Annotated in this window: 53 protein-coding genes (1 of these 53 running past the window's edge); 41 read left to right on the top strand and 12 right to left on the bottom strand. The window is 69.0% G+C overall.

The genetic code is table 11. The features are described 5' to 3' along the window. From N803_RS03485 to N803_RS03585, 20 genes are all read left to right on the top strand, one after another. Positions 1–1,958: peptidoglycan D,D-transpeptidase FtsI family protein (locus tag N803_RS03485; RefSeq protein ID WP_342666672.1), on the top strand; the 1,958-nt coding region annotated here is incomplete at its 5' end. Between the two features lie 11 nt (positions 1,959–1,969). Further along, a complete protein-coding gene (locus N803_RS03490; RefSeq protein WP_035902769.1) occupies positions 1,970–3,526 on the top strand; it encodes a UDP-N-acetylmuramoyl-L-alanyl-D-glutamate--2,6-diaminopimelate ligase in 1,557 nt (518 codons plus the stop codon). Further along, positions 3,523–4,911, top strand: coding sequence for a UDP-N-acetylmuramoyl-tripeptide--D-alanyl-D-alanine ligase (locus N803_RS03495; protein WP_035902770.1), 1,389 nt, complete (start codon positions 3,523–3,525; stop codon positions 4,909–4,911). The genes N803_RS03490 and N803_RS03495 overlap by 4 nt, the downstream gene beginning before the upstream one ends. Continuing rightward, positions 4,908–5,990: a phospho-N-acetylmuramoyl-pentapeptide-transferase gene (gene mraY, locus N803_RS03500; RefSeq protein WP_035902771.1), complete on the top strand. Its 1,083-nt coding sequence runs from the start codon at positions 4,908–4,910 to the stop codon at positions 5,988–5,990. Before N803_RS03495 ends, mraY begins: the two co-directional genes overlap by 4 nt. Further along, entirely contained in the window at positions 5,987–7,477 is a 1,491-nt protein-coding gene (gene murD / locus N803_RS03505; protein ID WP_035902772.1) for a UDP-N-acetylmuramoyl-L-alanine--D-glutamate ligase, read from the top strand. The genes mraY and murD overlap by 4 nt, the downstream gene beginning before the upstream one ends. A 4-nt stretch (positions 7,478–7,481) precedes the next feature. Continuing rightward, the gene (ftsW, locus tag N803_RS03510; RefSeq protein WP_035902773.1) at positions 7,482–8,774 is read left to right on the top strand and encodes a putative lipid II flippase FtsW; all 1,293 of its coding nucleotides are present in this window, start codon (positions 7,482–7,484) and stop codon (positions 8,772–8,774) included. Continuing rightward, positions 8,771–9,922 (top strand): undecaprenyldiphospho-muramoylpentapeptide beta-N-acetylglucosaminyltransferase, encoded by a 1,152-nt coding sequence (gene murG, locus N803_RS03515; RefSeq protein ID WP_084763977.1) that lies wholly within the window; start codon positions 8,771–8,773, stop codon positions 9,920–9,922. The genes ftsW and murG overlap by 4 nt, the downstream gene beginning before the upstream one ends. 98 nt (positions 9,923–10,020) lie before the next feature. Beyond that, positions 10,021–11,373, top strand: coding sequence for a UDP-N-acetylmuramate--L-alanine ligase (gene murC, locus N803_RS03520; RefSeq protein WP_245617030.1), 1,353 nt, complete (start codon positions 10,021–10,023; stop codon positions 11,371–11,373). Beyond that, a complete protein-coding gene (locus N803_RS03525) occupies positions 11,373–12,116 on the top strand; it encodes a cell division protein FtsQ/DivIB (RefSeq protein ID WP_156969671.1) in 744 nt (247 codons plus the stop codon). The genes murC and N803_RS03525 overlap by 1 nt, the downstream gene beginning before the upstream one ends. Before the next feature lie 325 nt (positions 12,117–12,441). After that, positions 12,442–13,749 (top strand): cell division protein FtsZ, encoded by a 1,308-nt coding sequence (ftsZ, locus tag N803_RS03530; protein ID WP_035902777.1) that lies wholly within the window; start codon positions 12,442–12,444, stop codon positions 13,747–13,749. A gap of 204 nt (positions 13,750–13,953) precedes the next feature. Then, positions 13,954–14,712, top strand: coding sequence for a peptidoglycan editing factor PgeF (gene pgeF / locus N803_RS03535; protein WP_084763980.1), 759 nt, complete (start codon positions 13,954–13,956; stop codon positions 14,710–14,712). Continuing rightward, positions 14,709–15,407 (top strand): YggS family pyridoxal phosphate-dependent enzyme, encoded by a 699-nt coding sequence (locus N803_RS03540; RefSeq protein ID WP_035902778.1) that lies wholly within the window; start codon positions 14,709–14,711, stop codon positions 15,405–15,407. Before pgeF ends, N803_RS03540 begins: the two co-directional genes overlap by 4 nt. Positions 15,408–15,461: 54 nt before the next feature. Continuing rightward, positions 15,462–15,950 (top strand): cell division protein SepF, encoded by a 489-nt coding sequence (locus tag N803_RS03545; RefSeq protein WP_035902779.1) that lies wholly within the window; start codon positions 15,462–15,464, stop codon positions 15,948–15,950. Between the two features lie 45 nt (positions 15,951–15,995). Beyond that, a complete protein-coding gene (locus N803_RS03550) occupies positions 15,996–16,271 on the top strand; it encodes a YggT family protein (RefSeq protein WP_035902780.1) in 276 nt (91 codons plus the stop codon). Between the two features lie 69 nt (positions 16,272–16,340). Beyond that, positions 16,341–17,738 carry a DivIVA domain-containing protein gene (locus tag N803_RS03555; RefSeq protein ID WP_035902781.1) on the top strand — a complete coding sequence of 466 codons (1,398 nt, stop codon included), beginning with the start codon at positions 16,341–16,343 and terminating at the stop codon, positions 17,736–17,738. A gap of 202 nt (positions 17,739–17,940) precedes the next feature. Beyond that, the gene (locus N803_RS17850) at positions 17,941–19,104 is read left to right on the top strand and encodes a TraR/DksA family transcriptional regulator (protein WP_245616995.1); all 1,164 of its coding nucleotides are present in this window, start codon (positions 17,941–17,943) and stop codon (positions 19,102–19,104) included. Beyond that, positions 19,077–19,706: a signal peptidase II gene (locus N803_RS03570; RefSeq protein WP_084763982.1), complete on the top strand. Its 630-nt coding sequence runs from the start codon at positions 19,077–19,079 to the stop codon at positions 19,704–19,706. The genes N803_RS17850 and N803_RS03570 overlap by 28 nt, the downstream gene beginning before the upstream one ends. A gap of 10 nt (positions 19,707–19,716) precedes the next feature. Beyond that, positions 19,717–20,622 carry an RluA family pseudouridine synthase gene (locus N803_RS03575; RefSeq protein WP_425402399.1) on the top strand — a complete coding sequence of 302 codons (906 nt, stop codon included), beginning with the start codon at positions 19,717–19,719 and terminating at the stop codon, positions 20,620–20,622. 101 nt (positions 20,623–20,723) lie between these two features. Beyond that, on the top strand, positions 20,724–24,332 hold the full coding sequence (dnaE, locus tag N803_RS03580) for a DNA polymerase III subunit alpha (RefSeq protein ID WP_035902785.1): 3,609 nt from the start codon (positions 20,724–20,726) through the stop codon (positions 24,330–24,332). Further along, entirely contained in the window at positions 24,325–26,493 is a 2,169-nt protein-coding gene (locus N803_RS03585) for a S9 family peptidase (protein ID WP_052111722.1), read from the top strand. The genes dnaE and N803_RS03585 overlap by 8 nt, the downstream gene beginning before the upstream one ends. Here the strand turns inward: N803_RS03585 and N803_RS03590 are convergent. Further along, entirely contained in the window at positions 26,431–27,318 is an 888-nt protein-coding gene (locus tag N803_RS03590) for a universal stress protein (protein WP_052111725.1), read from the bottom strand. The genes N803_RS03585 and N803_RS03590 overlap by 63 nt on opposite strands. 233 nt (positions 27,319–27,551) lie before the next feature. On the opposite strand from N803_RS03590, the gene N803_RS03595 reads away from it, so the two are divergent. From N803_RS03595 to ctlX, 4 genes are all read left to right on the top strand, one after another. Next, positions 27,552–28,205, top strand: coding sequence for a SatD family protein (locus tag N803_RS03595; protein ID WP_035902786.1), 654 nt, complete (start codon positions 27,552–27,554; stop codon positions 28,203–28,205). Beyond that, a complete protein-coding gene (locus tag N803_RS03600) occupies positions 28,202–28,966 on the top strand; it encodes a hypothetical protein (protein WP_035902788.1) in 765 nt (254 codons plus the stop codon). The genes N803_RS03595 and N803_RS03600 overlap by 4 nt, the downstream gene beginning before the upstream one ends. A 67-nt stretch (positions 28,967–29,033) precedes the next feature. Continuing rightward, on the top strand, positions 29,034–29,783 hold the full coding sequence (locus tag N803_RS03605) for a hypothetical protein (protein WP_035902790.1): 750 nt from the start codon (positions 29,034–29,036) through the stop codon (positions 29,781–29,783). A 48-nt stretch (positions 29,784–29,831) separates the two neighbouring features. Next, complete coding sequence (gene ctlX / locus N803_RS03610) at positions 29,832–30,854, top strand: citrulline utilization hydrolase CtlX (RefSeq protein ID WP_035902792.1); 1,023 nt, start codon at positions 29,832–29,834, stop codon at positions 30,852–30,854. Between the two features lie 189 nt (positions 30,855–31,043). On the opposite strand, the gene glnA is transcribed toward ctlX, so the two are convergent. Next, a complete protein-coding gene (gene glnA / locus N803_RS03615) occupies positions 31,044–32,468 on the bottom strand; it encodes a type I glutamate--ammonia ligase (protein WP_035902793.1) in 1,425 nt (474 codons plus the stop codon). A gap of 169 nt (positions 32,469–32,637) precedes the next feature. Between glnA and N803_RS03620 the strand changes: the two genes are divergently transcribed. Further along, positions 32,638–33,054, top strand: a complete 417-nt coding sequence (locus N803_RS03620; RefSeq protein WP_035902794.1) for an RDD family protein — start codon at positions 32,638–32,640, stop codon at positions 33,052–33,054. Positions 33,055–33,075: 21 nt separating this feature from the next. Here the strand turns inward: N803_RS03620 and N803_RS03625 are convergent, their stop codons facing one another. The 3 genes from N803_RS03625 to lipA all read right to left on the bottom strand — a co-directional run bounded on the left by N803_RS03625 (position 33,076) and on the right by lipA (position 35,618). Then, positions 33,076–33,732 carry a LysE family translocator gene (locus N803_RS03625; protein WP_035902796.1) on the bottom strand — a complete coding sequence of 219 codons (657 nt, stop codon included), beginning with the start codon at positions 33,730–33,732 and terminating at the stop codon, positions 33,076–33,078. Positions 33,733–33,794: 62 nt separating this feature from the next. Then, the gene (locus N803_RS03630) at positions 33,795–34,526 is read right to left on the bottom strand and encodes a DUF4191 family protein (protein WP_035902798.1); all 732 of its coding nucleotides are present in this window, start codon (positions 34,524–34,526) and stop codon (positions 33,795–33,797) included. 57 nt (positions 34,527–34,583) lie between these two features. Next, complete coding sequence (gene lipA, locus N803_RS03635; RefSeq protein ID WP_035902799.1) at positions 34,584–35,618, bottom strand: lipoyl synthase; 1,035 nt, start codon at positions 35,616–35,618, stop codon at positions 34,584–34,586. An 88-nt stretch (positions 35,619–35,706) separates the two neighbouring features. On the opposite strand from lipA, the gene N803_RS03640 reads away from it, so the two are divergent. After that, the gene (locus N803_RS03640) at positions 35,707–35,973 is read left to right on the top strand and encodes a hypothetical protein (RefSeq protein ID WP_035902801.1); all 267 of its coding nucleotides are present in this window, start codon (positions 35,707–35,709) and stop codon (positions 35,971–35,973) included. A 30-nt stretch (positions 35,974–36,003) separates the two neighbouring features. Here N803_RS03640 and lipB read toward each other — a convergent pair whose 3' ends face one another. Next, positions 36,004–36,636: a lipoyl(octanoyl) transferase LipB gene (gene lipB / locus N803_RS03645; protein ID WP_035902802.1), complete on the bottom strand. Its 633-nt coding sequence runs from the start codon at positions 36,634–36,636 to the stop codon at positions 36,004–36,006. Positions 36,637–36,743: 107 nt separating this feature from the next. Here lipB and N803_RS03650 point away from each other — a divergent pair, with 107 nt between their 5' ends. The 3 genes from N803_RS03650 to N803_RS03660 are packed head-to-tail and all read left to right on the top strand — an operon-like array spanning position 36,744 to position 40,692. Continuing rightward, on the top strand, positions 36,744–38,987 hold the full coding sequence (locus N803_RS03650; protein WP_052111727.1) for an MMPL family transporter: 2,244 nt from the start codon (positions 36,744–36,746) through the stop codon (positions 38,985–38,987). A gap of 21 nt (positions 38,988–39,008) precedes the next feature. Then, on the top strand, positions 39,009–40,067 hold the full coding sequence (locus N803_RS03655) for a Gfo/Idh/MocA family protein (RefSeq protein ID WP_035902803.1): 1,059 nt from the start codon (positions 39,009–39,011) through the stop codon (positions 40,065–40,067). Between the two features lies 1 nt (position 40,068). Beyond that, on the top strand, positions 40,069–40,692 hold the full coding sequence (locus tag N803_RS03660) for a DinB family protein (RefSeq protein WP_052111728.1): 624 nt from the start codon (positions 40,069–40,071) through the stop codon (positions 40,690–40,692). Positions 40,693–40,720: 28 nt separating this feature from the next. Here N803_RS03660 and N803_RS03665 read toward each other — a convergent pair whose 3' ends face one another. Next, the gene (locus tag N803_RS03665) at positions 40,721–41,452 is read right to left on the bottom strand and encodes a Type 1 glutamine amidotransferase-like domain-containing protein (RefSeq protein ID WP_035902804.1); all 732 of its coding nucleotides are present in this window, start codon (positions 41,450–41,452) and stop codon (positions 40,721–40,723) included. Between the two features lie 182 nt (positions 41,453–41,634). Here N803_RS03665 and N803_RS03670 point away from each other — a divergent pair, with 182 nt between their 5' ends. The 5 genes from N803_RS03670 to N803_RS03690 all read left to right on the top strand — a co-directional run bounded on the left by N803_RS03670 (position 41,635) and on the right by N803_RS03690 (position 46,800). After that, positions 41,635–42,525, top strand: a complete 891-nt coding sequence (locus N803_RS03670) for an ABC transporter ATP-binding protein (protein WP_052111855.1) — start codon at positions 41,635–41,637, stop codon at positions 42,523–42,525. Beyond that, positions 42,522–43,322, top strand: a complete 801-nt coding sequence (locus N803_RS03675; protein WP_052111730.1) for an ABC transporter permease — start codon at positions 42,522–42,524, stop codon at positions 43,320–43,322. Before N803_RS03670 ends, N803_RS03675 begins: the two co-directional genes overlap by 4 nt. A 38-nt stretch (positions 43,323–43,360) precedes the next feature. Continuing rightward, positions 43,361–44,458, top strand: a complete 1,098-nt coding sequence (locus N803_RS03680; protein ID WP_035903290.1) for a sensor histidine kinase — start codon at positions 43,361–43,363, stop codon at positions 44,456–44,458. Beyond that, a complete protein-coding gene (locus tag N803_RS03685; RefSeq protein WP_035902806.1) occupies positions 44,455–45,060 on the top strand; it encodes a response regulator transcription factor in 606 nt (201 codons plus the stop codon). Before N803_RS03680 ends, N803_RS03685 begins: the two co-directional genes overlap by 4 nt. A gap of 66 nt (positions 45,061–45,126) precedes the next feature. Further along, a complete protein-coding gene (locus N803_RS03690) occupies positions 45,127–46,800 on the top strand; it encodes a serine/threonine-protein kinase (protein ID WP_035902809.1) in 1,674 nt (557 codons plus the stop codon). 98 nt (positions 46,801–46,898) lie between these two features. Here N803_RS03690 and N803_RS03695 read toward each other — a convergent pair whose 3' ends face one another. The 3 genes from N803_RS03695 to lpdA are packed head-to-tail and all read right to left on the bottom strand — an operon-like array spanning position 46,899 to position 51,127. Continuing rightward, positions 46,899–47,810, bottom strand: a complete 912-nt coding sequence (locus tag N803_RS03695) for a TIGR01777 family oxidoreductase (RefSeq protein WP_245616996.1) — start codon at positions 47,808–47,810, stop codon at positions 46,899–46,901. Then, entirely contained in the window at positions 47,810–49,708 is a 1,899-nt protein-coding gene (gene sucB / locus N803_RS03700; RefSeq protein ID WP_035902810.1) for a 2-oxoglutarate dehydrogenase, E2 component, dihydrolipoamide succinyltransferase, read from the bottom strand. Before sucB ends, N803_RS03695 begins: the two co-directional genes overlap by 1 nt. A 39-nt stretch (positions 49,709–49,747) precedes the next feature. Beyond that, entirely contained in the window at positions 49,748–51,127 is a 1,380-nt protein-coding gene (gene lpdA / locus N803_RS03705; RefSeq protein ID WP_035902812.1) for a dihydrolipoyl dehydrogenase, read from the bottom strand. A gap of 222 nt (positions 51,128–51,349) precedes the next feature. Here lpdA and N803_RS03710 point away from each other — a divergent pair, with 222 nt between their 5' ends. Both N803_RS03710 and N803_RS03715 read left to right on the top strand, forming a co-directional pair. After that, positions 51,350–51,688: a hypothetical protein gene (locus N803_RS03710; protein ID WP_035902813.1), complete on the top strand. Its 339-nt coding sequence runs from the start codon at positions 51,350–51,352 to the stop codon at positions 51,686–51,688. A 96-nt stretch (positions 51,689–51,784) separates the two neighbouring features. After that, the gene (locus N803_RS03715) at positions 51,785–51,976 is read left to right on the top strand and encodes a DUF5302 domain-containing protein (RefSeq protein WP_035902814.1); all 192 of its coding nucleotides are present in this window, start codon (positions 51,785–51,787) and stop codon (positions 51,974–51,976) included. 171 nt (positions 51,977–52,147) lie between these two features. Here the strand turns inward: N803_RS03715 and N803_RS03720 are convergent, their stop codons facing one another. Then, positions 52,148–53,713: a leucyl aminopeptidase gene (locus tag N803_RS03720; RefSeq protein ID WP_052111732.1), complete on the bottom strand. Its 1,566-nt coding sequence runs from the start codon at positions 53,711–53,713 to the stop codon at positions 52,148–52,150. A gap of 61 nt (positions 53,714–53,774) precedes the next feature. On the opposite strand from N803_RS03720, the gene gcvT reads away from it, so the two are divergent. From gcvT to N803_RS03735, 3 genes are read left to right on the top strand one after another with little or no spacing between them, the layout of a single operon-like run. Next, positions 53,775–54,887: a glycine cleavage system aminomethyltransferase GcvT gene (gene gcvT / locus N803_RS03725; protein ID WP_035902817.1), complete on the top strand. Its 1,113-nt coding sequence runs from the start codon at positions 53,775–53,777 to the stop codon at positions 54,885–54,887. A 10-nt stretch (positions 54,888–54,897) separates the two neighbouring features. Next, positions 54,898–55,395 (top strand): OsmC family protein, encoded by a 498-nt coding sequence (locus tag N803_RS03730; protein ID WP_035902818.1) that lies wholly within the window; start codon positions 54,898–54,900, stop codon positions 55,393–55,395. Beyond that, positions 55,392–55,607, top strand: a complete 216-nt coding sequence (locus N803_RS03735) for a hypothetical protein (RefSeq protein ID WP_035902819.1) — start codon at positions 55,392–55,394, stop codon at positions 55,605–55,607. The genes N803_RS03730 and N803_RS03735 overlap by 4 nt, the downstream gene beginning before the upstream one ends. A gap of 10 nt (positions 55,608–55,617) precedes the next feature. Here N803_RS03735 and N803_RS03740 read toward each other — a convergent pair whose 3' ends face one another. Continuing rightward, positions 55,618–56,199, bottom strand: a complete 582-nt coding sequence (locus N803_RS03740) for a DUF3043 domain-containing protein (protein ID WP_035902820.1) — start codon at positions 56,197–56,199, stop codon at positions 55,618–55,620. Between the two features lie 76 nt (positions 56,200–56,275). On the opposite strand from N803_RS03740, the gene N803_RS03745 reads away from it, so the two are divergent. Beyond that, positions 56,276–57,649 (top strand): dipeptidase, encoded by a 1,374-nt coding sequence (locus N803_RS03745; RefSeq protein ID WP_035902823.1) that lies wholly within the window; start codon positions 56,276–56,278, stop codon positions 57,647–57,649. A 14-nt stretch (positions 57,650–57,663) separates the two neighbouring features. Then, on the top strand, positions 57,664–57,671 hold the beginning of the coding sequence (locus N803_RS03750) for a glutathione S-transferase family protein (protein ID WP_035902824.1). The gene runs 1,048 nt beyond the window's last position; the window shows 8 of its 1,056 coding nt (coding positions 1–8); its start codon is at positions 57,664–57,666; the stop codon falls past the right edge of the window.

The following is a 57,671-nucleotide window of genomic DNA, read 5'->3' on the forward strand; positions in this document are numbered from 1 at the left end:
CCGCGGGCGCGACGGGTCAGCGTCAGGCATCCGGCCAGTCCGGATCCCGCCGCGCCGCAGCGACGCGGGCCACCGCGGCACGCCGTGGTGCGCCGCCTCGTCGGCCCGCCTCGCGGCGCCCGACCAAGACCCCCGGCAACCCGCGTCGACGGATGCGCGGCCTCACCGTCGCCACCCTCTTCGTCTTCAGCATCTTTGCTGCGCAGCTGATCCGCATCCAGGGCTTCGACTCGGCCGCGGTGGCGGCCCAGGCCCAGAAGGACCGGACGGAGAAGGTTCAGATCCCCGCACTGCGCGGCAAGATCACCTCCTCCGACGGTGTCGTGCTGGCCTCGAGCCGGGCTCGCGAGACGGTCGTGGTCGATCCGACCGCCGTGTGCACCTACAAGCAGAAGGACCGCAAGAAGTGCGATCCCGCCACGAGCGGGGTGGCGGTCGACCTCGCTGCCAAGGCCCTCTCGCCGCTGCTCGGTCGCAGCGTCGAGGACCTGCGGGCCAAGCTCGGCGGCAAGGGCCGCTACCAGGTGCTCGACCGCAAGGTCAGTCCGCTGACCTGGCGCAAGGTCGCCGAACTCGGCATCCCGGGCATCTACAAGGACTCGGCCGAGGCCGTGCCCGAGCGGGTCTACCCGCTGGGCACGAACTCCGCATCGCTCGTGGGCTTCGTCCTCAACAACGGCGAGGCCGGTGGCGGACTCGAGTCGATGATGGACAAGTCGCTCAAGGGCACGCCCGGATACTCCGTGTTCGAGCGCGCACCCGACGGGTCGAAGATTCCCGGCGGTCGTCAGGGCGGCGTCAAGGCCGAGGACGGCAACGACGTCACGCTGACGGTGAACTCCAACATCCAGTGGTACGCCCAGAACGCCATCGCCCAGCAGATGGCCAAGATGGGCGGGCAGTCCGGCACGGCCGTGGTCATGAACGCCAAGACGGGCAAGATCCTGGCCCTCGCGTCCTACCCGACCTTCGACCCCAACAACCTCAGCGCGGCGAAGGGCAGTCTGACCAACCACGCGCTCAGTGATGTCTTCGAGCCCGGGTCGACGGCCAAGGTCATGACCGTCGCCGCAGCCATCGAGGACAAGAAGGTCACGCCGGACACGCCGGTGATCGTCCCCAACCGCATGCAGCGCTACGACACGAGCTTCAAGGACAGTCACGATCACCCGACGCTCTATCTGACCGTCGCCGGATCGCTGGCCGAGTCGAGCAACATCGGCACCATCCTCATCGGCGAGACCCTGGAGTCGAAGCGACTCGAGGACTACTACCGCAAGTTCGGCCTCGGCTCGAAGTCGGGCATCGGCTTCCCCGGTGAGTCCGCTGGCCTCCTGACCGCCTCGGAGAAGTGGAGCGGGACCCAGCGAGCCACGGTCATGTTCGGTCAGGGTCTCTCCGTCACGGCCATCCAGGCGGCGTCGGTCTACCAGACCATCGCCAACGGGGGCATGCGGGTCACACCGAGCCTCGTCGAGGGCACCACCTCCGCCGACGGCACCTTCACCAAGGCGGCAGGGAAGCCGAGTGCCCGCGTCGTCTCACAGGACACCGCGTCCAAGCTCAACGCCATGCTTGAGGGCGTGGTCTCCAAGGAGGGCACCGCTCCCGAAGCCCAGATCCCCGGCTACCGCGTCGCTGGCAAGACGGGTACGGCCGACTACTACGACGCCAAGCTCGGCCGATACAGCGGCAAGACGGCCAGCTTCATCGGCTACGCGCCGGCAGACGACCCCGAGATCGTCGTCGCCGTCATCGTCCAGCGGCCCAACGCGAGCATCTACGGCGGAACGGTCGCGGCGCCGGTCTTCCACGACGTCATGACCTACGCGCTTCAGGAGCTCAAGGTCCCGCCGACGGGAACCACCAAGCCGACCGTGACCACGACGGTGTCCCCGGAGCAGGCGGCGACCGATCCGACGACACTGCGCGACAAGCCACGCGGCAGCGCCAAGTAGTCTGACTGGTCGTGTCCGCACCCCGACCCGCCTCCGTGACCAGCTCGAGCCTGCGTGACCTCGCCCGGCTCGTGGCCGCACCCGATGACTTCGCCGACGTCGCCGTGACGGGAGTGACGCTCGACTCTCGTTCCGTCCGACAGGGAGACCTGTATGCCGCCCTCCCGGGCGCCCGTGCCCACGGCGCCGACTTCGCGGCGCAGGTCGTGGACGCGGGTGCGGTCGCCATCCTGACCGATGCCGACGGCGCGCAGCGACTGACCTCTGCGGGTGTGGACCTTCCGACCCTCGTGGTCGGCTCGCCCCGCGCGGTGCTCGGCGACGTGGCTGCGCAGATCTACGGCACCACGGACCTGAGCCTGACGATGGTCGGCATCACGGGGACCAACGGCAAGACGACGACGGCCTATCTCGTCGCGAGCGCGCTCGACGTCCTCGGTCAGCGCACCGGACTCATCGGCACGGTCGAGACGAGGATCGGCGACGAGCGGATCAAGAGTGTCCGGACGACGCCCGAGTCGACCGACCTCCACGCGATCCTCGCGGTCATGGACGAGCGCGACACGGACACCTGCGTGATGGAGGTGTCGAGCCATGCCCTGAGTCAGCACCGGGTCGACGGGGTCGTCTACGACCTCGCGCTCTTCACGAACCTGTCCCAGGACCACCTCGACTTCCACGCCGACATGGAGGACTACTTCTCCGCCAAGGCGATGCTCTTCACGCCGGAGCGCGCCCACCGCGGCCTCGTCTGCGTCGACGACGTCTGGGGCCGTCGGCTGGTCGAGCAGTCGACCATTCCCCTCACGACGCTCACCACGCACGAGGACCAACAGGCCGACTGGAAGGTCGTCGTCGACACGACGGAGCCAGCTCGGTTCACGTTGCGCGGCAACGGGATCGAGCTCGACCTGCGGTCGGCCCTGCCCGGTGACTTCAACGTGGCCAACACGGCGATGGCGGCGGTGGCCCTGCTGCTCATCGGCGAGGACACGGACGCCGTGGGCGACGCCATCCTCACCGACCCGCACGTCCCCGGACGCATGGAACGCGTCAGCGCCAGCAAGCCGGCAGAGGGTGACGACCTGCTCGCCGTCGTCGACTACGCCCACACGCCCGATGCCGTGGAGGCCGCTCTCGCCGCCCTCCGTCCCACCACGCCAGGTCGCCTGGTCGTCGTGCTCGGTGCCGGCGGGGACCGCGACCGCGGCAAGCGTCACGGCATGGCACGCGCCGCGGCCGGACTCGCCGACGTCGTCGTCGTCACCGACGACAACCCGCGCAGTGAGGACCCCGCCCTCATCCGATCCGCGGTCGTCGAGGGCGCGCGGTCGATCGATACTGCGGCACTCGTCGTCGAGGTGGACGGGCGCCGCGAGGCCATTCGCGAGGCCGTTCGACTCGCCCGCGAAGGTGGCCCCGGATCCGCCATCGCCGTCGTCGGAAAGGGTCATGAGACCGGCCAGGACATCGGTGGCGTCGTGCACCACTTCGATGACCGCGAGGAGCTTCAGGCAGCGCTGGATGCGCCCGAGGTGGCTCGCCCGGAGACGGGACCCTTGTCGTGATTGCCCTGTCGCTCGAGGAGATCGTGACGATCACGGGTGGCCAGCCACACGGCATACCGGCTTCGGGAAGCCCCATCGTGACCGGCGCGGTCGTCACGGACTCGCGCGAAGCGGAGCCGGGAAGCCTCTACATCGCACGCATCGGTGAGTCCATGGACGGCCACCTGTTCGTGGCCGGCGCACGCGACAACGGCGCCGTTGCCGCGCTGACGAGTCGGCCCGTCGAGGAACTGCCCTGCGTCGTGGTCGAGGACGTCCAGGCCGCGTTCGTCGCGATCTCGCGCGCGGTGCTCGATCGGGCCACCGACCTCACGGTCATCGGCATCACGGGCTCGTCGGGCAAGACGAGCACCAAGGACCTGCTCGGCACCGTCCTCGGCGCGGCGGAACCCACGATCGCGCCGGTCGGCTCCTACAACTCCGAGGTGGGCGTCCCGCTGACCGTCACGCGGGTCACCGACGAGACGCGTTTCCTCGTGGTGGAGATGGGTGCGCGAGGGATCGGACACATCGAGTACCTCACGCACATCGCGCCTCCGCGCATCGGCGTCGTCCTCAACGTCGGAACGGCCCACGTCGGCGAATTCGGTTCTCGCGAGGCCATTGCGCGCGCCAAGGGCGAACTCGTCGAGGCGCTGCCCGACGACGGCATCGCCGTTCTCAACGCCGACGACCCGGTCGTCGCGGCCATGGCCGGGCGGACGTCGGCGAGGGTCGTCCTCGTGGGTGAGGGTGCTGACGCGCAGGTTCGGGCCGAGGACGTCGTCGTCGCTGCTGACGGCCGCGCGACCTTCCGCGCCGTCACCCCCCAGGGGGAGGCCACGATCGCCCTGACCCTCGTCGGCAGGCACCATGTCGGCAATGCCCTGGCCGTCCTCGCCGTGGCCCTCGAGTGCGGCATCGCCCTCGACACGGCCGCAGCGTCGATCGCCGGCGCCGGTGTCGTGAGCCGCTGGCGCATGGAGGTCACCGAGCGCCCCGACGGCGTGACCGTCGTCAACGATGCCTACAACGCCAACCCCGACTCGATGAAGGCCGCCCTGACGGCGTTGCAGTCCATGGGGGAGGGGCGTCGCACCTGGGCCGTTCTCGGATCGATGCTCGAACTCGGCGACGAGTCCGACGAGGACCACCGCGAGGTCGGACTCGAGGCGCAGCGGCGCGGGATCGACGAGCTCGTCGTCGTCGGTGAGACGGCCCGTCCGATGGCGGCCCTGCCGGTCGCCGTGGGCACCCGGATCCGGTGGGTGGCCGACGCCGAGGAGGCCGAATCCCTGCTCCGCGCAGAAGTCGCCGCGCCCGACGTCGTGTTGTTCAAGTCGAGCCGTGATGCGGGTCTACGGTGGCTCGGAGACAGCTTCATCGACCAGGAGGACCCTCAGTGAAGGCCGTGCTCGTCGCCGCGGTGGTCAGCCTTCTCGTCGCGCTGTTCGGCACCCCGATGTTCATCAAGGTCCTCGTCAAACGCGGCTACGGCCAGTTCATCCGCGACGACGGTCCGACCTCGCACCACACCAAGCGCGGCACCCCGACGATGGGTGGCGCAGTCATCGTCGGTGCGACCCTGTCGGCCTATGCCATGGCGCACCTCGTCTTCTGGTCCGCGCCGAGCTGGAGCGGCGTCCTCGTCCTCTTCCTCATGGCGGGGCTGGGCCTCGTCGGGTTCCTCGACGACTACATCAAGATCAGCAAGCAGCGCAGCCTCGGCCTCCGGTCCAAGGAGAAGCTCTTCGGGCAGACGCTCGTGGCAACGATCTTCGCGATCCTGGCCCTCCGCTTCCCCAACGACTCCGGACGCACTCCGGCCTCGACGAAGGTCTCCTTCGTGCGGGACACGAACGTCGACCTCGCCTTCGCGGGGACGATCGTCGGTGTCCTGCTCTTCATCCTCTTCGCCAACCTCATCATCGCGGGCACGAGCAACGGGGTGAATCTCACCGACGGCCTCGACGGGCTGGCCACGGGCGCGTCGGTGATGACCTTCGCGGCCTACGTCCTCATCGGCATCTGGCAGTTCAACCAGAACTGCCAGACCAACCCCGGCGTCAAGTGCTACGAGGTGCGTGACCCCCTCGACATTGCGATCGTCGCGGCCGCGGCCATGGGTGCCTGCTTCGGCTTCCTCTGGTGGAACGGCTCGCCGGCCAAGATCTTCATGGGTGACACGGGTTCCCTGGCCCTCGGCGGTCTGCTCGCGGGCCTGGCCATCGTGACGCGCACCGAGTTCCTCGTCGTCATCCTCGGCGGCCTGTTCGTCACGATCACCCTGTCCGTCATCATCCAGGTGGCGTCCTTCAAGTCGACCGGCAAACGCGTCTTTCGGATGGCCCCCCTGCAGCACCACTTCGAGCTCCTCGGGTGGCAGGAGGTCACGATCGTCATCCGCTTCTGGATCATCGCCGGCCTCTTCGTGGCCCTGGGTCTCGGACTTTTCTATGCCGAATGGGTCGTGGGTGCGGCATGACGTCGAACCTCCATGACCGTCTGGCGGGGCTGACCCACCGCGAGGCCGACTGGGCCGGGCTGCGCGTCCTCGTCGCCGGACTCGGCGTCAGCGGGTTCGCCGCAGCGGATGCGTTGTTGGAGAGGGGCGCTCACGTCGTCGTCGTCGACGGCTCGTCCGCGGATTCCACCCCGGAGATGGCCGAGAGGGCTCGGATCCTCGAGATCCTCGACGCCGAGTTGCGCTTCGGTCCCGACCACGTCTCGCGTATGCCGTCCGAGCAGGTCGACCTCGTCGTCACCTCCCCGGGATGGCCGCCAACCCAACCGCTCCTCGCCGCGGCAGCCGAGGCCGGCGTGGCGATCTGGGGCGAGGTCGAACTCGCCTGGCGCATGCGCCCGCTCGAGGGTGCCGCTCCGTGGCTCACGGTGACGGGCACGAACGGCAAGACGACGACGGTCCAGATGCTCACCTCGATCCTGCGCGCAGCGGGGGAGAGGGCGATCAGCGCCGGCAACGTCGGGACGCCGATCCTCGAGGCGATCATGGATCCCGAGCCGTTCGACGCCATCGCCGTCGAGCTCTCGAGCTTCCAGCTCCACTGGTCGGACTCGATCCGACCGCAGGCGTCCGCGTGCCTCAACATCGCTCCCGACCACGTCGACTGGCACGGCTCCTACGAGGAGTACGCCAAGGCCAAGGGCAAGGTCTACGAGGGCACCGAGATCGCGTGCATCTACAACGTCGACGACCCGCAGACCGAGCGACTCGTCGAGGACGCGGACGTGCAGGAAGGATGCCGAGCAGTCGGCTTCACCCTCGGTACGCCCGCGCCGTCGATGCTCGGCGTCGTCGGGGACGTCCTCGCCGACCGGGCCTTCGTCGAGCAGCGACGCCACGCCGCCGCGGAGCTCGCCACTCTGGATGACCTGCGCGGCGACGCGGCCGACGTTGCCCCCCACCTCGTGGCCAATGCCCTCGCCGCCGCCGCGCTCGCCCGCGCCCACGGAGTCGACGCCGGCGCCGTCCGGGCCGGGCTCAGGGACTTCCGCCCCGAACCCCACCGCATCGCGCACGTCGCGACGATCGACGACGTGAGGTGGGTGGACGACTCCAAAGCGACCAACCCGCACGCAGCGGCAGCGTCGCTCACGGCATACGAGAAGGTCGTCTGGATCGCCGGCGGGCTCCTCAAGGGCGCCGACGTGGATGACCTCGTCCGCTCCGCCGCGCCGCACCTGCGCGCGGTCGTCCTCATGGGTCGGGATCGCGCCGCGATCGCGACGGCACTTGCCCGACACGCGCCCGATGTCCCCGTCGTGGACGTGGCCGACACGGACACTGGTGCCATGGACCGCATCGTGACCGAAGCCGCGCAGCTCGCCCTGGCGGGCGATGTCGTGCTGCTCGCACCGGCGGCCGCGTCCATGGACATGTTCGTGAACTACGGCGCACGCGGCGACGCCTTCGCCGAGGCGGTGCTCCGCCGCGCGCCATCGGGGGAGTGAGTTCGTGAGCAGCACCACTGGACCGATCAAGGGGTCCTTCAAGGCGCCGTCACGGTCCCAGGGCGCGTCCGGCCGTGATCGAGCGCTCGGCTTCGTCCCGGCGTGGCTCGAGCGGCTCGACCGACCGGTCACGACCTACTACGTCCTCATCGGTGTCACGACGGTGCTCGTCGCCTTCGGCCTGATCATGGTGCTCTCGGCCTCGACGGTCACGTCGCTCAACGAGACCAACTCCGGTTCGGCCTACGCGATCTTCATCAGTCAGGCCGTGTTCGCCGCCGTCGGTGGCGTCGCGCTGCTGATCGCCTCGAGGCTGTCGGTGTCGACCTGGAAGAAGCTCGCGCTGCCGGTGCTCCTCATCGGCCTGATCCTCCAGGTGCTCGTCTTCACCCCGCTCGGCATGGGCGCCAAGGGCAATCGCAACTGGCTCGACCTCAAGGTGCTCTCGATGCAGCCCTCCGAGCTGCTCAAGGTCGGCCTGGCCCTGAGCGGAGGGCTCGTGCTCAATGCCAAGCGCAAGCAACTCGGCAACCTGAGCCACGCGATCGTGCCCTACCTCTTCCCGATGGCGATGTTGGCGCTCGGTCTCGTCCTCATGGGCCACGACCTCGGGACGGTCCTCGTCATGGCCGCCATCGTGGGTGGAGTGCTCTACACCGCCGGGGTGCCGGGTCGCTGGTTCGCCCTCAGCGCAGCGGGTTTCGCGGCGATCGCCGTGACTTTCGTCGTGACCAGTCCCAACCGTCTCGGGCGCTTCGACGTGTGGCTCGGCCGCGACACGGACCAGTTCGGCCCGGCGCGGCAGACGATCCACGGTCGCTACGCACTGGCCGACGGTGGGTGGACCGGGCTGGGGCTGGGGCAGTCCCGCGAGAAGTGGGAGTGGCTGTCGGAGCCGCACAACGACTTCATCTTCGCGATCATCGGCGAGGAGCTGGGCCTGCCCGGCACGATCATGGTGCTGGCTCTCTTCGTGGTCCTGGCCCTGGCCTGTTATCGCCTCGTCATGCGGACCAACGACTTCTTCGTCCGCGTCGCGACCGCGGGCATCATGAGCTGGATCATCGTCCAGGCCATGATCAACATCGGGGCCGTCATCGGCCTCCTGCCGGTCATCGGCGTCCCCTTGCCCTTCGTCTCCTCAGGTGGATCCTCCCTCGTGACAACGATGCTCGCGCTCGGCATCCTGCTCTCCTTCGCCCGGGCAGAACCCGGCTGCGCCAAGGCGCTGGCCGCCCGCCCGTCCCTCGTCAAGCGGTCATTCGCGGTCCTTCCGAAGCGGCGGTCGCGCGCATGACGGCGCCGGCGTCCGAGGGTTCGGCGCAGGAGAGGTCGGCTCAGCAGGGTTCGGCGCACGTGGGTTCGGTCCTCCTCGCCGGAGGTGGCACCGCTGGCCACGTGTCGCCCCTGCTCGCGCTTGCCGACTGCCTGCGCCGGCGTGAACCCGACGTGCGCATCACCGCTCTCGGCACGTCCGAGGGCCTCGAGGCGCGACTCGTCCCGGCCCGCGGCTACGACCTCGAGGTCGTTCCCAAGGTCCCAATGCCCCGCAGGCCCTCGCCGGCGCTGCTTCGACTGCCGGGGTCGCTCCGGCGTGCCGTGCAGGCGGCGGACGATGCCATCACCTCCTCCGGCGCCCGGGTCGTCGTCGGCTTCGGCGGCTATGTCGCGACGCCTGCCTACCTCGCGGCCCGGCGACGCGGCATACCCGTCGTCGTGCACGAGCAGAACGCACGTCCGGGTTTGGCCAACAAGGTCGGAGCCCGTTTCGCGCGCCATGTCGCGGTCACCTTCCCCGACACACCCCTTCGTGGCGCCACGGTGACGGGTATGCCGTTGCGACGGGAGATCTCGCTCCTCGACCGCACCGCACGACGTGGCGAGGCACTGGCCGCGTTCGGGCTCGACCCGCAGTGGCCCACCGTCCTCGTCACGGGCGGATCCCTGGGTGCGCAGCGGATCAATGAAGCCTTCCGCGGGGCCGTTGCGTCGTTGCGGTCCGCCGGGGTCCAGGTGCTGCACGTGACGGGTGCGGGCAAGGACTTCGAGGTCGACGAGACCGGTTCCGGCGCGCCCTACGTCGTCGTGCCCTATGCCGACCGCATGGAACTCGCCTATGCCGCAGCCGATCTCGTCGTGGCGCGATCCGGCGCCAACACCGTCTGTGAGCTGACCGCCGTCGGGCTCCCCGCCGTCTATGTCCCGTTGCCGATCGGCAACGGCGAACAGCGACTCAACGCCCGAACGGTCGTGGCGGCCGGAGGCGGACTGCTCGTCGAGGACGCCGACCTGACCACCACGTGGGTCGAGGAGTCGCTCGTGCCTCTGCTCCGCAACGCGTCCGGCCTGGCCGACATGGCTGCGGCTGCGGCGTCGGTGGGGGAGCGGGACGGCGACGAGCTGCTTGCCGATCTGGTGTCGGACGCTGCCTCCAGAGGGGCGTGACCGTGGACGGCACCAACCCCCGGTTCGACTTCACCCAGGAGGTCCCCGGGCTGGAGACGCTGGGCCGCGTCCACTTCATCGCCATCGGTGGATCGGGCATGTCGGCCGTCGCGCGCATCATGCTGGCGCGGGGCGTCCGGGTGAGCGGTTCCGACGCCCGTGACAGCGCGACTCTCGAGATCCTGCGGGGTCTCGGGGCGCAGGTCTTCGTGGGCCACGATGCGTCCCACGTGGCCGATGTCGACACCGTGGTCATCTCGTCCGCGATACCCGAGTCCAATGTCGAGCTCGCCGCTGCTCGGGCGGCGAATCTCGTTGTCCTGCACCGCTCCCAGGGCCTCGCGGCGACGATGCTGGATTCCCGTCCCGCCGCTGTTGCTGGTGCCAACGGCAAGACGACGACGACCTCCATGCTCACGGTCGCGCTGCAGGCCGCAGGCCTCGATCCGTCCTTCGCGTCCGGGGGAGAGCTGACCGGTCAGGGCACCAACGCCTCGTGGACCGGCGAGGACGTTTTCGTCGTCGAGGCCGACGAGAGCGACGGATCGTTCCTCGTCTACGGGCCCGAGGTCGCCGTGGTGACCAACGTGCAGCCCGACCACCTCGACTTCTATAGCACCTTCGCGAACGTCGAAGCCGCGTATGCCGCGTTCGCCGGGACCGTGCGTCCCGGCGGCTTGCTCGTCGCGTGCTTCGACGACGCGGGTTCGCGTCGACTGGCCGAGCGTGCCGCGGCGTCGGGCACCCGCGTGGTGACCTACGGCTTCGAGGCCGGCGCCGACCTGCAGCTGTCGGAGCACCACGCCGATGCGGGTATCGGCACGTCCACCGTCCTCGACCTGCCCGGTGGCGGCCGCTCGACGCTGCGGCTGTCCACACCGGGGTCGCACAACGCCCTCAACGCCGCCGCTGCCTATCTGGCCGCCACGGAAGGTTTCGCGGCCGATCCCGAGCTGGTCCTCGAGGGGTTGGCCGGCTTCGGTGGGGCCAGGCGCCGCTTCGAGGTGCGCGGCGAGGTCGGCGGGGTCATGGTCGTCGACGACTACGCCCACAACGCCGGCAAGGTCACGGCGGTCGTCCGGACCGCGGCCGAGATTGCCGCACGTCGGGGCGGGCGGCTGCACGTCGCCTTCCAGCCACACCTCTATTCGCGGACCCGCGACTTCGCCGAGGGGTTCGCCGCCGGGCTCGCGCCCGCGGCCACGGTCGTTCTGCTCGACGTCTATGGCGCCCGCGAGGCGCCCATGGAAGGTGTGAGCAGCGAGCTGATCGCGGCTCCGCTGCGTTCGGCTGATGGCACGAGACAGGTGTCGGTCGGCGGGACGTTCGCGACGGTGGCTGCCGATCTCGCCGCAGTGGCCCGTTCCGGAGACCTCGTCGTCACGATCGGCGCGGGCGACGTCACGGAGCTTGCGGCTGTGGTCCTGCAGGCACTGGAGGCATCGTCGTGATGGGGGTCAAGGTCAGCCACGCCGAGTTCGCCTCGGCCGATCCGCGGTTCCGCGAACGCGCGCTGAAGCAGCGCCGACGTCCGTGGCGCCGGCTCCTGTGGTCGGTCGTCGTGATCGCACTCCTCGCAGGTCTCGTCTGGGTGGTGTTCTGGAGTCCCGTCCTCGCCGTTCGGACGATCTCCGTGACGGGCGTGTCGGGGCCGGACAAGGTGGCCGTGGAGGGCCTCGTCCGGGTTCCCAAGGGCATGCCTCTGGCTCGAGTGGACGTCGAGGGTGTCGAGGAGCGGGTGCGAACTCGCCGGATGATCGCCGAGGTGTCGGTCGAGCGCGGCTGGCCCGGAACCTTGCGCGTGCGGACCGTCCCGCGACAGCCTGCGCTGGTCCTCAAGAACCCTCAGGGTCAACTGGAGGTCGTGGACGCAACGGGGCTTTCGTACGGCACCGTGACGGCGCCGCCCGCCGGAGTCCCGGTGGTGACCGCCGCGTCGTCCAAGGGCACGTCGAAGGAAGCGCTGGGTGCTGCCCTGTCGGTCGTGCACGCCCTCCCAGAGGATCTGGCCGAACAGGTGACGGCGATCGAGGTCAGCACCGCCAACCTCGTGTCGTTCCAGTTGGCCGGGATCGACGTGGTCTGGGGTGGTGCGGACGAGGCGGATCGCAAGGTCGAGATCCTGCGCGCCCTCCTGGCGACCAAGCCGAAGGTCATCGACGTGAGCGCCCCGGACACGCCGGTGACCCGCTGACGTCGTGAGGGACGGCTGTTGTTGGTACTGCGGCCCGGTGCCCGTGGGGGTGGTGTGACTCCTGTGACGTGCGTGGGGAAGAATCCTGCGGACCGAGCCGCGACACGCCCACCTGCTCGTTGCATGAGGCCACGCCGACGCCTAGCGTCATGTCAACGGTTCGTGACCAAACTGTGACCCTTGACTTGAGGTCGAGACTCTTGTCGGGTTCACTCGTGTTTCGCACCACCGCAGTTCGCACAGACGCTCGCGCAGTTTTGCTTGAACCACCGGCTCCACTGCATCACCAGCTTGAACACCAGCAATCTCAGGAGAGGCCCTCACCGTGGCAACACCACAGAACTACTTGGCCGTCATCAAGGTCGTCGGCATCGGTGGAGGTGGTGTCAACGCCATCAACCGGATGATCGAGGTCGGGCTCAAGGGCGTCGAGTTCATCGCGATCAACACCGACGCGCAGGCACTCCTCATGAGTGACGCCGATGTCAAGCTCGACGTCGGTCGCGAGCTGACGCGTGGTCTCGGTGCGGGCGCCGACCCCGAGGTGGGCAAGAAGGCAGCCGAGGACCACGCCGAAGAGATCGAGGAGGTCCTCAAGGGGGCCGACATGGTCTTCGTCACCGCGGGTGAGGGCGGTGGCACCGGCACGGGCGGTGCGCCGGTTGTCGCACGGATCGCCAAGGGTCTCGGAGCCCTGACGATCGGTGTCGTGACCCGTCCCTTCACCTTCGAAGGACGTCGTCGCGCCAACCAGGCCGAGTCGGGCATCGCCGGTCTGCGCGAAGAGGTCGACACTCTCATCGTCATCCCCAACGACCGCCTCCTCTCGATCAGCGACCGCGCCGTCTCGATGCTGGACGCCTTCCGCAGCGCCGACCAGGTGCTCCTCTCGGGTGTCCAGGGCATCACCGACCTCATCACCACCCCCGGCCTGATCAACCTCGACTTCGCCGACGTCAAGTCCGTCATGCAGGGCGCCGGGTCGGCGCTCATGGGCATCGGCTCGGCCCGCGGCGAGGACCGCGCGGTGCAGGCCGCCGAGCTCGCCATCTCGAGCCCCCTGCTCGAGGCGAGCATCGACGGCGCCCACGGCGTGCTCCTCTCCATCCAGGGCGGCAGCGACCTCGGTCTCTTCGAGATCAACGAGGCTGCTCGTCTCGTTCAGGAGGCCGCGCACCCCGAGGCCAACATCATCTTCGGTGCGGTCATCGACGACGCCCTCGGCGACGAGGTGCGAGTCACCGTCATTGCGGCCGGGTTCGACGGTGGCACCCCGGCCAAGCGTCCTGACGAGCGCGGTATCGGCAGCATCCAGGGTCCGAGCAAGGCGCAGCAGGCTGCAGCGAGCCAGTCGTCCGCCACGTCGGCAGCGCCGACCGCTCCGGCTCAGGCGGCTCCGCAGCGTCCGGCAGGTGCGGGCGAGGCCCAGCGGCCCGCGGCTCAGCCGGCCACGCCCGCGGCAGCTCCGGCGCCGGCTCAGACGCCGGCACCGGCTCAGGCACCTGCTCCGGCGAGTGAGCCCGCGCAGCAGGCAGCTCCCGCTCCGCGTGTCGAGGAGCAGCGTCCCACTCCTCCCCGCACCGTCACGTTCGATGACGGGGACGACCTGGATGTGCCCGACTTCCTGAAGTGAGGTCGCGGCCGGTCGCAGGACGGCCGGTCGTCCTGAACAGAAATACGCCAAGCGCGCTCAGTCGCTCCTTCGTCGCGAACGCACGCTTGGCGTATTTCTGTCCCGAACGTGTTGTTTCTGTTCCGCACGTGTTGCCCGGATTCGCGCCAGCGCAGGCTTGCTTGCCTCGTTCGGCTCCCGGGCCCACGCAAGGGTGGGGTGGGGATGGGTGTGCGGGTCTGGCGCGTCTACGGTGGTGTCGTGTTCTTCTGGCGCGATGACAAGGACGGCGTTGCCCGGGCCTTCACGGACCGTTCGGGTGGCGTGAGTGAGGCCCCCTACTCGGGGCTGAACCTCGGTGGGCATGTCGGGGACAGCCCAGAAGCGGTGCGGGAGAACCGAATTCGCGTCGCATCCGAGTTCGGTGTGGGGCTGGAACGGCTGGTCTTCATGGATCAGTGCCATGGATCGGACGTGGCGGTGGTGTCGGAGAAGCCCGACGGGCCGCTCGCCGTGGACGGGGTCGTGACAGCGGAGCCCGGCCTCGCCCTCGCTGTGCTCGTGGCTGACTGCACGCCCGTCCTGCTCGCGGATCCGGTCGCTGGTGTGGTGGGCGCCGTGCATGCCGGCCGTCCAGGCATGACGAAAGGTGTTGTGCCACAGGCGATCTCGGCCATGCGTGACCTTGGTGCCCGCGACATCAGCGCGGTCGTGGGGCCGAGTGTGTGTGGTCGGTGCTACGAGGTGCCGCTGGACATGAGGGAAGAGGCGGCGGCGGTGAGCCCCGAGTCGCGAGCCGTCACGTGGACCGGCACACCGGCGATCGATGTCGCCGCCGGGGTCGTGGCGCAGTTGACCGCGGCGGGTGTCGAGAACCTCACCTGGGTGCCCGGATGTGCCCGCGAGGAGGCCTCTCTGTATTCCTATCGCCGGGACGGGACCACCGGCCGCTTCGCCGGAGTCGTCGTGCGCGGTGCGGCATGAGCGCGCGCCGTGACGAACTTGCAGGGAATCTCGCGCGCGTCCGGCACCGGATCGAGGAGGCAGCGACCGCTGCGAACCGCGATCCGGCCAGCATCGACCTGATCGTCGTGACGAAGTACTTCCCGGCGAGCGATGCCGATCTGCTCGCCGACCTCGGCGTCACCCAGATCGGGGAGAACAAGGACCAAGAGGCCGGAGCCAAGGTCGACGAGCTGACGCGGCGCGACAGCCTCACCGTTCACTTCATCGGACAGCTCCAGTCGAACAAGGCGAACCATGTCGCCCGCTATGCCGACGTCGTGCAGTCGATCGACCGGCCCAAGATCGTCCGCGCACTCGATGCCGCCGCGCAAACCCACGACCGCACTCTGGACGTCCTCGTCCAGGTCTCCCTCGACGAGCGAACCGGCCGCGGGGGAGTCGCGCCGGACGAGGCGAACGCACTGGCCGACCTCGTCGGCGAGACGCACTGTTTGAACCTCCGCGGGGTCATGGCCGTCGCCCCTCTGGACGGTGACCCACAGCGGGCGTTCGCGCGACTACGAACGGTGGCGGACGGCATACGGGCAGGTCATCCGGAGGCCACGTGGATCTCGGCCGGGATGAGTGGGGACCTCGAAGCGGCCGTCGCGGAGGGTGCGACACACCTGCGTGTCGGGAGCGCAATACTCGGTTCTCGCCCGTCACTTGGGTAACTTCTTGAACGAACACACGGCCACACCGGTCGCCGATTCGTACTAGGAGTTCTCATGGCTGGCGCGCTGCGCAAGACGATGGTCTACCTCGGCCTGGCCGAGGACGAGGGCCGCTACTACGACGAGGCCTACGACGACTACGAGGCGGACGAGGTCTACGAGGCCGAAGAGCCTCGCGAGGCTCGCGAGCACGCGGCCGAGGTGACGCCCCTGTCCCAGCGACGCAGCGTGGCCCAGGTCGTGCGCACCCCGGAGGCCTCCGGCATGTCCCGGATCACGACGATTCACCCGCGCACCTACAACGAGGCCAAGACGATCGGTGAGAACTTCCGTGACGGCACGCCCGTCATCATGAACCTCACCGACATGGACGACGCCGACGCCAAGCGTCTGGTGGACTTCGCCGCTGGTCTCGTGTTCGGTCTGCACGGAGCCATCGAGCGCGTCACCGCCAAGGTGTTCCTGCTCTCGCCGTCGACCGTCGAGGTCCACTCGGAGGAGTCGACGGCCGCGCCGGGGCGCACTCTCTTCAACCAGAGCTGACCCCGCCTCAGGTCACGCACAGGCACGTCACGCACACTGGTCCGCATGAACACCGTGCGTGGACTGCTCGAACTCATCGTCTGGCTGTATCTGCTGGTCGTGTTCGGGCGTCTCATCCTTGATTGGATCCGCGTCTTCGCCCGTGATTGGCGTCCGCGCGGGGTGATGCTCGTCATTGCCGAGGCCGTCTACACCCTGACCGATCCGCCCCTGAACGCGCTGCGCAAGGTCATCCCGCCAGTGCGTCTGGGTGGCGCTTCGATCGATCTCGGGTTTCTCGTGCTGGTGCTCGCGCTCTACCTCGTTCTCGCCATCCTCTAGGCTGGATGGCTGAGCCCGGCGTCCGTGTGGCGCAGGGCATCCTGAACCGATCGAATCAGAGGAGTTGACATGGCGTTGTCGCCCGAGGACGTCCTCAACAAGACGTTCACGACCACCCAGTTCCGACGTGGCTATGACGAGCGCGAGGTGGACGACTTCCTCGATGACATCGTCGCCGAGATGCGTCGCATGACCAAGACGGACGACGAGATGCGCAAGCAGCTCAACGACTGCCGTCAGGGTCGCGGCCTGGAGCCCGTTGCCGCAGCCGCACCGGCCGCGCCGGACCGCTCCGCCGAGATCTCCAAGCTTCAGGGTCGCAACTCCGAGCTCGAGGCCCGCGTGCGCGAGCTCGAGGAGCTCGAGGGCAAGAGCCAGACGAACCAGAACCAGAGCCAGGGTGAGGTCGATGGCGTCAAGCGCCGCAACACCGAGCTCGAGAACCGCGTCAAGGAGCTCGAGCGCCAGCTGGGCGAGTCCGAGCGCCAGCTCACGCAGCTGCGCGAGCAGCACAACGCGCTCTCCGGTGAGCGCGACTCCCTGCGCGGCGAGCGTGACTCCCTGCGCGGCGAGCGTGACGCGATCGCTTCCGAGCGTGACCGTCAGCGCGCCGAGCACGAGGCAGCCAACGCCAAGAACGAGCAGGAGCGCCAGGCGGTCTACGCCAAGGCCAATGCCGGCGCCGACGACCAGCTCGCGACCCTCCGCAAGCGTGTCGAGGAGGCCGAGGCCGACGCACAGCGCCGGATCCAGAAGGCTCAGGCCGAGGCCGAGCAGGCCGAGTCCGAGGCCCAGGAGCGCGCGTCCAAGGTTCAGGCCCAGGGCGGCGAGCAGAACTCCGACCTGACTGCGCTCGCCGGAGCCGGCGGCCTCGGTGCCGGATCGGCTGCGGGTGTTCTCGCTCTCGCCCAGCGTCTCCACGACGAGCACGTCTCCGCCGGTGAGAGCCGCCGCGACGAGTTGCTGCGCGAGGCGCAGAGCCGCCACGACGAGCTGCTCAGCCAGGGTGAGAACAAGCACAAGGACCTCCTCAGCCGCGGTCAGGCCCGTCACGACGAGCTGATCGGCACGGCCCAGGCCAAGCACGACGAGCTCATCTCGACCGGTCAGTCGCAGCACGACGAGCTGCTGTCGACGGCCAAGTCGCAGCACGACGAGCTGCTCTCGACGGCCAAGTCGCAGCACGACACGATGCTCGCCGAGGCCAACAGCAAGCGCGAGGAGCTCATCACCGAGGCGCGTGAGCGCTCGACGGGCATGGTCCACGAGGCGCAGCAGCGCAAGGCGGCCATCCTCGAGGAGCTCAACGAGCAGCGTCAGGTGCTCGAGCGCAAGATCGAGCAGCTGCGTGGGTTCGAGCGCGACTACCGCGGTCGCCTCAAGACCTACATCCAGGGCCAGCTCAAGGAGCTCGACAACACGGCCGTCGAGGCCGAGGTCGACGAGAAGGCCAAGCAGGACTCCTGACCCGTCCCACGTGACGCGTCACAGCCGTAGGGCATCCGGTTCGTCCGGGTGCCCTACGGCTTTTCCGGATCCTGTATGCCGTCAGTGAACTTCGCAGATCATCTGGCGTTTTGCGTTGTGATGCGGATCATGAGGGCTTATCCTCGCCGCACGCGGTCGAGCCCTGACGGGCCCGACCTTTGTTCACGAGTGAGGACAGGCAATGGCTGCCAAGAGCGCTCCCTCAGGAGCCACCAAGGCTGGATCCGGAACGGCATCATCGGCCAGGGCCGTCGCCAAGAAGGTGGGTGCTCGGGCCACGGCGGTGTTCAAGTCGGCCGCGGCCATGGCGACGGGGTCGTCGTCGGGGTCCAAGGCCTCGGGTGCGAAGGCTGCGCCTGCCGCCTCGTCGACGAAGAAGGCCGCGCCGACCAAGAGCGCCGCGAAGAAGTCTGCTCCCACCAAGGCCGCCGCGAAGAAGTCGGCACCGGCCACAAAGGCTGCTCCCGCCACGAAGGGTGCTCCGGCAAAGAAGGCCGCGCCTGCCAAGAGCGCCGCAAAGAAGGCGGCACCGGCCACGAAGGCTGCTCCGGCAAAGAAGGCCGCGCCTGCCAAGAGCGCCGCAAAGAAGGCGGCACCGGCCACGAAGGCTGCTCCGGCCAAGAAGGCTGCCCCCGCCAAGGGCACTGCGAAGAAGGCAGCCCCGGCCAAGGCTGCGCCGGCAAAGAAGGGCGCGCCGGCGAAGGCCGCCGCGAAGAAGGTTGCCCCGGCCAAGAAGGCCGCTCCCTCGAAGACCGCAGCGAAGAAGGTCGCTCCCGCCAAGAAGGCGGCTCCCGCCAAGAAGGCGGCTCCCGCCAAGAAGGCGGCTCCCGCCAAGAAGGCGGCCCCGGCAAAGAGCGCACCCACCTCTACTCCTACGAAGAAGGCCCCCGTGAAGGCAGCAACGAAGTCCGTGCCCGCCCGCAAGGCCGCTCCGGCTGGTGCTGCCAAGAAGGCCACCCTGGTCGTCCGGGAGGACGAGTCACCCTGGACCGCCAAGGAACTCAAGGCCGTCCGGGCCGAGATCGAAGCCGACATCGAGCAACTCCGGTCCGAACTTCAGGTCGCCGAAGCCGAACTCTCCGACCTGCTCCGCGACAGCGGTGACGGTGCCGGCGACGACCAGGCCGACGCGGGCGCGAAGACCTATGACCGCGAGCAGGAGATCGCGCTGGCCGACAATGCCCGCGAGATGCTGCGTCAGAGCGAGCACGCCCTCGAGCGGCTGGACGACGGCACCTACGGCGTGTGCGAGTCGTGCGGCAACCCGGTGGGCAAACTTCGCCTCCAGGCCTTCCCTCGTGCGACCCTATGCATGACATGCAAGAAGAATCAGGAACGCCGCTGACGCCCAGCGCATCGTCCACCACTGCGCCGGTCCCGGACCACGTCCAGGGCCGGTCGCGGCTGTTCGCCCTTCTTCTGGGGGTCGGTGCGCTGACTCTGGTCCTCGACCAGGGGTCGAAGATCTGGGCGCTGGCAGCGCTCACGCCCGGGCAACCCGTCGACCTGCTCGGCCCGATCCTGCGGCTCAACCTCATCCGCAACCCGGGCGCGGCCTTCTCACTCGGTGACGGTGTGACCTGGCTGCTCACCCTGGTGGCGCTCGGCATCGTCATCTGGGTGGGCGGGGCGGCCCGTCGGGTGGGTCACCGCTGGTGGGCGGTCACCCTCGGGATGCTCCTCGGTGGCGCCATCGGAAACCTGATCGACCGGATCCTGCGTGAACCCGGGTTCGGTCGGGGTCACGTCGTCGACTTCATCGACTACTTCAGCCTGTTCATCGGGAACGTGGCCGACATCGCCATCGTCGTCGCTGCGGGCCTGGGGGCGATCCTGGCCTTCCGCGGCATCCCGCTCGAAGGCGTTCAACACGGCCGGCACGAGGCCGAGCACGTCGAGCACGTCGAGAACGTCGAGATCGACGAGGCCGGTGGTCACGGTGGGTGACTCGCGCACGATGCTCGTCCCCGATGGTCTGCAGGGTGAGCGGGTCGACGCCGCCATCGCGCGCCTGTTCGGCCTCTCCCGCACCCGTGCCGCGGAGCTCGCCGCCGACGGTGGCGTGGCTGTCAACGGCAGCGAGGTGGGCAAGTCGCACCGGGTCCACGGTGGAGACCTGCTGGAGGTGACGCTGCCGAGCGCCGACCCGAGCCCCACCCTCGAGGTCATCGCGGAGCCGGTGCCGGGGATGGGGATCATCCACGACGACGACGACATCGTCGTTGTCGACAAGCCGGTCGGGGTCGCCGCGCATCCGAGCGTCGGGTGGACCGGGCCGACGGTGCTCGGCGGACTCGCAGCGGCCGGCTATCGGATCTCGACGAGTGGCGCGAGTGAGCGCCAGGGCATCGTGTCGCGACTCGATGTCGGCACGTCCGGGCTCATGGTCGTGTGCAAGAGCGAGCGGGCCTACTCGCTCCTCAAGCGCGCGTTCAAGGAGCGCACGGTCGACAAGACCTATCACACGCTGGTCCAGGGCCTGCCCGACCCCCTCGTCGGCACCATCGATGCACCGATCGGGCGCCACCCTGGGCACGACTACCGCTTCGCGGTGATGGACTCGGGCAAGCACGCCGTGACGCACTACGAGCTCATCGAGGCGTTCCGGCACGCGAGCCTGCTCGAGATCCACCTCGAGACCGGACGCACGCACCAGATCCGGGTTCACTTCTCGGCGTTGCGGCACCCGTGTGTCGGTGATCTCACCTACGGCGCGGATCCCACTCTCGCCAAGCGGCTCGGCCTCGAACGGCAGTGGCTGCACGCCGTCGGTCTCGGTTTCGAGCACCCGGGTTCGGGGGAGTGGGTCACCTTCGAGAGTCAGTACCCCGAGGATCTCCAGACCGCGCTCGATCGCCTCTGAACGACCTCTGTATGCCGTGAGCGCCCGTCCCACCGGCCTCATCCGTCACAGCGTGGCGAGCCGCTGAGGGGTGTCGGAGCGGCGACCTAGGATGGTCCACGATGTCGTCGACAACCTCCTCCCCAGCCCCGGACCGCAGCGACAACTTCGTCCATCTGCACGTCCACACCGAGTACTCCATGCTCGACGGGGCGGCGCGCATCGGGGACCTGTTCAACCGGGCGGCGGAGCTCGGGATGCCGGCCGTCGCCATGACCGATCACGGCTACCTCTACGGGGCGCACGAGTTCTGGCGCAAGGCCCAGGGGACCGGCGTCAAGCCGATCATCGGACTCGAGGCCTACGTGACCCCGGGGACGCACCGCACCGACAAGACGCGCGTCAAGTGGGGCGACGAGCGCACTCGCCCCGGTGACGACGTGTCGGGTTCGGGTGCCTACACGCACATGACCCTGCTGGCCAAGAACAACAACGGTCTGCGCAACCTCTTCCAGATGGACAGTCAGGCTTCGCTGGATCAGGTCTACGCGAAGTGGCCGCGCCTCGACCGCGAGCTGATCGACCAGCACAACCAGGGACTCATCGCGACGACGGGGTGCCCGTCGAGCGAGATCCAGACCCGTCTGCGACTGGGGCAGTACGACCTGGCCAAGCAGGCCGCGAGCGACTACCGCGACATCTTCGGCGCCGAGAACTACTTCTGCGAGGTCATGGACCACCAGAACGAGATCGAGCGCCGCACCATCAAGGACCTGCTCCGACTGGCCAAGGAGCTCGACCTCCCGCTCCTCGCGACCAACGACAGCCACTACACCTATCCCGAGGACTCCACCGCCCACGGAGCGCTCCTCTGCGTCCAGTCCGGCTCGACCCTCATGGACCCGAACCGGTTCAAGTTCGACGGTGACGGCTACTACCTCAAGTCCGCGGCCGAGATGCGCCACATCTGGCGCGAGTTCCCCGAGGCCTGCGACAACACCCTCCTCGTCGCCGAGATGTGCGAGGTCTCCTTCACCGAGGGTGAAGGCCGCTACATGCCCAAGTTCCCCTGCCCGCCGGGGGAGAACGAGGAGTCCTGGTTCGTCAAGGAGGTCCAGAAGGGTCTCACCGAGAGGTTCCCGGACGGCATACCGGAGTATGCCCAGAAGCAGGCCGACTACGAGACCGAGGTCATCGTCTCCAAGGGCTACCCGGGCTACTTCCTTGTCGTCGCCGACTTCATCAACTGGGCCAAGGCCAACGGGATTCGCGTCGGACCCGGTCGCGGCTCGGGTGCGGGATCCATGTGCGCCTACGCCATGAAGATCACCGACCTCGACCCGATCCCGCACGGTCTGATCTTCGAGCGCTTCCTCAACCCCGAGCGCATGTCGATGCCCGACTTCGACGTCGACTTCGACGAGCGCCGGCGCGGTGAGGTCATCCGCTACGTCACCGAGAAGTACGGCTCGGAGCGCGTGGCCCAGATCGTCACCTACGGCACGATCAAGGCCAAGCAGGCCGTCAAGGACTCGGCCCGCGTCATGGGGCACCCATTCAACGTCGGTGAGCAGCTGACCAAGGCGATGCCGCCGGACGTCATGGGCAAGGGCGTCCCGCTCTCGGGGATCTATGACCCGGAGCACGCGCGCTACGCCGAGGGCAAGGAGTTCCGCGAGCTCGTCGAGACTGAGCCGCACTTCAAGGAGATCGTCGAGACGGCCAAGGGCCTGGAGGGCCTGAAGCGCCAGTGGGGCGTCCACGCGGCCGGCGTCATCATGTCGAGCGAGCCGCTGATCGACGTCATCCCGATCATGAAGCGACTGCAGGACGGTCAGGTCCTCACCCAGTTCGACTACCCCACGTGCGAAACGCTCGGGCTGGTCAAGATGGACTTCCTCGGCCTGCGCAACCTCACGATCCTCGACGACGCCATCGAGAACGTGAAGACGAACCGGGGTGAGGACCTCGACCTCGACGCCCTGTCCAAGGACATGACGGACAGGGCGACCTACGAGCTGCTCGCGCGTGGCGACACGCTGGGCGTGTTCCAGCTCGATGGCGGCGGCATGCGGACCCTGCTCAAGTTGATGCAGCCGGACAACTTCGAGGACATCTCGGCCGCTCTCGCGCTCTACCGCCCCGGCCCCATGGGTGTGAACGCGCACACGAACTTCGCGCTGCGCAAGAACGGCAAGCAGGAGCTCATCCCGCTCGACCCGCAGCTCAAGGGCAAGCTCCAGGCCGAGATGATCACGGCGCTCGAGCCGATCCTGGGCACGACCTACGGCCTGGTGATCTACCAGGAGCAGGTCATGGAGATCGCCCAGAAGCTCGCGGGCTACACGCTGGGCAACGCCGACCTGCTCCGTCGCGCCATGGGCAAGAAGAAGAAGGAGGTCCTCGACGCCGAGTACGTCCCCTTCTCCGATGGCATGAAGGCCAACGGCTTCAACGAGGCATCGATCGCCGCCCTCTGGGGCGTCCTGGTCCCCTTCTCGGACTACGCGTTCAACAAGGCCCACACCGCGGCATACGGTCTCGTCTCGTACTGGACCGCCTATCTCAAGGCGAACTACCCGGCCGAGTACATGGCCGGACTCCTGACGAGCGTCGGCGACGACAAGGACAAGTCGGCGCTCTACCTCGGCGAGTGCCGTCGCATGGGCATCAAGGTGCTGCCACCCGACGTCAACGACTCGGTCGCCCGCTTCGCCGCGGTCGGCACCGACATCCGCTTCGGGATGGCAGCCATTCGCAACGTCGGGCACAACGTTGTCGAGGCGATCATCCAGGCCCGCGAGGAGAAGGGGGCGTTCACCTCCTTCCGCGACTTCCTCTCGAAGTGCCCCGCCGTGGTCTGCAACAAGCGCACCATCGAGTCCCTCATCAAGGGCGGTGCCTTCGACGGACTGGGGGAGTCGCGGGCCGGGCTCTTCCGCATCCACGAGGAATACGTCGACGCGTTCGTCTCGATCAAGCGGCAGGAAGCGATCGGTCAGGACTCCCTCTTCGGGTCCTTCGGCGACGCCGACGAGGCCGGTGATGACATGACGATGATGGGCCTGACACCTGTGCCCACCGTGGAGTGGGACAAGTCGACGCTGCTCACCTTCGAGCGCGAGATGCTCGGTCTCTATGTGTCCGACCACCCACTCTTCGGCGTCGAACACGTTCTCGCACAGCACGCCGACACGGCCATCGCCAGCCTCAGCACGGAGGACGGCAAGCCCGAGGGCGCCATGGTGACCGTGGCCGGTCTCATCACCGGGCTCCAGATCAAGCGGACCAAGAAGGGCGACCTCTGGGCCATTGCCACGGTGGAGGACCTCGAGGGCGCCATCGAGTGCCTCTTCTTCCCCAGCGCCTACCTCACGGTCTCGACGATGCTCCAGCAGGACGTCGTCGCCGTGGTCCGGGGCAAGGTCAACAAGCGCGACGACTCGGTGTCGATCTATGCCCAGGAGCTGACCCTGCCCGAGATCACCGAAGGCCCCCGCGGCCCGGTCGTGGTCACCCTCGACACGATGCGCGCCACCACCGGGCGCATGGAGGAGCTCAAGGGTGTGCTGGCCAACCATCCGGGGACGACGGAAGTCCACCTGAGGTTGACCAAGCCCGGACGCATGACGCTCGTCAAGCTCGACGACGCCCTGCGGGTCAATGCGACCGAGTCGCTCTTCGGGGATCTCAAGGTCCTCTTCGGTCCGAGGTGCCTGACCGGTGGCTGAGCCAACTCCTCCTGTCGCGCCGACGCGCGAGCACCTCCGTGAGCACCATGGTGACCGGTTCGTCGACGCCTACGAATGGCTGCGCGACGGCGAAGACCCGGAGGTGCGGGCCTACCTCGACGCCGAGAATGCCTACGCCGATGCCCTGACCGAGCAGCTGAAACCGTTGCGGGACAGCATCTTTGGCGAGATCAAGTCGCGCGTCCTCGAGACCGACCTGTCAGTGCCGGTCCATTCCGGGCCGTGGTGGTACTACTCACGAACGGTCGAGGGCCAGCAGTACGCCATTCACGCGCGAGTGCCGTGCTCGGATCCGGCGGTGCGACCGGTCGTCGCCCCCGACGTCACCCCCGAGGGTGAGCAGATCATCGTCGACGGCAACGTCGAGGCCGGCGAGTCCGAGTTCTTCGCCATCGGCGCTCTGACCGTGAGCCCCGACCACCGTCGACTGGCCCTGGCCACCGACGTGACGGGAGATGAACGCTTCGGCCTCGTCATCCGTGACCTGGATACGGGGGAGACCCTCGACGACTCACTCGCCGGGATCGGTTACGGCGTCGAGTTCTCGCACGACGGCGGCACCGTGTTCTACACCCGACTCGACGACGCATGGCGGCCACACCAGCTCTGGCGGCACGTTGTCGGGAGCGATCCGTCCACGGACGTCCTCGTGCACCAGGAGGACGACGAACGCTTCTGGATGGGCATCGGGTCCAGTCGCGATGACCGATGGATCATCCTTGCCCTCGGCTCGAAGACGACTTCCGAGGTACGACTGCTCGACGCGAGCACTCCCGACGCCGAGTTCCGCGTCGTGGCCGCCCGCCGCGACGGCGTCGAGTACGACGTCGAGCCGGCGCAGGATCGCCTGCTCATCGTGCACAACACTGACAATCCCAATTCCGACCTCGCGTGGGCTCCTCTCGATGCGACGAGCCACGAGCAGTGGCAGCCGTTGGTGGCCGCCGGCGAGGGCGAGCGGTTCCTCGGGATCGACGCGTTCGACGACGTGGCCGTCCTGTCGCTCCGTCGCAACGGGCTGACGTCGCTGTCCTTGCTTCCCGCGGACCCGACGCGCGAATCCGGGTATGCCGCACCGGTTCCCGTGTCCTTCGACGAACCGATCTACTCGGTCGGCCTGGGCGACAACCCCGAGCGTGGCCAGTCCTCGCTCCAGGTGGTCTACGAGTCGTTCGTGACCCCGCGCACCGTCCTCGACCTCGACTTCAGGTCGGGGGAGCGCACGGTCCTCAAGCAACAACCCGTCCTCGGCGACGTGGACCTGTCCGACTACGTCCAGCGTCGGGAGTGGGCGACCGCAGCCGATGGGACCAGGGTGCCGATCTCCGTCGTGCACCGGGCCGACCTCGAACCGGACGGGACCCACCCGGGTCTCCTCACGGCATACGGGGCATATGAGCACTCGAGCGATCCCTACTTCTCGGTGGCTCGTCTCTCACTCCTCGACCGTGGCGTCGTCCATGCCACGGCGCACGTGCGCGGCGGCGGCGAGATGGGTCGGCACTGGTACGACGAGGGCAAGTTGCTGGCCAAGCCCAACACCTTCAGCGACACCGTTGCCTGTGCCGACCGGCTCGTCGAGTTGGGCTGGGTGGCGCCGGACCGACTCGGCCTCGAAGGCGGTTCGGCCGGAGGTCTGCTCGTGGGCGCCGCGCTCAACCTCGCCCCGGACCGGTTCCGGGTCGCACACGGTGCGGTGCCGTTCGTCGACGCGTTGACGACCATCCTGCGTCCCGATCTGCCGCTCACCGTGGGGGAGTGGGAGGAGTGGGGCAATCCGCTCGAGGATCCCGAGGTCTATGCGGTGATGAAGGCCTACACCCCGTACGAAAACGTTGCGGCACAGGAGTATCCGGCGATTCTGGCGACGACGAGCCTGCACGACACCCGGGTGTTCTTCACGGAGGCGGCCAAGTGGGTGGCGCGGCTGCGCGCCACCGTCACGAACGACGCGTCACGACCGATCGTCTTGCGCACCGAGATGTCCGCGGGTCACGGCGGACGCAGCGGTCGGTATGCCGCGTGGGAGCAGATCGCGTGGGAATGGGCCTTCGTGCTCGATCAGCTCGGGGCGACCTCACGCCTCCCGCGAATGCACGACGACGAGCGGGCAGGCGGTCCGGCCGAGCAACCGGCCTGACACCGAGCCGAGGCGCAGGCCCGGGAAACCACCCGTGCCGCGCGCACCGACGACAACGAGGTCCGCGGTGTCCGCCGCGTGGATCAGCGCACCGATCGGTGAGTCACGAACCACCTCGTGGCGCACCTTGACGGCGGGGTGAGAGGCGCTGCTCGCCGCGATCTCGCGATTGAACTTCTGCTCGAGTTCGGCCTCGTATGCCGGCCAGCTCGAGTCGCTGGCCAGGGTCGGGTCCTCGATCCCGCTCGCCTCCCAGGCGTGGACGACCACGAGTTCGGCGTCGGTTCGGGCGGCGTGATCGAAGGCGGTGTGCAGCGCTGCGGTCGAGGACGGGGAGCCGTCGACACCGACGACGACCCGGTGGTGTTCGGTCTCGGTGTGACCCTCGTGACCGACGATCACCACAGGACAGGTGGCGTGGGCGGCGACCTGCTGTGCGACGGCGCCGATCGTCGCCCTGCTGAGGAGGCCGTGACCGATGGCGCCGAGGACGATCAGGGTCGCGTCGTGGGAGGCGCTGACCAGGGCTCGAGAGGCGAATCCGGGCGGAAGCGACGTGGTGACGCGGAGCGTGGAGTCCACGGCGTGGGCTCGCGCCGTCGCCGTGGCGAGCAGATGCTTTCCCTCGGTGCGGATGTCGCTCTGGTCGGTCGTGCCGAAGCCGAGCATGGGGATGTCGGGTGCGAACGCATGGATGATGTGCAGGGGCACCTGGTCGGCGGAGGCACGCTCGGCGGCCCAGGCCAACGCCGCCCACCCGTGGGCGGATCCGTCGACGCCGACGACGATCCGTCGGGTGGGAGTGGGGGAAGTGGTGCCGCTCATGACGCCTCCAGACGATGTGGATCTGGCGGCGGGAACCTCGGGGTTCGGGGACCTCTGGGTCCCGTCGTCACGGGCCCATCGGGTCCGTCCCTCTCACTATGGACCTGCTTGCTGTGCGTTCGCTGGCAGACTCGCGGGTCGGATTGATCCGTATGTGGATGAAGGTCATGCCTGAAGAATTTCAAAATTAAGAGAAAGGCTTAAGTTCGGAGTAATCAAGGTATGCTGTTGCCATGCCTGCGTCGAGGAAGGCCCATGTCGTGCTCATCGGCGATCTCGTCGCGTCGCGCGCGAGCAAGAACCGCCGGGCACTGCACCGCGCCCTCGAGCAGGCGCTCTCCACGGCCAACGCAGCCATTGACCACGTCGAGCCGCTCGAGATCACGGCCGGCGACGAATTCCAGGGAGTCTTCGAGCATCTGGGTGAGGCGCTCGACGCGGCACTGCGGGTTCGCCTGGAGTTGCTTCCGCTGGCCGACACCCGGCACGGTGTGGGCCGGGGGAGCACCACGACTCTTGACCCCGTGCGCGGCATCAAGGACGGTCCGGCCTGGTGGGCGGCACGCGACGCCATCGTGGAAGCCGAGCGAGCGGCTGGGCGCGCAGCGCTGGGACACGTGCGGACGGCATACCGGGTGGCTGAGGGTGAGCCGGACGACACCGGGACCACCGCGGCAGTGAACGCCGCGCTGCTCTGTCAGGACCACCTGCTTGGCTCGTTGTCGGAGAGATCGCTACGACTGGTGAGAGGACTGCTGGACGGGATGACGCAACGAGAGCTCGCGGCGGCTGAGGGCATCACTGCTTCCGCTGTCTCACAACGGGTTCGGGCCGACGGGCTTGCCGTCATCGTGCAGAGCGCCCAGCTGCTCAGGGACCTGCCATGACGTGGCTCGCGATCTGGCTCCTGGGCGTCGGCGTGACCGACCTGCTCCGCGCCGTCGACGATTCGCGGGTGCGCCGTGCCGCGGTCCCCGTGGGCGCCGTCGTGGTCGTGGGCGTCGGTCTGCTTGCCGGCCTGACGGGCACAGCGGACCTCGTGACGCTCATCGCATCGACTGTTCCCCTCGCGGCATGGGCGGCACTCTCCGAGCGCTCCCTCGTGCGCGGAGGCGGTCACGTCGAGGCGCTGCTGACCCTGGGTGTGACGGCCGTCGTCCTCGTTGCCGCGTCGGGGCTGGCTTCGCCTCCGGGTGGGGTCCTCGCCGACTGGCTCGCGTGGGCCGACCTGCCGTTCGGTGAGGTGTCGGTCGACCGGGTCCTGCTCGTTGTGGGATTCGTCGTCGCCAACCTCGCCACGGGCAATGTCATCGTCCGACTCGTCCTGGTCAGCGTCGGGGCGCTCCGCCCTTCGTCGCGCGCGCCCCGGGCCCTCGAGACGCAACCCTCCGACAAGCTGCGCGGCGGCCGGCTCCTCGGACCGATGGAGCGCATCTTCATCCTCGGCCTGGGACTCGCGGGACAGATCACGGCCGCCAGCATCGTGATCGCGGCCAAGGGCCTGATCCGTTTCCCCGAGCTTCAGTCCGCCCGCGACGACGACACGAGCATCAAGGGCGATGGCATCGACGAGGTGACGGAGTACTTCCTGGTCGGCAGCTTCGTCAGCTGGCTGGTCGCATTGGGTTCCCTCGCCCTGACCCACTGACGGCCCACCTCGTGCATGCTGGTGGACAGGCCGCGTTGCAGGCCCGGCCCCAGCCGAGGAGGATTTCGTGGGATTTCTCGACAAGCTGCTCGGGCGCGAGCCGCGCCAGCAGGCACCGGCGCCCGGTGCCGGAGGAGGGTCCTGGACGGCCCCGTCCCAGGGGAGCCAGTTCCGTGCGGGCGGCCCGACAAGCGGTGTGGCGTCTGGCTCCTCGGCCGCGGCGACGGCGGAGGACGACCGTGCCGTCGCCCGCTACCGCTACCTGCTGCGGACCGCACCTCCGGACTCGCTCGAGCAGGTGCACGCCGAGGCCTTTGCCCGGTTGACTCCCGAACAGCGGCAACAGGTACTCACCGAACTCTCGGCGAACGCACCGGCCGGTGAGGTGCCGGCCAGTGCATCCGCCCAGGACCTTGCCCGCGCCGCGACCCGAGCCGAGATGCGTCAGCCCGGCACCCTCGAGCGGGCCTTCGGCCGCACGGGCTTCGGCGGAGTGGGCATGGGCGGCACCATGATGGGTTCGATGATGGGGACCATTGCGGGCGTCGTCGTCGGGTCCGCCATCGCGAATGCCCTGTTCGACGGATACGACTCCTCACCCGAGGCGGCCGAGGCAGGTGACTCCGGCGCGGACGTCGGTGCCGATGCAGGCGGCGACGTCTCAGGTGACGCTGGGGCCGGTTCGGACGCCGGGGGCGAAGACTTCGGTGGCGAGGTCGGAGGCTCGGATTTCGGCGGCTCGGACGTGGGCGGCAGCGACTTCGGAGGCGACTTTGGAGGTGGCGATTTCGGTGGGGGAGACTTCGGCGGCTCCTGAGGTGCACCACGGTTCGAGTCGGCGGCCTCGATGGTCTAGATTCCGTCCGTGAGTGCACAGGCCCCCCACGCTGTCATCCTGATCCGCGCCGAGCGGTTTCTGCCCAACCCCGCCACCGCGGCCGACAACGCCTTCCAGCGCGACGTCCCGGACGGACAGTCCGACAACGCCGTGTCGACGACGGCCCTGGCCGAGATGGACGCCCTCGCGGACGCCCTCCGCGCGGCTGGAGTGAGGGTGCACGTCTTCGCCGACGAGGACCACACCCGCCCCGACAGCGTCTTCCCCAACAACTGGCTGTCCACCCATGCGGGTGGTTATGTCGCGGTCTATCCGATGTACGCCTCCAACCGGCGGCACGAGCGCCGCACGGACGTCCTCGAGATGCTCAAGTCGGAGTACCGCGTGCAGACGATCGTGGACTACTCCGGCCTCGAGCCCGACGGCATCTTCCTCGAGGGCACCGGAGCGATGGTGCTCGACCACGTCTCGCGAGTCGCTTACACCGCACGCAGCCACCGCGCCGACATCGCGGTGCTCGAGCGCTTCTGCACGGACTTCAACTACGAGCCGATGGCCTTCGACGCGGTCGACTCCGACGGCGTGCCGGTGTATCACACCAACGTCATCGCCTGCATCGGCACCGACGTCGCGATGATCGCGCTCGACATGATCCCCGACGAGGTGCGTCGCGAGCAGGTGCGTGAGCGGCTGTCGGTCAACGGCCGACGCATCGTGGAACTGTCCGAGGACCAGATCCGCGAGTTCGCCGGCAACGCCGTCGAGCTGTGCGGCCGCACGGCCGACGGCAAGCGCCGATACATCATGGCGATGTCGGCGCGGGCTCGCCGCAGCCTGCGTCCCGAGCAGGTGGCTGCTATCGAGGAGTCCTGCGAGATCGTCGCGGTCGACATCCCGACGATCGAACTGGCCGGAGGGTCCGTGCGCTGCATGATCGCCGGCGTCCACCTCGACCGTCGTCGCGTGGCCGAACCCGAGCCGAACGACACCGTCGAGGCCATCGACGAGAACGCCGGGACCATCGACGGCCAGGACCTCGTCGACGCCTGAGCCGACCACCCGGCATACCCAAAAGCAATCGAGAGTAGAGAACACGCCGTCCGCGAATTTCGCGAACGGCGTGTTCTCTACTCTCGACCGGATCTTCGATCAGATGTCACTGCGTCTTTTGTTCGACATCTGGCACCTCGAACTACGGCAGGTGCCTCCTTCGTCGGCCCCTACCGCCGCTCTCGCTGCTCAGATGTCGAAGTACATCTCGAACTCGTGCGGGTGCGGGCGGAAGCGGATCGGGTCGACCTCGTTCTTGCGCTTCCACTCGATCCAGGTCTCGATGAGGTCCTTCGTGAAGACGTCACCCTCGAGCAGGAACTCGTGGTCCGCCTCCAGCGCCTCGAGCACGGCCGGGAGCGAACCCGGGACCTGCTCGATGGCGTCGTGCTCCTCCGGCGGGAGCTCGTAGAGGTCCTTGTCCACCGGCTCCGGGGGCTCGATGCGGTTCTTGATGCCGTCGAGGCCGGCCATGAGCTGGGCGGCGAACGCGAGGTACGGGTTCGACGACGGGTCCGGGATGCGGAACTCGATGCGCTTGGCCTTCGGCGAGTCACCCGCGATCGGGATGCGGACGCAGGCCGAGCGGTTGCGGGCCGAGTAGACGAGGTTGACCGGTGCCTCGTAGCCCGGGACGAGGCGGTGGTAGGAGTTCACCGTCGGGTTGGTGAACGCGAGGACCGCGGGGGCGTGCTTGAGGAGGCCACCGATGTACCAGCGCGCGATGTCCGACAGGCCGCCATAGCCGCGCTCGTCGTAGAACAGCGGCTCGCCGTCCTTCCAGAGCGACTGGTGCGTGTGCATGCCCGAGCCGTTGTCACCGAAGAGCGGCTTCGGCATGAACGTCGCGGTCTTGCCGTAGCCCCACACCGTGTTCTTGACGACGTACTTGAACTTCATCATGTCGTCGCCCGACGCGAGGAGCGTGTCGAAGCGGTAGTTGATCTCCTGCTGACCGGCGGTGCCGACCTCGTGGTGGCTGCGCTCGACCTTGATGCCGACCTTGTCCAGGTTGAGGCAGATGTTGTCGCGAACGTCGGCGAAGTGGTCGACCGGCGGGACGGGGAAGTAGCCGCCCTTGTAGCGGGTCTTGTAACCCTTGTTGCCGCCCTCCTCCTCGCGACCGGTGTTCCACGCGGCCTCGACGGAGTCGAGGTAGTAGTAGGAGGCGTTGGCCTTCGTCTCGAAGCGCACGTCGTCGAAGACGTAGAACTCGGCCTCGGCGCCGAAGTAGGCGGTGTCGGCGATGCCCGTCGACTTGAGGTAGGCCTCGGCCTTCGCGGCGATGTTGCGCGGGTCGCGGCTGTAGGGCTCGTCGGTGAACGGGTCGACGATCGAGAAGTTCATGATGAGCGTCTTGTGCTCACGGAACGGGTCGAGGTAGGCCGTCGTCGGGTCCGGGATGAGCTTCATGTCGGACTCGTGGATCGCCTGGAAGCCGCGGATCGAGGAACCGTCGAACGCCTGGCCGTTCGTGAAGAAGTCCTCGTCGACGGTCTCGGCGGGCACGTTGAAGTGCTGCATCACACCGGGCAGGTCGCAGAATCGAATGTCGACGAACTTGACGTCCTCGTCCTTGATGAACGACAGGACCTCGTCAGCAGAGCTGAACACGTGGCCTCCTAGCCAATGGGGGAGTGCGGGCGGTGCCCGGGCATGGTCGTCACCTTAGGAGGGCGGAGTTTCCCGACCATGACCCGAATGTTTCACCGGTGTTACACCCTGCCAGAGGTCGCAGCGACCCGTCCGAAGCGTCCGCCGTGAGACCGAATACAGTCGTTTCGTGACGATCGAAGAACCGCAGGCGTATGCCGGTCAGCACCTTGGCATGCCGGCCGCCGGTCCCGCGTCCATGGCTCCGTTGTGGCGGCGCGCCGTCGGTCTCCTCATCGATTGGGTCATCGCGCAGGTGCTCGCCGTGTTCGCCTTCGGTGCCGAACTCGGGCAGGGCGGAGCCGCGGCCTTCGTGCCACTCGCCGTCCTCGCGGTGCTCAACCTGCTCTGCGTCATTCCCTTCGCGGCGACGCCGGGGCACGCCCTGATGAAGCTCCAGGTGCTGCAGGTGCGTCCGGGTTCGTTCCCGCTCCAGGTCGTGATCCGCACGGCCCTGCTCTGCCTCTTCGTCCCGGCGGTGCTCACCGACCGCCACGGCCGTGGCCTCCACGACGCCGCGGCCGGCACGGTCATCGCGCGCCGCTGAGCGCCTCCCCAATCCGGGGTTTCAGAGCGTCCGGGACCCCGTCGCCGCGGTGAAGCCACCGAGGCCGATGTAGGTGAGGCCGATCGCGACCTTGCCCTTGGTCGAGGTCCGGCCCCGACGCTGTGCCCTGGCTGCCATCCGGGTCGAGATCGTCCCGGCCAGCGCGCCGTAGCTCGCGTCGAAGACGAGTCCGATCGCGACGAACACCGCACCCAGGACGACGATCTGACCGGTCATGGAACCGCGCGCTGGGTCGAGGAACTGCGGGAAGAACGCGAGGAAGAAGAGCGCCACCTTCGGGTTGGCGATCCCGACGAGGTAGCCCTGTCGCCAACTCTTCCAGTCGCTCGTGGGTCCCACGACCGCCGTCGGCACCGGTGTCGCGACAGCGCCACGGCTGCGCAGCACCCCGATCCCGAGCCACACGAGATAGCCGGCACCGACGTAGCGCACCACGGACAGAGCGAGCGCCGACGTGGCCAGGACCGCGGTGAGACCGAGTGCGGTGGCGACGACGAACGTCGCCGTCGCAGACTCGACGCCGAGAGCAGACATGACGCCGACGCGGCGACCCCCAGCAGCGCCCCGGGCCACGAGGAAGAGCATGGCGGGGCCGGGGAAGAGGATGAGGAGCAGCGACGCGAAGGCGAACGCGGCCAGAGTGGGGGCGGACGGCATACGCGAAAGGTAGACCCGAGCACCCACGGAAGGCGACGGGATATCGCCAGGTGAGCCGAGGCCTACTTGCCGCGCATGGCCTTGCGGTCGACGCGGGCGCGGGTCGGGTCCATGCCGGCGGGGACGCCGGTGCGCAGGCCGCCGAGGGACTTGAGGCGCTTGTTGACGACCGACGTCTCGTCCTTGGTGAGGACCGGGCGCATCCGGGTCAGCTTGGAACTGATCTTGCTGACCTTGACCTCGTCGTCGGCGTCACCGACGACCCACAGGTGCACGGGGACGCCGGGCGCGACGCGGTTGATCTTCTTCTCCTCGGCCTTGAGGAGCTTGAGGGCGCGCTGCTTGGGACCCTCACCGATGAGCACGACGCCGGGGCGCCCGAGCGCACGGAACACCATGGCCGACCCGGACAGATCGCTCGGCTTGGACGCGCGGTTTGCGTCGACGGCGACCGGCTCCGTCGACGCGTACCAACCGCGGCGACCCATGCTCTGCAGGGCAGCGCCGGCTGCACCGGCCTGGCCCTCGAGCATGCCGTACATCGCCTTGTTGCCACGACGGTTCATGACGAACACAGCGGCAAGCAGTGCGGCGGGAATCGCGATGAGGATGAGATACCAGCGCCAGAGGCCGCCGAGGGCGAAACCGATCCCGACGATGACCGCGAAGGTCACGAGTGCCGCCGCGAGCATGATCCACCCGATCTTCGGGTCGAGCTGCTTGATGGCGCGGTAGCCCTGACGGATCTCGGCGAACCGTCCGGGCTTCTTCTCTTCGGTGGTCTCTTTGGCCACGGGGTGCGTGCTCCTGCGTCGGTTCAGTGCGCGAGGTCTCGCGCGGGTGCTAGGGGTTCAGGATACGGCGCGTTCGGTGGCTCCGGCACGGGCGACCAACGAGGCGGCCTCCTGGCGGGCGGGGTCACTGGCGGCCTGGGCCAGGTGGGACAGGTGCTCGGGAATCGGCCGGCCCCACTTCGTCATCGCGGTGGCCCACAGGCGTCCGGCCCGGTAGGACGAGCGCACCAGCGGCCCGGCCATGACGCCCTTGAAGCCCATCTCCTCGGCGACCGTGCTCCAGTGGACGAACTCCTCGGGCTTGACCCACCGGTCGATGGGGTGGTGCAGCTTCGAGGGGCGGAGGTACTGCGTGATCGTGAGGATGTCGCAGCCCGCGTCGTGGAGGTCGGCGATGGCCTGCTCGACCTCGTGGTCCTCCTCGCCCATGCCGAGGATGAGGTTGGACTTCGTGACGAGCTCGGCGTCGCGGGCCATGGAGAGGACCTTGAGCGACTTCTCGTAGGTGAACGCGGGACGGATCTGGCGGAAGATCCGCGGGACCGTCTCGAGGTTGTGCGCGAAGACCTCGGGGCGCGCGTCAAAGACCTGGCCGACGAGCTCGGGCTTGGCTCCGAAGTCGGGCGGGAGGATCTCGACACCCGTGTTGGGGTTGAGGGCGTGGATCTGGCGGATCGTCTCGGCGTAGAGGCCGGCGGCACCGTCGGGCTGGTCGTCACGGGCCACACCCGTGACGGTCGAGTAGCGCAGGCCCATCTGCTGCACGGACTCGGCGACGCGGCGGGGCTCGTCGAGGTCCAGAGCGGTCGGGCGACCGGTGGCGATGTCGCAGAAGTCGCAGCGTCGGGTGCAGACGTCACCACCGATGAGGAAGGTCGCCTCCTTGTCCTCCCAGCACTCGAAGATGTTGGGACAACTGGCTTCCTGGCAGACCGTGTGGAGTCCTTCGCGCTTCACCATGGAGTGGAGCTGGGTGTACTCCGGGCCCATCCTGGCGGTGGTGCGGATCCACTCCGGCTTGCGCTCGATCGGGGTCTCGGCGTTGCGTGCCTCGACGCGGAGCAGGCGGCGTCCTTCGGGTGCGACAGTCACACGACCCAGAGTACGCCCGGGCGTGTCGAACCCCACATTCGGTGCGGACGGGCGGGAACCCATGGGCGCGGGCCGACGTCTGAGCAGCATGAACCGATACGCCATTCTCTGTGTCGTTGGTCTGCTCACCGCCTGCGGGACGGCGACCTCCGCCGCTGACGGAGGCGGTACCGAGACGAAAACGGCTTCCTCGCTGGTCGCCGAGATCGACTGCGGGTCGGTCACCCTTGGTCAGGGAGACGGCGACATCGACTCGAGCGCGGACCGCTACGCCGGGGACAAGCTCACCCGGGTCTCGTGTGGCCGGGTCACCGCACTGCCGGACCCGCTCAGGTGCGATCCGATCGAGGGGTGAGCGGACGGCATACGCCGTCGTGGTCGGAACTCAGCCGAGGACGTCGGTGAGGTGCTTCTCGGCGTAGGGGAGGAGGTCCTGGACGGTGACGGTGCGTCCGGCCTCGCGGCTGATCGACGAGACGCCCGCGTCCTCGATGCCGCACGCGATGATGTTGTCGGCCCACGACAGGTCCGCGTCGCAGTTGAGGGCGAAGCCGTGCATCGTCGTCCGCTTGCTCACGCGGACGCCGATCGCGCCGAGCTTGCGGTCGGGGCCGCGGTCGTCGGCGAGGACCCACACGCCACTGCGTCCCTCGACGCGGACCGTCTCGACGCCGAACTCGCGCGTCATCCGCATCATCGCCTCCTCGAGTCGGCGGACGTGCGCGACGACGTCGATCGGGACCTCGGGGAGGCGGCAGATCGGGTAGCCGACGAGCTGGCCCGGGCCGTGCCACGTGATGAGGCCGCCGCGGTCGACGTCGACGACGGGGGTGCCGTCGAAGGGCCGCTGCTCGGGCTGGGTGCGCTTGCCCGCGGTGTAGACGGCCGCGTGCTCGAGGAGAAGGGTCGTGTCCGGCTCGTCGCCCGCGGCGACGGCCGCGTGCACCTCACGTTGGCGCGCCCAGCCGTCCTCGTAGTCGACGAAGTCCGGCGCGAAACCCAGGTGCTCGAAACGCATACGGACACGGTATGCCGTCCGCCCACCACGCGTCTCACGTCCCCATCCGGGACCGGCACTTCGCGCAGTGGTCCGGGCTCGGTGTGCTCGCGAATAGGGTGAGCCGTGTGAGCGAGCAACGCGTTGCCTCTGGCCCCGGTCGACCGCGCCTCGTGCTGCTCGCAGCGCTGGCGATCATCGTCGCGTGGCTGGCCGTTGGATCCGTGGGCGGACCCGCGACGGGGCGGCTGTCCGAGGTGCAGAAGAACGACAACGCGTCGTTCCTGCCCGCCGACGCCGAGTCGACGTCGGTGCTCGAATCGGTGGCGCGGTTCAGCGATGAGGAAGAGGTCCCGCTGATCGTCGTCGTCGAGCGCAGCGACGGTGAGGAACTGGACCTCCGCGCGGGCGCCGCTCTGCTCAAGCTGGCCGAGGACCTGCCGTCGCTGCCTCTGGGCGAGTCCGGCGAGACGTTGGGGGACTACGTCGTCGACGGCGCCCGCATCGGGCCTGTGCCGAGTGAGGACCGTAAGGCCGCGCTCATCGTCATCCCGCTCAAGGAAGCGGCCGTTTCGGCTGTCGTCGACGGCGAGGCGCCGGTGGTCGCGGCGGCCGATGCGGTCCGGACCAAGGCGCGGATCGACCTCGCCGCCACCGGTCTCGGGCTGACGTCGAGCGTTGGCGGGCCGGGCGGACTCATCGCCGACTTCTCCGCCGCGTTCGCCGGGATCGACGGGGTGCTGCTCCTCGTTGCGCTCTGTGTCGTGCTCGTCATCCTGCTCGTCGTCTATCGCAGCCCCGTGCTGCCGCTCGCGGTCCTCATGAGTGCGGTGTTCGGGTTGTGCCTCGCCGTCCTCGTCATCCGGCCACTCGCCGAGAACGGCACGATCGAGCTGTCGGGGCAGTCGCAGGGGATCATGTTCATCCTCGTGGTGGGCGCGGCGACCGACTATGCCCTGCTGCTCGTCAGTCGGTTCCGGGAGGAGCTGCACGAGCACGAGAGCACGTGGGTCGCGCTCAAGCGCGCGTGGCGGGGTGCCGTCGAGCCCATCGTGGCCTCGGGCGCGACGGTGATCCTCGGCCTGCTCTGCCTCCTGCTCGCGGACCTGCGCAACACCTCCGGCCTCGGCCCTGTTGGTGCTCTGGGCATCGCCGGTGCGCTGCTCGCGTCGCTGACCTTCTTGCCGGCCGTGCTGCTCGTCTTCGGGCGAAAGGCGTTCTGGCCGTTCGCTCCTCGCGTCGACCACCACCACGCCGAGGATGCGGTGGGGACGCGTTCGCTGTGGGGTCGCGTGTCCGGTTTGGTGGGGCGCCACCCGAGGCGCACCTGGGTGGCCGCGCTCGTCGTCCTGCTGGCTGCCGCCGCGTTCGCGCCGTCGTTCAAGGCCGAGGGTGTGACCATCAAGGACACGTTCCTCACGGCCACCGACTCCGTGGACGCTCAGGAGGCCATCCAGCGGCACTTCGCTGCCGGCTCCGGCAGCCCGGTGCAGGTCATCGTGCCGGCCGAGCAGGCCGAGGCGGCGCGCACCGTCGTCGAGGCCGACTCGGGGATCGAGAGCGCGTGGGTCGGACTGACACCGCCCGTGCCCGGTCAGCCCACGCCAACCGCCGAGCCAGTCGACGGACTCCAGCTCGTCCAGGGCACCACGACCGGGGCGGCCGACAGCCAGGAGGCGGAGGACACGGTCCGACGGTTGCGTGCCTCGCTCGACCCCGTGAGTAGGGACGCCGTCGTCGGTGGTCAGGCAGCGATCAACCTCGACGTCCTCGACGCGAGCGGCAGGGACCTGCGCGTCATCGTGCCGGCGATCCTCGTGGTCATCTTCCTCGTCCTCTGTCTCCTGTTGCGCTCGATCCTCGCGCCGCTGCTGCTCGTCGTCGCCAACGTCATCTCGTTCGCCGCGACCATCGGTGTCGCCCAACTCGTCTTCGACCACATCCTCGGCTTCGGGGGGAGCGACCCGGCGATTCCCCTCTACGGCTTCGTCTTCCTGGTGGCGCTCGGCATCGACTACTCGATCTTCCTCATGACCCGGGTGCGTGAGGAGTCGGTGCGGCGCGGCACACGACCGGGCATCCTCGTCGGACTGGCGGTCACGGGTGGTGTCATCACGAGTGCCGGAATCGTCCTCGCCGCGACGTTCTCCGCGCTGACGGTCCTGCCGCTCGTCTTCCTCGTCCAGGTCGCGTTCATCGTCGCGTTCGGTGTCCTGCTCGACACGTTCGTCGTGCGCAGCTTGCTCGTACCGGCACTGTCCTACGACATCGGGCCGAAGGTCTGGTGGCCCGCGCGCCTGGCGGGTGACCGGCGCGCGGCCCCGGGCGCCGCCCCTGATGAGCGGCGAACGTCGGAGCCCAGCGGCGTCTGACCCGCGCACTATGGTCGACTCATGGTGAGAGTCGGACTGGCGGGGTATGCATCGGCCGGGCGTGGCATCCACGCGCCCCTCATCCGGGAAGCCGGGCTGGAGCTCGTAGCGGTTGCCACGTCGAACCCGGAGCGTCGCGCCGAGGTGGCGCAGGACTTCCCCGATGCCCTCGTCGTCGATGACCTGGACGCGCTCCTCGCCGTCGAAGGGCTCGACGTCGTCGTGCTCGCCACGCCGAGCGGCAGCCACCTGGAGCACGCCCTCACAGTCATCGAGGCCGGCATACCGTGTGTGGTCGACAAGCCGCTCGCCGTCACGGCGGACGACGCTCTGGAGGTGGTCGACGCCGCCGAGCGGGCCGGCGTTCCACTCACGGTGTTCCACAACCGGCGCTACGACCCGTCGCACACCACCCTCGCCACCGTCGTTGCGAATCGCCTTGCGGGAGAACCGTTCCGGTGCGAGCTGCGGTGGGAGCGGTGGCGCCCCGTGCCCAAGGACAGGTGGCGCGAGAACGCCCCTGCGGAGAAGGGTGGAGGAATGATGCTCGACCTCCACTCCCACCTCATCGATTCGGCGGTACAGCTTTTCGGCCCGGTCGTCACGGTGTTCGCGACCGTTGACTCGCGCACCACTCCTGCGGAGGACGACGCCTTCCTCGTATGCCGTCACGAGAGTGGCGTCGTCAGTCACCTCGGTGCGACGTCCGTCTCGGGAGCGGCCGGACCGCGGATCCGCCTCCTTGCCCGCGACGGGGCCTACGTCCAGAACGAGTTCGAGGGGGAGCCGAACGTCTACCCCGACCTTGCCGACCTTGACGGCGACCACTGCGGCTGGATCCTGCGGTCGACCGACCGTGAGGCCGTTCCGACGACGCCCGCCGACCAGGCCGACTTCTACCGGGCCGTGGGTGCGGCTCTCTCAGCGCCGGATCCGCAGGCGGCCATGCCGGTCGACCCGCACGACGCGGTCCACACCATCGCCGTCATCGATGCCGCACGCACGAGCGCCGAGGGCGAGCGTGTCGTGGAGGTCATGACGCCCGGCGCGCGTCCCGGTCACAGCCCCGAGGAGGCCTGACATGACCGACATCCAGCAGCCGGACGATCGGCACAGCAACGATCCGAAGGCCGTCCTCCACCGCTACCTCACACGCTCTCGCGACGCCGTGCTCTGGAAGCTCGACGGCCTGTCGGAGCACGACGTGCGACGGCCCCTGACGCCGACGGGGACGAACCTCCTTGGCATCATCAAGCACCTCGCCGGCGTCGAGGCCGGCTACTTCGGGGACTGCCTCGGGCGACCGGTTCCGGACATGCCTGCGTGGTACTCCGAGATGATGGCCGACACCCTCGAGGACAACGGCGACATGTGGGCGAGGGAGGACGAGACGCGCGAGGAGATCCTCGATCTCTACGCCCGCGTCACGGCCCATGCCGACGCGGTCATCGAGGAGCTCGCCCTGGAGGACACCGGCACCGTCGAGTGGTGGGGTGACGCCGGCACGGCCGTGACGCTGCAGTGGTTCCTCGTGCACATGATCGCTGAGACGAACCGGCACGGCGGCCACGTCGACATCGTGCGCGAGCTCATCGATGGCGCCGCCGGGATGCGGCCCGACGCGAGCAACCTGCCCTCGAATGACGTCGCGTATTGGGAGACGCACCAGCAACGGGTTCAGGCCGCCGCCGACCACTTCGCCTGAGAAGGGTCTCGACGGGGCCCGGGCTGACTCAGGGGTTGGTGAGGCGGCGCGGCTCGAGGCGCTCCTCGATCGCAGTGTCGCCGTCGCGCGTGACCACGTAGGCGCCCTTGCCGTCGCGTTCGGAGACCGCCTCGACGAGTTCGGTGCCGTGGTAGACGAGTCCGACTCCGTCGTCGGTGCAGTGCGTCTCGCCCAGGGTGCCGTCCGCCACGAGCTGGTGCACCAGTGGGCGGCGACGCTCCTCCGAGTCGTAGTGCACCCCGTTGCCGTAGGGCAGGAAGCCCAGACCGTTGGTCACCGCGCGCAGCTCGAGGCCGAACGAGTCGGTCGTGCCACCGGTGTACCAGCAGATCGATCCGGCGGACACTCCGGAGAGGACGACGCCCGCCTCCCATGCCGACCGCATTGCCGACCCGAGGTCGTGGACCTGCCACACCGCGAGGAGGTTGGCGACGGAACCACCCTGGACCCAGATGACGTCCTGCTCGACTAGATGGCCCGGCACGTCCTCGAGGTTCGGCATGGGGAACAGATCGAGCGTCGTGATGTCGAAGCCCGCGACTCGACCGGCCTGGTGCACGTGGTCGTTGAAGTAGCGCTGGTCACCCATAGCGGTTCCGACGAAGGTGACCTTCGGTCGCCCGGTGGCACCGGACAGCTCGACGGCGTGGTGGACGAGGGCGTCGAACTCGAGGAACGTTCGGTTGGAGGGGCGGTAGCCACCCGAGGTAGCGAGGATCGTGGGCTGGTCGGCAGGCATGAGTTCGACCCTAGACGGACGCGGAAGGCGAGGCGAATGACAAACGCGCACACCGGCATACGCGAAGTTGGTCGGCGCACCGAAGGTGCAACGGGACGGGGTCGGCGCCCTGACAAATGTCATCGGCCCTTCGTGACAACCGTGTGAGGGACGGGAGCCGGTCCACGGACACGCTGGGTGACATGACAACAACGACAGCGGTCAGCCTGCGGGACGTGACCAAGAACTTCGGGGACGTCGAGGCGGTGCGCGGCATCGACCTCGACATCGAGCCCGGTGAGGTCGTGGCCTTCCTCGGCCCGAACGGCGCCGGCAAGACGACGACGATCGACATGCTCCTGGGCCTGTCCCAGCCGACGAGCGGGGCCGTCGAGGTCATGGGGCTGAGTCCTCGGGACGCCATCGCGCGTGGCCTCGTCTCGGCCGTCATGCAAACCGGGGGGCTGCTCAAGGACCTCACGGTGCGGGAGACCGTCGCCTACGTCGGCAGCCTTTTCGCCACCACCGAGTCGGTCGACGAGGTCCTGGCCCGCGCCGGCATCACCCAGCTCGCCGGGCGCAAGGTCGGCAAGTGCTCGGGCGGCGAGCAGCAGCGGCTCCGGTTCGCTCTGGCGCTCCTGCCCGACCCGGCGCTGCTCCTCCTCGACGAACCGACGACGGGGATGGACGTCGAGGGGCGGCGGGCGTTCTGGGGAGAGATCCGTGAGGACGCCTCGCGTGGGCGCACCGTGCTCTTCGCGACGCACTACCTCGAGGAGGCCGATCAGTACGCCGACCGGATCATCCTCGTCAGCAACGGACGGGTCGTCGCCGACGGCACCGGGTCGCAGGTCAAGGCCCTCGCGAGCGGCCGGACCGTTCGCGCGACGTGGGCCGGTGCCGACGTCGAGCGCCTCACCGCGCTCGGCGGCGTCGACTCCGTTGAGGTGCGCGGCGACACCGTCCACGTCCACGCCAAGGACACCGATGCGGTCGCGCGATTCCTCCTCGGAGAGACCGACGCCCGCGACCTCGAGATCACCGCACGCGGCCTCGAAGAGGCCTTCCTCAACCTGACTGGAGTCCAGCAATGAGCACGCTGACGAGCACCGTGACGAGCCCGACCGACGTGACAGGGCGCGCCGTCGCGCGGTGGGGCGGCTTCACACCGACGATGCTCGGCATCGAGTTGCGCCGCATGCTGCGCAACCGCCGCACCATCATCTTCACCCTCGTCTTCCCGGCCGCGATGTTCTTCGCGTTCGGTGGGCAGGACGGTTGGGACGAGAAGGTCGGTCAGGGCAACGTTGCGGCCTACATCCTCGTGTCGATGGCGCTCTACGGAGCGGCGATGACGGCGGCGGCCGGTGGCGCGATGGTTGCCGTCGAACGCAGCCTGGGCTGGTCCCGGACTCTGCGGCTCACGCCCCTCAACCCGGCCGTCTACATCCTCACCAAGGCACTCGTCGCGCTGACGATGGGCACGATCGCCGTGACCGTCGTCAACATCGCCGACATCATCCAGGGCAAGCCGCACATGCCGGTCGGAACGTGGATCGCGTGCGCGGTGCTCACCGTGGTGTGCACGCTGGTCTTCGCGGCGCTCGGTGTGTTCGTCGGCTACCTCGTGCCCGGTGAGAATGCCATGCAGGTGCTCGGTCCCGGACTCGCGCTGATGAGCTTCCTCGGCAACGTCTTCATCCCGATCACCGAGGGCACGACGATGTGGCACATCGCCTCTCTCACACCGATGTTCGGTGTTGCCGAGATCGCCCGGTCGTCGCTCACGCACGAGCTGCCCTGGTATGCCGTGGTCAATGCCGTCGTCTGGCTCGCCCTCTTCGTCGGCGGGGCTGCGTGGTGGATGAGCCGGGACACGGCTCGCGTGTGACCGCCGGCGCGACAGCGGTGGACGGCACAATGACGACCATGGCTTCGACCACCACCCCCCAGCGGCACCTCGGCCGCTGGGGGCCGGTGTTCGCCGCGATCTGGCTCGTGTTCCTCATCGACCCGGTCCGTGAGGCGTGGCGGCTGCGCGACACGGCGCGGGGCGACGTCGGGCTGGTCGCCACCATCGTCTTCGCCGCGGTCTACCTGTTCGTCTGGATCCGCCTGCGCTCCAGGAGGGCGCGACTCGTGGCGCGGCCCGGCTGGGCCGAGGCCGTGGGATGGCTCGCCGTGATGGGCGTTCTCGCGGTGACGATGGTGTGGGCCCTCGGCCAGAGCGGGACCGCGAGTGCGGTCTACTGCGCCGTCGCTGCGGTGATCCTGCCCTTCCCGTATGCCGGTGTGCTCGTTGTCGGGATCGCCGGACTTCTCGTCCTGTTGGGTGAGGTGCGGTCGGGGTGGGACTCCGAGGTGGGGACCGCCTTCGGCGTCATCGCCGGCGCGATGGCCGTCTTCGGCATCCAACAGATGATGCTGCGCAACATCGAGCTCATCCGGGCCCACGACGAGAACGCGGAGCTCGCGGTCGAGAACGAGCGCACCCGCTTCGCCCGCGACCTGCACGACATCCTCGGGCACTCGTTGACGGTCATCACCGTGAAGGCCGAATTGGCCCAGCGGCTTCTGGACGTCGATCCCTCTCGGGCCCGAACGGAGCTGGCCGACCTCGAACGACTCTCCCGGGACGCGCTCGCCGATGTGCGCCGGGCGGTCGAGGGCTACCGAGACGTGAGTCTCCCTGCCGAGTTGGCGCGGGCGCGGGCCGCCCTGGCGGCTGCGGAGATCCGGGCGGACCTGCCGAACTCGACCGACGACGTTCCGAGCGAGAAGCGTGAGCTGTTCGCCTGGGCAGTGCGCGAGGGCGTCACGAATGTGTTGCGGCACAGCGGTGCTCGCCGTTGCTCGGTGGTCCTCACGCCGACGTCGGTCGAGGTTCGGGACGACGGTCGGGGCAGTGCGGAGGCGGTTCGGGGCTCAGGTCTCACCGGACTGCAGGAGCGCGCCTCGCTGGTCGGCGGCACCGTCGTGACGCGCACCCTCTCACCGGGGTACTCGCTCCAGGTGGTCGTCCCGTGATCCGCCTCCTGCTCGCCGATGACCAGGCCCTCGTCCGGGGAGCGCTGTCGGCACTGTTGTCACTCGAGTCGGACCTGGAGGTCGTTGCGGAGGTGGGTTCGGGCGACGCCGTGCTCGAGGCCGTCCGCCAGCACCGACCCGACGTCGTCCTCATGGATGTCGAGATGCCCGGGCTCGACGGCATCTCCGCGACCGAGCAGGTGCGCGCGGCCTTCCCGGGGACACGGGTACTCATCGTGACCACCTTCGGGCGACCGGGATTCCTGCGTCGCGCGATGCAGGCCGGCGCGTCAGGGTTCGTGGTCAAGGACACTCCCGCTGCACAGCTCGCGGATGCCGTGCGGCGCGTCCACGAGGGGCTCCGCGTCGTCGATCCTGTCCTCGCGACCGACAGTCTGGTCGCGGGGGAGTCGCCGCTGACCCCACGTGAGACGGAAGTCCTGCGTGCTGCTCGCGATGGCTCGTCCGTGGCGGGGATCGCGTCCCGGCTCTTCCTGTCCGAGGGGACGGTGCGCAACCACCTGTCGGCCGCGATCGGCAAGACGCAGGCCGCGAACCGGGCCGAGGCAGTGCTCACCGCGGAGAGCAACGGCTGGCTGTAGGTCGGCTCGCCAGGCCCCTGTGGATAACTCTGCGGCCGTTTTCGCGATCTCGGCGAGAGTGGGCGCATGGAGACTTCCGACAAGCCTTCGGAGACCGGGTATGCCGGCCGCCACCGGATCGTGGCGCACCGGGCTCCCAGCGTGCCCGGCTACGACCTCGTCGAGCCGATCGGGCAGGGTGGCTCGGGTGCGGTGTGGTCTGCCAGCGGCGTCGCGGGCGCGGACGTCGCGATCAAGATCGTGTCCGCCCTCGATGCCGAGGACGCTCTCGTCGAACTGGCAGTGCTCGGGGGGATCACCGACCCGCATCTCGTGAGGCTCCATGACGCGATCGCGTTGCCCTCTGGTCAGGTTGCGCTCGTGCTCGACCGTTTGCGTGGAGGGAGCCTCGGCTCCGTCGTGGTCGCGCGCGGGCACCTGTCCGCAGGCGAGACAGTGACGGTCCTCAGCCCACTGGCGTCCACCCTGGGACGGCTCCACGCGGTGGGCGTCGTCCATGGTGACGTCTCCCCGGGCAACGTGCTGCTCGACCTCGATGGTCGGCCGTTTCTCTCGGATCTCGGAGTGGCACGGATCGCCGGTACTCGGGTCGGCGACCTCCGGGGGACGGACGGATTCGTCGCACCAGAGGTGGCGCTCGGGGGAGAGCCGGGTCCGGCTTCGGACGTCTTCGCATTGGGGGCCCTGGCCTGGTTCACCCTCACGGGTGAGGTGCCGGGGCCGGCGGGGATCCGAGGGTCTCTGGCAGATCTCGTGCCCGGTCTCCCGGAGCGTCTGGTCGACGTCATCGAAGCCATGTTGCGGACCACGACCACGGCGCGCCCCGACGCGGTCGCGGTCGCGACGGAGCTCTTCGAGAGCGCCACCCCGGAGGCGGTGCTCCTGGCCGAAGGCGTCGATGACGTCGGACTCCTGACGCGGCGCATCCGAGCAGCAGCCGGAGCAGCGGGCGTGCCGGCGGCCGGCTCGCCGGAACCGCGGCAGGCCCGGTGGGCGCGATCGGCGGCAGCAAGGCTGGGCAACGGGTCCTCCTCGCTCGTCGGATGGGCTGGAGGGGCCATCCGACGAGCCCGTGCCGTGCTGACGGTGGTGTCGGTCGTGGCCATCGTTGCGGCCCTGGCCGTGGGTGCGGTGGGGTGGATCGCCGGGAGGGACGACGCCCACGCCGCAAGCCGGTCGGAGGAAGCTGCGTGGGGTCCGAGGCCGGGGGAGGGAGCAGCGCCGGGACCGTCCCAGTCCGTGCAGACGCGCCCCCGATCCGTATCGGTGCCGGGACCGTCCCCGTCCGGGCATCGTGCCGATCAGCAGCCGGGAGCGACGACGGCACCCGATCCGCGCACCGTTCGTGACGCCCCTCGGAGCGATCCGCGCGGGTTGGTGACGGCCCTGGCCGAGGCCCGTGCTGCCGCGTGGTCGAGCGGGATCGCCGCGCGGCTCATCGAGGTCGATGCGCCACGATCACCGGCGCTGGCTCGTGACACCGAAGTGCTGGCCGGGGTCCAGAGGGCCAATCAGCGCTATGTGGGGCTGACCTTCACCGTCCGTGAGGCGCAGTTCGTCGGGGAGGCCGCCGGCGTCGCGACCCTGCGCGTCCGCATCGATACCGGCGCCCACACCGTGCGGGGACCGGGAGGCGACGTGAGTCGCCCGGCCGTGGCTGCCGGGCCGGTGTTGCTCGACGTGGTGCGGACGGATTCGGGGTGGCGAGTGCGGGACGTGCGGGCGGACCAAGCGTCCTGACGCGGGCGTGCGGGCGGTCCAACCGTCCTGACCCGAGCGTGCGGGCGGTCGCACCGCCCCGACCCGGACGTGAGGACGTGGAGGACTGGCCGGCCGTCCTAGCCGGACTGGCCCACCATCCACTCGATGGCGTCGCGCACGTTCGTGTGTTCGTGTTCGAAGCCGCTCTCCAGAAGTCGCTCCGGCAGTGCTCGCTGACTCGACACGATCTCATTGCCCATCTCGCCGACGACGACCCGGAGTGCCAGGCGGGGGGCCGGCACGATCGCCGGGCGATGCAGCGCCCGGCCCATCTCCGAGGCGATGTCGCGCTGGCGGGCTGGCTCGGGGCCGGTGAGGTTGATCGCGCCCTCGAGGCGGTGATCGAGGACGTGCTCGATCGCGCGGACATGATCGTGCAATGTGATCCACGGCCAGAAGTGACGCCCGTTGCCGAGCGGGCCGCCGAGACCGAGCTTCGTGAGTCGGAGCAGGGGTCGCATCGCGTCGCCGTCGCGTCCGAGCACGATGCCGGTCCGCAACCGTGCCACGGGTGCCCCTGCGGCCCGTGCGGCTTCGGTTGCGCCTTCCCAGGCGTGCACGAGGTCGACGAGGAAGCCGGTGCCGGCTGCACTCTCCTCGGTCAGGATCTCGTCACCGCGATCACCGTAGTAGCCGACCCCGGACGCGTTGAGCAGGGGAACCGGTCGACCGGTCTCGGCGATGGCGTTCGCGAGCGCCGTCGTTCCGTCGGTGCGGGACCTGAGGAGTTCGACCTTCTGGCGGGCGTTCCACCGCCGCGCGCCGAGACTGGCTCCGGCCAGATTGATCACGGCATCGACACCGTCGAGGACCTGGGGGTCGAGTCGCCTCGTCGACGGATCCCACGAGACCTCGGTCGCATCCCGGGAGGGCCGACGGACGAGCCTGACGACGTCGTCCCCCCGCGCGCTCAGGGAACGACACAGCGCACCGCCGATCAAACCGGACGAGCCGGCGACGGCGATGCGCTGTGGCATCGGATCAGACATCAGAGACCCAGGTCGGACTCGAAGGCACCCTCCTCGAGCCGGTCCTTCACCGTGCTGAGGAAGCGGGCCGCGTCGGCACCGTCGACGATCCGGTGGTCGTAGGACAGAGCGAGGTAGACCATCGAGCGGATGGCGATCGTCTCGCCACCATCGGAGTCCTTGACCACGACGGGCCGCTTCACGACCGCACCGGTGCCGAGGATGGCGACCTGCGGCTGGTTGATGATCGGCGTGTCGAACAGGGCGCCGCGCGATCCCGTGTTGGTGATCGTGAAGGTGCCACCGGCCAGGTCGTCCGGCGTGATCTTGTTGGTCCGGGTGCGCTCCGCGAGATCGGCGATGTTGCGCGACAGTCCGGCGATGTTGAGGTCACCGGCGTTCTTGAGCACGGGCACGATGAGGCCCTTGTCCGTGTCGACGGCCATGCCGACGTTCTCGGTGCCGTGGTAGGTGACGTTGTCGCCCTCGATGCTCGCGTTGACCGTCGGGTGCGCCTTGAGCGCCTCGATGGCGGCGAGCGTGAAGAACGGCAGGAAGCTGAGCTTGCTGCCCTCGCGACGCTGGAAGTCGTTCTTGGCGCGGTCGCGCAGTCGAGCGATCTTCGTGACGTCGACCTCGACGACCGTCGTGAGCTGAGCGGACGTCTGCAACGACTCGACCATGCGCTTGGCGATGGTCTTGCGCAGGCGGGTCATCGGCTGCGTCGTGCCACGCAGGCTCGTGTCGACCGGAGCCTTCGTGGCGGGGGCCGGGGCCTGACCTGCACTGGCCGCAGCAGCAGGGGCGGCGGGAGCGTCCGCCGGCGCCTTGGCGGCCTCGGCCGCAGCGAGCACGTCCTGCTTGCGGATGCGTCCACCGACGCCGGTGCCCTTGACCGACCCGAGGTCGATGCCGTTCTCGGCAGCGATCTTGCGCACGAGGGGCGTCACATAGGCGGAGGCGTCCTGACTGTCACTCGCGTCCGAGGACTCGGGAGCGGCCGGGGCAGACGCAGGAGCAGGAGCCTCAGCGGCCGGGGCCGGGGCCGGGGCAGCTGGAGCAGCAGCCTCAGCAGCGGGAGCAGCCGGGGCGGGCGCCTCGGAGGCAGCCGGGGCCTCGGGCGCTGCTGGAGCCTCGGTGGCAGCGGGGGCTGCCTGCTCGGCCGGTGCCGGAGCAGGCTCGTCCGCCGGAGCCTGGGGAGCCGATTCGGCGGCCTGGGCGGACTCGGCGGCCGGAGCGGCAGCGTCGCCACCGACGATCGCGAGGTCCGCGCCCACGGGAACGGTCTCGTCCTCCTGGACCAGAATCTTGCTCAGGGTGCCGGCGACCGGCGACGGGATCTCGGTGTCCACCTTGTCGGTCGAGACCTCGAGGAGCGGCTCGTCGACGGCGACCTCGTCACCCTCGGCCTTGAGCCAGCGGGTGATGGTGCCCTCGGTGACCGACTCGCCCAGAGCCGGCATCGTCACGGTCGTGCCGCCGCCACCACCGGAGGAGGGTGCGGGAGCCGGGGCCTCGGGCGCGGGTGCCGGCTCTGCCGGCGCAGCCGCCGGCTCAGCGGCAGCGGGTGCCGCAGCGTCGGCCGCGGGTGCCGGAGACTCGGCAGCTGGAGCCTCGGCGGGGGCGGCCTGCTCGGGCGCCGCAGCGGCATCCTGTGCCGGGGCGTCACCAGCGGCGGCGGGTCCGTCTCCGATGACGGCGAGGTCGGCGCCGACGGCCACTGTCTCGTCCTCTTCGGCGAGGATCTCCTGGAGGGTGCCAGCGACGGGCGAGGGGATCTCGGTGTCCACCTTGTCGGTGGAGACCTCGAGCAGCGGCTCGTCGACCGCGACCTGGTCACCGACGTTCTTGAGCCACCGGGTGACGGTGCCCTCGGTCACGGACTCGCCGAGGGCGGGCATGGTCACACGTTCGGACATGGTGTCTGTTCTCCTTATCGACGGTGGCGTGCGTCAACTCTAGTTGTGAGCATGCAGCGGTTTGCCAGCGAGCGCCAGATGAGCCTCGCCGAGTGCTTCGTTCTGAGTGGGATGGGCGTGGATGAGGGGCGCCACGTCGTCGGGGTGTGCCTCCCAGCCGACGATGAGCTGGGCCTCGCCGATCTGTTCGCCCATCCTCGCCCCCACCATGTGGACGCCCACAACCGGGCCGTCCTTCTGGCGAACGAGCTTGACGAAACCCTGGGTCTGGAGGATCTGCGACTTGCCGTTGCCGCCGAGGTTGTACTCGTAGGTCTCGACCTCGCCGTGGACCTCGCGGGCCTGGGCCTCCGAGAGTCCGACCGAGGCGATCTCGGGGTTGCAGTAGGTGACACGTGGGATCGACGACTCCTCGAGGGGCCGCGGCGACAGCCCCGCGATCTCCTCGGCGACGAAGATGCCCTGCTGGAAGCCGCGGTGCGCGAGCTGGAGGCCGGGAACGATGTCTCCCACGGCATACACATCCTCGACTCCGGTCCGGAGGCGCTCATCAGTGGTGACGAATCCGCGGTCGAGCGTGACACCCGCCTCGGCGAAGCCAAGGCCGTCGGTCACGGGTCCGCGACCGACGGCCACGAGAAGCAGGTCGGCCTCGATGGACGTGCCGTCCTCGAGCGAGACGGTGACGACGTCTCCGTCCTGAGTGGCGCCGGCGAACTTCACGCCCGTCTTCGCGGTGATCTTGCGCTTGCGGAAGGCGCGTTCGAGGACCTTGGAGACGGCCTCGTCCTCGGCGGCTACCAGTCGGGGCAGAGCCTCGACGATGGTGACCTCGGACCCGAACGAGCGGAACACCGATGCGAACTCCACACCGATGACTCCGCCACCCAGGACGACGACGCGGTCCGGGACGAAGTCGAGCTGCAGGGCCTGCTCGCTCGTCATGACGCGGCCGCCGATCTCGAGGCCGGGCAGCGACTTGGGGTACGAGCCGGTGGCCAGGACGACGTTGCGACCCGTGAGGCGGCGGCCGTCGACCTCGACAGTGGACCGGTCCACGAGATGGCCGGAACCCTCGACGAGCTCCACCTTGTGGGCCTTGGCCAGACCGAGGAGGCCCTTGTGCAGACGCCCGATCACGCCGTCCTTGTAGGCGTTGACGCCGGACATGTCGATCGACTCGAGCGTCGTCTTCACGCCGAACTGCTCGCCCTCACGGGCCGTGTCGGCGACCTCTGCGGCGTGCAGCAGGGCCTTGGTCGGGATGCACCCGACGTGGAGGCACGTGCCGCCGAGCTTGGCCTTCTCGACCAGGGCCACGGTGAGCCCGAGTTGTGCGGCGCGGAAGGCGCAGGCGTAGCCGCCACTCCCGCCTCCCAGGATGACAACGTCGTAGGTGTTCTCGGCGGTGGCCGGCATCCGTGCTGCTCCCTCTGTTCGCTGGGGTGGCGCGGGTCGTGCGGGTCTCGCCGATCTCGCGTCAGTCGCGGCCCATCCTGTCACTGCGTCGTGGCCCCCGTCACATGAGGTCCGGACGGTCCGTCGGCAGAGTTGCCGACGTTCCGCCGATGGAGCCGGTATGCCGGTCGGCGTCCGGCGAAGTCACACCCGCCTCCCAGCGCTGTTCCGTATCGTTGCGCCATGGCGTGGTTCAGACGGCGAAAGAGCGGGACTCCTGCACTGGGGGCTTCTGCGCCGTCGAAGGACGACCTCCGGCGCGCGAAGGTGCACTTCGAGGAGTTTGCACGGAGCCGTCGCGGGGTCGAGGCCTTCGTCGAACCCGCGACGAACGTCACCGCAACGACGGTCATCCTCATCGCCCACGACGGCGAGTGGACGCGGCGCGCACTGCCGTCACGGCAGGACGCGTTCAAGCTGGCGAACGAGCTTCACCTCCCCACCTACGACGTCAACCAGACTGGCTACCCGCAACGCATGCGCGACTGGAACGCGCGCCAGCGCGGACGCGGATCGCTCTGACAGCCGGGCAGCTTCCTGCCGGAGACAAAGGTGTGGCCGACCCCGCGCCGGGCGTGCGAGAGTGAGCGGGACCGCACCACCGATCCAGGAGGCACCGTGTCCGAATCCAAGAGTTCCCGCCCCACGCCGAGCGAGGACATGAAGAAGAAGTTCCGCGAGGCCCTGGACAAGAAGCACGCGCACGGCGGCGCCGACGTGTCCGACCGGGGCGAGCACGGCAAGGTCGACCACGGCCACGGTCCGGAGACCTCCGGCCGGGAGCAGATGTTCCGCCGCAAGTCCGGCTGATCGGTCGGCTGAGTCCGGCTGGGCGGCTCGGCGAAGCTGCCACGCCACTCCGAACAAGAGAAACGGGTCCGGAGCAAGGGAACAGTTCCCTTGCTCCGGACCCGTTTAGCGGGTCACCCGTAAAAAGTGAGGCGGGTGGGGTGAGGTCTGGCCCGTGTGGTGCGTGGTGGGTCAGGCCGTGTGGTTCTCGACGAGGTTCACGAGGGTCGCGACGCCGTAGCCGGTGCCGCCCTTCGGGATCGCGCCGTCGGCGCCCTTCTCGTTGAACGACGGGCCGGCGATGTCGACGTGGGCCCACTTGATGCCCTCGGCGACGAACTCCTGGAGGAAGAGGCCGGCGGTGAGCATGCCGCCCCAACGGTCGGCCTTGTGGGCGAGGTCGGCGACGACGGAGTCCAGCCCGGCGCGCAGCTCGCGGGGGAGCGGCATGGCCCACGAGTCCTCACCCTCGGCAGCACCCGCGGAGACGACCGTGGAGCGGAAGTCGTCGTCGTTGGCCATGACACCGGCCACGCGGGCACCGAGCGCGACCATCTGGGCGCCGGTGAGGGTGGCGATGTCGACGATGACGTCGGGCTTGCTCTCACCCGCGAGGCAGATGCCGTCGCCGAGGACCATGCGCCCCTCGGCGTCGGTGTCGATGATCTCGACGGTGGTGCCGTTGCGCATTGTCACGACGTCACCGGGCCGCTGCGCCGTGCCCGAGGGCATGTTCTCGGCCAGACACAGGTAGCCGGTCACCGGGACGGGTCCGCCCAGCTCGGCGGCGGCGATGACGGAGGCGGCCACGGCGGCGGCCCCGGCCATGTCGGACTTCATCGTGAGCATGCTCGCCGACGGCTTGATGCAGAGGCCGCCGGAGTCGAAGGTGATGCCCTTGCCCACGAAGGCCACGCCGCCCTTCTTGGCGCGGGACCCGCTGGGGGAGTAGGTCATCGTGACGATGCGGGGCGGGTTCGCCGAGCCCTGACCGACGCCGACGATGCCGCCGAACCCACCCTTGGCGAGAGCCTTCTCGTCGAGAACCGTGACGGTGACCTTGCCCGAGGACGCGGCCACGGCTGCCTTGACGCGGTCGACGAACAGCTGCGGCGTGAGCAGGTTCGGCGGGGTGTTGACGAGGTCGCGAGCGAAGTCGCGCGCCGACCCGATGACCGCAGCACGCTCGACAGCGCCCTTGACGGCCTTGCCCTGACCCAACGACGACACGACCGTGATCCTGGGGCCGGTCGTGGCCGCCTTCTTCGCAGTCGCCTTCTTCGCGCCGGGGGACACCTTGGTGGAGGTGGCGTCGAAACCGTAGACACCGGCATACGCACCGTCGGCAACGGCGGCGAGCGCGGCCTCGTCCTCGGCGGGAAGCGCCACAGCGACGGTCGCCTTCTTCGCGACCGAACGCAGGGCCGCACCGGCGGCTGAACGCAGGGCGACGGTGTCGACCTCGGCTCCGGCTCCGAGGCCGGTGACCACCACGGCCGTCGCGGCCACGTCGGGCACGGCCACGACACGAACGGTCTCTCCGACCTTGGCCTTGGCCTCGAGGTCGGTGAGCACGGCGGCGAGGTGCGCCGCGGCAGCCGCGGGGAGGCCGTGACCGTCTGCGAGCGTGGCGCCCGAGTCGGTCGAGACGGAGCCGACGACGAGCGCGTCGACCTTGAGGCTTGCGGCGTCGCGCGTGGTGAGGTTGAGGCTGGGCACTGCGGTCACTCCTGAACTGGTGCGGGTGGGCGAGATCATCACCCCTTCGCCCCGCACCCTAGTCGCGACCTGGATCACACCCCCGCGATACGGTTCCGACATGACCGATCTGTTGCACTCTCCCGTCCATGACCGCCACGTCGCGCTCGGCGCCAAGATGGCCGACTTCGGTGGGTGGGAGATGCCGATCGAGTACCCCGGCGGTGGTGTCGTCGCGGAGCACACGGCGGTCCGCGAGCGCGTCGGCCTCTTCGACGTGAGTCACCTCGGCAAGGCCCGGGTCAGCGGTCGTTCCGGTGACCTCAGCGCCTTCGACTTCGTCAACTCGTGCCTCACCAACGACCTGCGCCGCGTCGGTCCGGGCCAGGCGCAATACACGCTCTGTTGCCAGGACGACGGTGGTGTCGTGGACGACCTCATCGCCTACGTGCGCAGTGAGGACGACGTGTTCCTGATCCCCAACGCCGCCAACACGGCGACGGTGGTCGACATGCTGCGCGCCGCCGCGCCGGAGGGCATCGAGGTCGAGAACCTTCACGACGCGTATGCCGTGTTCGCCGTCCAGGGTCCGCTCAGCGATGAGGTGCTCACCGAGCTCGACCTGCCCGTCGACCACGACTACATGTCCTTCGCCGAGGCCGAGTGGGACGGGCAGCCGGTCATCGTCTGCCGCACCGGCTACACCGGCGAGCGCGGCTACGAGCTCGTCCCCGCGTGGGGCGCCGCGGGCGCCCTGTGGGACGCCCTCGCCTCAGCGGTCGCCGATCAGGGGGGTATGCCGGCCGGTCTCGGCGCGCGCGACACCCTCCGCACCGAGATGGGCTACCCGCTGCACGGCAACGACCTCAGCACCGAGATCACGCCGGTCATGGCCGGTGCGGCATGGGCGGTCGGCTGGGACAAGGACACCTTCTGGGGCAAGGACGCACTTGCCGAGCAGCGTGCCGCCAAGACGTCGCGCCTGAACCGAGGTCTCGTCGTGACGGGCCGCGGCATCCCTCGCGCCCACTGCCAGGTGCTCAAGGACGGGGAGGTCGTCGGCGAGGTGACCTCCGGGACGTTCAGCCCGACTCGCAAGGAGGGCATCGCGCTCGCGCTGCTCGAGCGGTCGGTCGGCATCGGTGACGAGGTCGTCATCGACGTCCGCGGGCGCGAGATCCCGGCGACCGTGACGAAGCCGCCGTTCGTCGAGGTCGGCGTCCGCGAGAGCTGAGGCGTCCGGCATGGGTGCACACGGCGGAGACCACGTCTACCGCGCCACCCTCGCGTGGGACGGCTCGGACGGGTCCACGGGAGGCGGCTACACGGCATACACGCGTAGTCATGACGCTGCGGTGCCGCCGGCGACGGAACCGTTCGCCCTCAGCGCCGACCCGCACTTCCGGGGTGACGCGACCCGCGCCAACCCCGAACAGCTCCTCGTCCTCGCGGCCAGCTCGTGCCAGCTGCTGTCGTTCCTGCACGTGGCGGCGACCGCGCGGCTCGACGTGCTCGACTACACCGACGACGCCGAGGGGCTCATGCCCGCCGACTCCGTGCCGATGCGAATCACGCGAATCACGTTGCGCCCCAAGGTGTTGGTGGCCGCGGGCAGTGACGTCAGCCGCTTCGACGAGCTCATGCACGAGGCGCACGAGAGCTGTTTCATCGCCAACTCACTGACCACCGAGATCGTTCTCGAACCGACCGTCGAGATCGCACCGAAGGAGCAGACAGCATGACCGAGGCCTGGACCTGGACCTACGAGAACGCCGAAGGTGCCGCCGTCAGCGGGGAGCCGACGACGGACACGGCCTTCCCGACGCAATCTGACGCGGAGAACTGGTTCGGCGAGGTATGGCGTGAGCTGGCGGACGCCGGTGTCAGTGCCGTGACGCTGCACCGAGACGGGGAGAAGGTCTACGGACCGATGCCGCTCGACGCGTCCGTCTGACTGCCTCGGTCTAGCCGGGGTACTCGCCGCGCTTCACGACCGGACGCGGCATACGGGTGCGACGCATCTGGAAGGACCGCATCGCCGCGTAGAAGCCGTCACCGCGCTGGACCGCGTCGTCGCCGTACTTGGCCACGAGCTTCTTCTTGATCCGGCGCCACGCGAGGAAGGTGTCGACGACAGCGGCGGCGATCAGGCCGTAGACGAGGACGAACACGATGAGCATCGCCCACGGCTGACGAACGAACGACAGCGCCAGCACGATGAGCATGACCGGAAGCATGAACTCGGCGATGCCCCACCGCGCGTCGATGTAGTCGCGGATGAACCGCTTGACCGGACCCTTGTCGCGGGCGGGCAGGGCCGACTCGTCGCCGGTGAGCATGGCCTGGCGCTGCTTGGCCATCTGTTCGCGACGCTTGGCGCGGTCGGCGTTGCGCGCCGCCTTGCGGTCGGTCACGACGAGAGGCTGCTTGCGGGCCGCCTCCTGGTCGCGCCGCTTGGGCGTCGGGCGGTTCTTGGCCCCATCGCGGGCAGGCTGCGTCGCCTGCTCCGTGAGCTCTTCGTTGGTGGTCTTGCTGCGTCCGAACACCGACTGAGTGTATGCCGGACGGCTGGGTCCCCCACACCGTCCTCACCTTCGCGAAGGGCTGGGTAGGGTCGGCGACGTGACCGACACCACCAACACGGCTGCCCTGACCGAGCTCCCGGAGCTGCGCGAGACCGTCCGCGCGCTCATGCCCCAGCTGCGGGCCGACCTCGAGAACCTCACCCGGATCCCGAGCGTCTCGCTGCCCGCATTCGACCAGAGCCACGTCGACGCGTCGGCCGAGGCGACCGCTGACCTGTTGCGCGCCGAGGGGCTCGACGTCGAGATCGTGCGTGAGGGTGGCGCGCCCGCCGTCATCGGCCACCTCGACGGACCCAAGGGTGCTCCCACGGTCATGCTCTATGCCCACCACGATGTGCAGCCGCCCGGAGACGACGCGGACTGGGACTCGGCACCGTTCGAGCCGACCGAGCGCGATGGTCGTCTCTACGGTCGCGGCGCGGCTGACGACAAGGCCGGGATCATGGCCCACATCGCCGCACTGCGTGCCCACAAGGGGCGGCTCCCCGTCGGCGTCACCGTCTTCGTCGAGGGCGAGGAGGAGATCGGCTCGGACTCGCTCATGACGATCCTCGAGCGCCACGGCGACAAGTTGCGGGCGGACGCCATCGTTCTCGCGGACTCGATGAACTGGGACATTGGCACCCCGGCCCTCACGACGACGCTGCGCGGCCTCGTGCGCGTCGTCGTCACGGTGACGACGCTCGACCACGGCATCCACTCGGGCATGTTCGGTGGGGCCGTACCCGACGCGATCACGGCCCTCGTTCGTCTCATCGCAACCCTCCACGACGACGAGGGCAACGTGGCCCTCGCCGGGCTCAAGTCGGGCGAGGCGGCCGACCTCGACTTCTCCGAGGAGCGCCTGCGCGAGGAGTCCGGACTCCTCGACGGCGTCTCGACGATCGGTTCGGGCCCGCTCCTCTCTCGCATGTGGACCAAGCCGTCGCTCACGACGATCGGGATCAACGCCCCGTCCGTCGAGAAGTCGTCCAACACCTTGGTGCCGTCGGCGTCGGCCAAGCTCTCCATGCGAATCGCCGCTGACGAGAACCCTGCTGACGCCTTTGCGGCCCTTGAGAAGCACCTGCGTGACAACGCCCCGTGGGGCGCGAAGGTGGAGATCACGCTCGACGACCAGGGCTCGGGCTTCGCCGCGGACGCGAGCGGTCCCGTCTACGACCAGGCCCGTGCGGCCTTCGCCGATGCGTGGGGCAAGGAGCCGGTCGACATCGGTGTCGGCGGGTCGATCCCGTTCGTTGCCGCCTTCGCCGAGCGCTTCCCCGATGCCGCGATCCTCGTGACGGGTGTCGAGGACCCGGACACCCGCGCCCACGGCGCGAACGAGTCCCTGCACCTCGGCGAGTTCGAGAACGTCTGTGTCGCCGAGGCTTCGCTCTTCGCGCGGCTCGGCGCCATGCCCCGGGACTGAGGCGGGAGGCGACGATGTCCAC

The sequence above is a fragment of the Knoellia subterranea KCTC 19937 genome (assembly GCF_000768685.1).
GTDB lineage: Bacteria > Actinomycetota > Actinomycetes > Actinomycetales > Dermatophilaceae > Knoellia > Knoellia subterranea.

What these genes read in the sequence shown, in the direction of transcription:
- N803_RS03695 (WP_245616996.1), bottom strand. Translation starts at nt 47,810, where the DNA reads ATGTCTGATCCGATGCCACAGCGCATCGCCGTCGCCGGCTCGTCCGGT.
- N803_RS03730 (WP_035902818.1), top strand. Translation starts at nt 54,898, where the DNA reads ATGGGTGCACACGGCGGAGACCACGTCTACCGCGCCACCCTCGCGTGG.
- N803_RS03525 (WP_156969671.1), top strand. Translation starts at nt 11,373, where the DNA reads ATGGGGGTCAAGGTCAGCCACGCCGAGTTCGCCTCGGCCGATCCGCGG.
- N803_RS03665 (WP_035902804.1), bottom strand. Translation starts at nt 41,452, where the DNA reads ATGCCTGCCGACCAGCCCACGATCCTCGCTACCTCGGGTGGCTACCGC.
- N803_RS17850 (WP_245616995.1), top strand. Translation starts at nt 17,941, where the DNA reads ATGGCTGCCAAGAGCGCTCCCTCAGGAGCCACCAAGGCTGGATCCGGA.
- sucB (WP_035902810.1), bottom strand. Translation starts at nt 49,708, where the DNA reads ATGTCCGAACGTGTGACCATGCCCGCCCTCGGCGAGTCCGTGACCGAG.
- murD (WP_035902772.1), top strand. Translation starts at nt 5,987, where the DNA reads ATGACGTCGAACCTCCATGACCGTCTGGCGGGGCTGACCCACCGCGAG.
- N803_RS03710 (WP_035902813.1), top strand. Translation starts at nt 51,350, where the DNA reads ATGGCGTGGTTCAGACGGCGAAAGAGCGGGACTCCTGCACTGGGGGCT.
- N803_RS03545 (WP_035902779.1), top strand. Translation starts at nt 15,462, where the DNA reads ATGGCTGGCGCGCTGCGCAAGACGATGGTCTACCTCGGCCTGGCCGAG.
- N803_RS03600 (WP_035902788.1), top strand. Translation starts at nt 28,202, where the DNA reads ATGACGTGGCTCGCGATCTGGCTCCTGGGCGTCGGCGTGACCGACCTG.
- N803_RS03590 (WP_052111725.1), bottom strand. Translation starts at nt 27,318, where the DNA reads ATGAGCGGCACCACTTCCCCCACTCCCACCCGACGGATCGTCGTCGGC.
- N803_RS03670 (WP_052111855.1), top strand. Translation starts at nt 41,635, where the DNA reads ATGACAACAACGACAGCGGTCAGCCTGCGGGACGTGACCAAGAACTTC.
- N803_RS03735 (WP_035902819.1), top strand. Translation starts at nt 55,392, where the DNA reads ATGACCGAGGCCTGGACCTGGACCTACGAGAACGCCGAAGGTGCCGCC.
- N803_RS03680 (WP_035903290.1), top strand. Translation starts at nt 43,361, where the DNA reads ATGGCTTCGACCACCACCCCCCAGCGGCACCTCGGCCGCTGGGGGCCG.
- N803_RS03655 (WP_035902803.1), top strand. Translation starts at nt 39,009, where the DNA reads ATGGTGAGAGTCGGACTGGCGGGGTATGCATCGGCCGGGCGTGGCATC.
- N803_RS03640 (WP_035902801.1), top strand. Translation starts at nt 35,707, where the DNA reads ATGAACCGATACGCCATTCTCTGTGTCGTTGGTCTGCTCACCGCCTGC.
- dnaE (WP_035902785.1), top strand. Translation starts at nt 20,724, where the DNA reads ATGTCGTCGACAACCTCCTCCCCAGCCCCGGACCGCAGCGACAACTTC.
- N803_RS03660 (WP_052111728.1), top strand. Translation starts at nt 40,069, where the DNA reads ATGACCGACATCCAGCAGCCGGACGATCGGCACAGCAACGATCCGAAG.
- lpdA (WP_035902812.1), bottom strand. Translation starts at nt 51,127, where the DNA reads ATGCCGGCCACCGCCGAGAACACCTACGACGTTGTCATCCTGGGAGGC.
- N803_RS03575 (WP_425402399.1), top strand. Translation starts at nt 19,717, where the DNA reads ATGCTCGTCCCCGATGGTCTGCAGGGTGAGCGGGTCGACGCCGCCATC.
- murG (WP_084763977.1), top strand. Translation starts at nt 8,771, where the DNA reads ATGACGGCGCCGGCGTCCGAGGGTTCGGCGCAGGAGAGGTCGGCTCAG.
- N803_RS03550 (WP_035902780.1), top strand. Translation starts at nt 15,996, where the DNA reads ATGAACACCGTGCGTGGACTGCTCGAACTCATCGTCTGGCTGTATCTG.
- N803_RS03690 (WP_035902809.1), top strand. Translation starts at nt 45,127, where the DNA reads ATGGAGACTTCCGACAAGCCTTCGGAGACCGGGTATGCCGGCCGCCAC.
- N803_RS03675 (WP_052111730.1), top strand. Translation starts at nt 42,522, where the DNA reads ATGAGCACGCTGACGAGCACCGTGACGAGCCCGACCGACGTGACAGGG.
- gcvT (WP_035902817.1), top strand. Translation starts at nt 53,775, where the DNA reads ATGACCGATCTGTTGCACTCTCCCGTCCATGACCGCCACGTCGCGCTC.
- N803_RS03720 (WP_052111732.1), bottom strand. Translation starts at nt 53,713, where the DNA reads ATGATCTCGCCCACCCGCACCAGTTCAGGAGTGACCGCAGTGCCCAGC.
- N803_RS03540 (WP_035902778.1), top strand. Translation starts at nt 14,709, where the DNA reads ATGAGCGCGCGCCGTGACGAACTTGCAGGGAATCTCGCGCGCGTCCGG.
- pgeF (WP_084763980.1), top strand. Translation starts at nt 13,954, where the DNA reads ATGGGTGTGCGGGTCTGGCGCGTCTACGGTGGTGTCGTGTTCTTCTGG.
- N803_RS03595 (WP_035902786.1), top strand. Translation starts at nt 27,552, where the DNA reads ATGCCTGCGTCGAGGAAGGCCCATGTCGTGCTCATCGGCGATCTCGTC.
- N803_RS03555 (WP_035902781.1), top strand. Translation starts at nt 16,341, where the DNA reads ATGGCGTTGTCGCCCGAGGACGTCCTCAACAAGACGTTCACGACCACC.
- N803_RS03570 (WP_084763982.1), top strand. Translation starts at nt 19,077, where the DNA reads ATGCAAGAAGAATCAGGAACGCCGCTGACGCCCAGCGCATCGTCCACC.
- murC (WP_245617030.1), top strand. Translation starts at nt 10,021, where the DNA reads ATGTCGGCCGTCGCGCGCATCATGCTGGCGCGGGGCGTCCGGGTGAGC.
- lipB (WP_035902802.1), bottom strand. Translation starts at nt 36,636, where the DNA reads ATGCGTTTCGAGCACCTGGGTTTCGCGCCGGACTTCGTCGACTACGAG.
- N803_RS03625 (WP_035902796.1), bottom strand. Translation starts at nt 33,732, where the DNA reads ATGCCGTCCGCCCCCACTCTGGCCGCGTTCGCCTTCGCGTCGCTGCTC.